Source organism: Paracidovorax wautersii (assembly GCF_900113035.1).
Classification (GTDB): Bacteria; Pseudomonadota; Gammaproteobacteria; order Burkholderiales; family Burkholderiaceae_C; genus Paracidovorax; species Paracidovorax wautersii.
Window position 1 is genome coordinate 112156 of sequence record NZ_FONX01000007.1, and the last position, 56848, is coordinate 169003.

The 56848-nt window shown below is 69.4% G+C and carries 46 protein-coding genes and 1 tRNA gene (2 of these 47 running past the window's edge); 23 read left to right on the forward strand and 24 right to left on the reverse strand.

The genetic code is table 11. The annotated features are described in order from the left end of the window. The 5 genes from BM070_RS12490 to BM070_RS12510 all read left to right on the forward strand — a co-directional run. Positions 1–1381, forward strand: the 3' portion of a protein-coding gene (locus tag BM070_RS12490; RefSeq protein ID WP_092939827.1) for a methyl-accepting chemotaxis protein. 401 nt of this gene lie to the left of the window's left edge; the window shows 1381 of its 1782 coding nt (coding positions 402–1782); its start codon lies off the left edge, out of view; its stop codon occupies positions 1379–1381. Positions 1382–1647: 266 nt separating this feature from the next. Then, complete coding sequence (locus BM070_RS12495) at positions 1648–3261, forward strand: methyl-accepting chemotaxis protein (protein WP_092939738.1); 1614 nt, start codon at positions 1648–1650, stop codon at positions 3259–3261. A 681-nt stretch (positions 3262–3942) separates the two neighbouring features. After that, on the forward strand, positions 3943–4233 hold the full coding sequence (locus BM070_RS12500; protein ID WP_092939739.1) for a hypothetical protein: 291 nt from the start codon (positions 3943–3945) through the stop codon (positions 4231–4233). Beyond that, positions 4230–5759, forward strand: a complete 1530-nt coding sequence (locus tag BM070_RS12505; RefSeq protein WP_175518485.1) for a PepSY-associated TM helix domain-containing protein — start codon at positions 4230–4232, stop codon at positions 5757–5759. Before BM070_RS12500 ends, BM070_RS12505 begins: the two co-directional genes overlap by 4 nt. A gap of 231 nt (positions 5760–5990) precedes the next feature. Continuing rightward, positions 5991–8144 (forward strand): TonB-dependent receptor, encoded by a 2154-nt coding sequence (locus tag BM070_RS12510; protein WP_092939828.1) that lies wholly within the window; start codon positions 5991–5993, stop codon positions 8142–8144. 131 nt (positions 8145–8275) lie between these two features. Here BM070_RS12510 and pdxY read toward each other — a convergent pair whose 3' ends face one another. Both pdxY and BM070_RS12520 read right to left on the reverse strand, forming a co-directional pair. Beyond that, on the reverse strand, positions 8276–9181 hold the full coding sequence (gene pdxY / locus BM070_RS12515; RefSeq protein WP_092939741.1) for a pyridoxal kinase PdxY: 906 nt from the start codon (positions 9179–9181) through the stop codon (positions 8276–8278). A gap of 36 nt (positions 9182–9217) precedes the next feature. After that, positions 9218–9676: a RidA family protein gene (locus BM070_RS12520; protein WP_092939742.1), complete on the reverse strand. Its 459-nt coding sequence runs from the start codon at positions 9674–9676 to the stop codon at positions 9218–9220. A gap of 130 nt (positions 9677–9806) precedes the next feature. On the opposite strand from BM070_RS12520, the gene BM070_RS12525 reads away from it, so the two are divergent. The 4 genes from BM070_RS12525 (at position 9807) to BM070_RS12540 (ending at position 15192) form a co-directional block, all read left to right on the forward strand. Next, entirely contained in the window at positions 9807–12392 is a 2586-nt protein-coding gene (locus BM070_RS12525; RefSeq protein WP_092939743.1) for a DNA internalization-related competence protein ComEC/Rec2, read from the forward strand. 145 nt (positions 12393–12537) lie between these two features. Beyond that, a complete protein-coding gene (locus BM070_RS12530; protein WP_092939744.1) occupies positions 12538–14082 on the forward strand; it encodes a circularly permuted type 2 ATP-grasp protein in 1545 nt (514 codons plus the stop codon). Position 14083: 1 nt separating this feature from the next. Beyond that, positions 14084–14230 (forward strand): alpha-E domain-containing protein, encoded by a 147-nt coding sequence (locus tag BM070_RS12535; RefSeq protein ID WP_092939745.1) that lies wholly within the window; start codon positions 14084–14086, stop codon positions 14228–14230. After that, the gene (locus BM070_RS12540; protein ID WP_092939746.1) at positions 14224–15192 is read left to right on the forward strand and encodes an alpha-E domain-containing protein; all 969 of its coding nucleotides are present in this window, start codon (positions 14224–14226) and stop codon (positions 15190–15192) included. The genes BM070_RS12535 and BM070_RS12540 overlap by 7 nt, the downstream gene beginning before the upstream one ends. Before the next feature lie 16 nt (positions 15193–15208). On the opposite strand, the gene BM070_RS12545 is transcribed toward BM070_RS12540, so the two are convergent. After that, positions 15209–15574, reverse strand: a complete 366-nt coding sequence (locus BM070_RS12545; protein ID WP_092939747.1) for a DUF4148 domain-containing protein — start codon at positions 15572–15574, stop codon at positions 15209–15211. Positions 15575–15761: 187 nt separating this feature from the next. Continuing rightward, entirely contained in the window at positions 15762–16133 is a 372-nt protein-coding gene (locus BM070_RS25370) for a VF530 family protein (RefSeq protein ID WP_281245414.1), read from the reverse strand. A gap of 243 nt (positions 16134–16376) precedes the next feature. Between BM070_RS25370 and BM070_RS12555 the strand changes: the two genes are divergently transcribed. Continuing rightward, positions 16377–17816: an NAD-dependent succinate-semialdehyde dehydrogenase gene (locus BM070_RS12555; protein ID WP_092939748.1), complete on the forward strand. Its 1440-nt coding sequence runs from the start codon at positions 16377–16379 to the stop codon at positions 17814–17816. Positions 17817–17964: 148 nt separating this feature from the next. Here BM070_RS12555 and BM070_RS12560 read toward each other — a convergent pair whose 3' ends face one another. The 3 genes from BM070_RS12560 to BM070_RS12570 all read right to left on the reverse strand — a co-directional run bounded on the left by BM070_RS12560 (position 17965) and on the right by BM070_RS12570 (position 20190). Continuing rightward, a complete protein-coding gene (locus BM070_RS12560) occupies positions 17965–18663 on the reverse strand; it encodes a DUF4124 domain-containing protein (RefSeq protein WP_092939749.1) in 699 nt (232 codons plus the stop codon). Positions 18664–18735: 72 nt separating this feature from the next. Beyond that, complete coding sequence (locus BM070_RS12565; RefSeq protein WP_092939750.1) at positions 18736–19044, reverse strand: hypothetical protein; 309 nt, start codon at positions 19042–19044, stop codon at positions 18736–18738. A gap of 231 nt (positions 19045–19275) precedes the next feature. Then, positions 19276–20190: a LysR family transcriptional regulator gene (locus tag BM070_RS12570; protein WP_092939751.1), complete on the reverse strand. Its 915-nt coding sequence runs from the start codon at positions 20188–20190 to the stop codon at positions 19276–19278. Positions 20191–20302: 112 nt separating this feature from the next. On the opposite strand from BM070_RS12570, the gene BM070_RS12575 reads away from it, so the two are divergent. Further along, entirely contained in the window at positions 20303–20953 is a 651-nt protein-coding gene (locus BM070_RS12575) for an NAD(P)-dependent oxidoreductase (RefSeq protein ID WP_092939752.1), read from the forward strand. 197 nt (positions 20954–21150) lie between these two features. Here the strand turns inward: BM070_RS12575 and BM070_RS12580 are convergent, their stop codons facing one another. From BM070_RS12580 to BM070_RS12595, 4 genes are all read right to left on the reverse strand, one after another. Next, positions 21151–22110 carry a chemotaxis protein gene (locus BM070_RS12580; protein ID WP_092939753.1) on the reverse strand — a complete coding sequence of 320 codons (960 nt, stop codon included), beginning with the start codon at positions 22108–22110 and terminating at the stop codon, positions 21151–21153. Between the two features lie 205 nt (positions 22111–22315). After that, positions 22316–24739 (reverse strand): membrane-bound PQQ-dependent dehydrogenase, glucose/quinate/shikimate family, encoded by a 2424-nt coding sequence (locus tag BM070_RS12585; protein WP_092939754.1) that lies wholly within the window; start codon positions 24737–24739, stop codon positions 22316–22318. Positions 24740–24948: 209 nt separating this feature from the next. Further along, on the reverse strand, positions 24949–26223 hold the full coding sequence (locus BM070_RS12590; RefSeq protein ID WP_092939755.1) for a CaiB/BaiF CoA transferase family protein: 1275 nt from the start codon (positions 26221–26223) through the stop codon (positions 24949–24951). A gap of 108 nt (positions 26224–26331) precedes the next feature. Continuing rightward, entirely contained in the window at positions 26332–27528 is a 1197-nt protein-coding gene (locus BM070_RS12595; protein WP_092939756.1) for an acyl-CoA dehydrogenase, read from the reverse strand. A 159-nt stretch (positions 27529–27687) separates the two neighbouring features. On the opposite strand from BM070_RS12595, the gene BM070_RS12600 reads away from it, so the two are divergent. Next, complete coding sequence (locus tag BM070_RS12600) at positions 27688–28620, forward strand: LysR substrate-binding domain-containing protein (RefSeq protein ID WP_092939757.1); 933 nt, start codon at positions 27688–27690, stop codon at positions 28618–28620. 161 nt (positions 28621–28781) lie between these two features. Next, positions 28782–29009, forward strand: coding sequence for a hypothetical protein (locus tag BM070_RS12605; RefSeq protein WP_092939758.1), 228 nt, complete (start codon positions 28782–28784; stop codon positions 29007–29009). Positions 29010–29705: 696 nt separating this feature from the next. Here the strand turns inward: BM070_RS12605 and BM070_RS12610 are convergent. After that, entirely contained in the window at positions 29706–31310 is a 1605-nt protein-coding gene (locus BM070_RS12610) for a histidine kinase famiy protein (RefSeq protein ID WP_092939759.1), read from the reverse strand. A gap of 493 nt (positions 31311–31803) precedes the next feature. Between BM070_RS12610 and BM070_RS12615 the strand changes: the two genes are divergently transcribed. Then, the gene (locus BM070_RS12615) at positions 31804–32277 is read left to right on the forward strand and encodes a hypothetical protein (protein WP_092939760.1); all 474 of its coding nucleotides are present in this window, start codon (positions 31804–31806) and stop codon (positions 32275–32277) included. Positions 32278–32498: 221 nt separating this feature from the next. On the opposite strand, the gene BM070_RS12620 is transcribed toward BM070_RS12615, so the two are convergent. After that, a tRNA-Leu gene (locus BM070_RS12620) sits at positions 32499–32583 on the reverse strand. A 43-nt stretch (positions 32584–32626) separates the two neighbouring features. Between BM070_RS12620 and cysM the strand changes: the two genes are divergently transcribed. The 3 genes from cysM to BM070_RS12635 all read left to right on the forward strand — a co-directional run bounded on the left by cysM (position 32627) and on the right by BM070_RS12635 (position 34542). Beyond that, a complete protein-coding gene (gene cysM / locus BM070_RS12625; RefSeq protein WP_092939761.1) occupies positions 32627–33532 on the forward strand; it encodes a cysteine synthase CysM in 906 nt (301 codons plus the stop codon). Between the two features lie 130 nt (positions 33533–33662). Continuing rightward, positions 33663–34223 (forward strand): NUDIX hydrolase, encoded by a 561-nt coding sequence (locus BM070_RS12630; protein ID WP_092939762.1) that lies wholly within the window; start codon positions 33663–33665, stop codon positions 34221–34223. Positions 34224–34314: 91 nt separating this feature from the next. After that, on the forward strand, positions 34315–34542 hold the full coding sequence (locus BM070_RS12635; RefSeq protein ID WP_092939763.1) for a sulfurtransferase TusA family protein: 228 nt from the start codon (positions 34315–34317) through the stop codon (positions 34540–34542). Positions 34543–34673: 131 nt separating this feature from the next. Here the strand turns inward: BM070_RS12635 and galU are convergent, their stop codons facing one another. The 7 genes from galU to hemC form a co-directional block, all read right to left on the reverse strand. Further along, entirely contained in the window at positions 34674–35555 is an 882-nt protein-coding gene (gene galU, locus BM070_RS12640; RefSeq protein WP_092939764.1) for a UTP--glucose-1-phosphate uridylyltransferase GalU, read from the reverse strand. A 185-nt stretch (positions 35556–35740) separates the two neighbouring features. Further along, entirely contained in the window at positions 35741–38614 is a 2874-nt protein-coding gene (locus tag BM070_RS12645; protein WP_092939765.1) for a valine--tRNA ligase, read from the reverse strand. A 201-nt stretch (positions 38615–38815) separates the two neighbouring features. Continuing rightward, positions 38816–39445: a VOC family protein gene (locus tag BM070_RS12650; RefSeq protein WP_092939766.1), complete on the reverse strand. Its 630-nt coding sequence runs from the start codon at positions 39443–39445 to the stop codon at positions 38816–38818. Positions 39446–40184: 739 nt separating this feature from the next. After that, complete coding sequence (locus BM070_RS12660) at positions 40185–41462, reverse strand: heme biosynthesis protein HemY (protein WP_092939768.1); 1278 nt, start codon at positions 41460–41462, stop codon at positions 40185–40187. A gap of 18 nt (positions 41463–41480) precedes the next feature. Continuing rightward, positions 41481–42578, reverse strand: a complete 1098-nt coding sequence (locus BM070_RS12665) for a uroporphyrinogen-III C-methyltransferase (protein WP_092939769.1) — start codon at positions 42576–42578, stop codon at positions 41481–41483. Continuing rightward, positions 42568–43404 carry a uroporphyrinogen-III synthase gene (locus BM070_RS12670; RefSeq protein WP_092939770.1) on the reverse strand — a complete coding sequence of 279 codons (837 nt, stop codon included), beginning with the start codon at positions 43402–43404 and terminating at the stop codon, positions 42568–42570. The genes BM070_RS12665 and BM070_RS12670 overlap by 11 nt, the downstream gene beginning before the upstream one ends. A gap of 8 nt (positions 43405–43412) precedes the next feature. Further along, positions 43413–44369, reverse strand: a complete 957-nt coding sequence (gene hemC, locus BM070_RS12675; RefSeq protein ID WP_092939771.1) for a hydroxymethylbilane synthase — start codon at positions 44367–44369, stop codon at positions 43413–43415. Between the two features lie 177 nt (positions 44370–44546). Between hemC and ppc the strand changes: the two genes are divergently transcribed. Together ppc and yccS are read left to right on the forward strand one after the other, a co-directional pair. Continuing rightward, a complete protein-coding gene (gene ppc, locus BM070_RS12680) occupies positions 44547–47417 on the forward strand; it encodes a phosphoenolpyruvate carboxylase (protein ID WP_092939772.1) in 2871 nt (956 codons plus the stop codon). Between the two features lie 270 nt (positions 47418–47687). Further along, entirely contained in the window at positions 47688–49886 is a 2199-nt protein-coding gene (gene yccS / locus BM070_RS12685; protein WP_092939773.1) for a YccS family putative transporter, read from the forward strand. A gap of 87 nt (positions 49887–49973) precedes the next feature. Here the strand turns inward: yccS and BM070_RS12690 are convergent, their stop codons facing one another. Continuing rightward, positions 49974–51221, reverse strand: coding sequence for an AI-2E family transporter (locus BM070_RS12690; RefSeq protein WP_092939774.1), 1248 nt, complete (start codon positions 51219–51221; stop codon positions 49974–49976). 253 nt (positions 51222–51474) lie between these two features. Between BM070_RS12690 and BM070_RS12695 the strand changes: the two genes are divergently transcribed. Both BM070_RS12695 and BM070_RS12700 read left to right on the forward strand, forming a co-directional pair. After that, a complete protein-coding gene (locus BM070_RS12695; RefSeq protein ID WP_245785200.1) occupies positions 51475–52209 on the forward strand; it encodes a hypothetical protein in 735 nt (244 codons plus the stop codon). Next, complete coding sequence (locus BM070_RS12700; protein WP_175518486.1) at positions 52206–52814, forward strand: FlgO family outer membrane protein; 609 nt, start codon at positions 52206–52208, stop codon at positions 52812–52814. Before BM070_RS12695 ends, BM070_RS12700 begins: the two co-directional genes overlap by 4 nt. A gap of 138 nt (positions 52815–52952) precedes the next feature. Here BM070_RS12700 and flhC read toward each other — a convergent pair whose 3' ends face one another. The 3 genes from flhC to bfr form a co-directional block, all read right to left on the reverse strand. Further along, a complete protein-coding gene (flhC, locus tag BM070_RS12705) occupies positions 52953–53498 on the reverse strand; it encodes a flagellar transcriptional regulator FlhC (protein ID WP_092939775.1) in 546 nt (181 codons plus the stop codon). A 61-nt stretch (positions 53499–53559) separates the two neighbouring features. Then, on the reverse strand, positions 53560–53889 hold the full coding sequence (gene flhD, locus BM070_RS12710; protein WP_092939776.1) for a flagellar transcriptional regulator FlhD: 330 nt from the start codon (positions 53887–53889) through the stop codon (positions 53560–53562). Positions 53890–54419: 530 nt separating this feature from the next. Beyond that, positions 54420–54896 carry a bacterioferritin gene (gene bfr, locus BM070_RS12715; protein ID WP_092939777.1) on the reverse strand — a complete coding sequence of 159 codons (477 nt, stop codon included), beginning with the start codon at positions 54894–54896 and terminating at the stop codon, positions 54420–54422. Between the two features lie 268 nt (positions 54897–55164). Between bfr and ahpC the strand changes: the two genes are divergently transcribed. Then, the gene (gene ahpC, locus BM070_RS12720) at positions 55165–55740 is read left to right on the forward strand and encodes an alkyl hydroperoxide reductase subunit C (protein ID WP_011794518.1); all 576 of its coding nucleotides are present in this window, start codon (positions 55165–55167) and stop codon (positions 55738–55740) included. Between the two features lie 168 nt (positions 55741–55908). After that, positions 55909–56848 carry the 5' portion of an alkyl hydroperoxide reductase subunit F gene (ahpF, locus tag BM070_RS12725; protein ID WP_092939778.1) on the forward strand. The gene runs 629 nt beyond the window's last position, so 940 of the gene's 1569 nt are visible here — the first part of the coding sequence; the start codon lies at positions 55909–55911; its stop codon lies off the right edge, out of view.

The following is a 56848-nucleotide window of genomic DNA, read 5'->3' on the forward strand; positions in this document are numbered from 1 at the left end:
GCGCGAAGGGCGCACGGACGAGGTGCAGAGCCTCTTCGCGCAGCAGTTCCAGCCGGAAACCCTGCGCTTCCTCGACGCGGTGCAGAAGCTGCTGGACGTGCAGCGCGCGGACATCGACAGCGCGCTGGGCGAGGTCGAAGTCGGCTACGGAGAGACGCGAGTGGCCGTGATCATCGCCACCCTGCTGGCCTTGGCGGTGGGCGGCGGCGTCGGCTGGTGGATCGCGCGCAGCATCACGCGCCCGCTGGGCGAGGCGGTGCGCGTGGCCCGCGCCGTGGCGGCGAACGACCTGACCAGCGAGATCGCCCCGGGTGGCCGCGACGAGCCCGGGCAGATGCTGCAGGCGCTGCGCCAGATGAACGACAACCTGCTCCAGGTCACCAGCCGCGTGCGCGAAGGCGCGGACCAGATCGCCGTCGCCGCGCGCGAGATCGATTCGGGCAACCAGGACCTCTCCGCCCGCACCGAGCGCCAGGCCAGCGCCCTGCAGCAGACGGCGGCCTCCATGGAGGAGCTGACCAGCGCCGTGCGCCAGAACGCCGACAGCGCGCGGCAGGCCACGCAGCTCGCCTCCCAGGCATCGCAGGTGGCGGGCGAGGGCGGCAAGGCGGTGGCCGAGGTGGTGCAGACCATGGGCGCCATCGATGCGTCTTCGCGCAAGATCGCCGACATCATCGGCGTGATCGACGGCATCGCCTTCCAGACCAACATCCTGGCGCTGAACGCGGCCGTGGAAGCGGCCCGCGCCGGCGAGCAGGGCCGGGGCTTCGCCGTGGTGGCGGGCGAAGTGCGCTCGCTGGCCCAGCGCAGCGCCGAGGCCGCCAAGGACATCAAGACGCTGATCGGCGACTCGGTGGCAAAGGTGGACCAGGGCTCGCAGCAGGTGGCGCAAGCCGGCCGCACCATGGAGACCGTGGTGGACAGCATCCGCCGCGTGGCCGACATCATGGGCGAGATCAGCGCCGCGACCGTCGAGCAGAGCTCCGGCATCGAGCAGGTGAGCCAGGCCGTCGGCCAGATGGACCAGGTGACGCAGCAGAACGCGGCGCTGGTCGAAGAAGCCGCGGCTGCGGCCAGTTCGCTCAAGTCGCAGGCGGCCATGCTGTCCGATCTGGTGGCGCTGTTCAAGTTGCGCGATGGCGGCCGGGCTGCGGCGTACCAGCCCCAGGCCGTGCCCGCTGCCGCGCCGGCGGCTGTTCCGGCCCCGGCGAGGTTCCCGTCGAAGGCGCCGGCCGTTGCGGCCAAGCCCGCAGCACGCCCTGCCGCCGCGCCGGCACTGCCGGGCCGCGCTGCAGCACCTGCAGCACCCAAGCCCGCTCCGGCACCGGCACCCAGCGCACGCAAGGCTGCGGGCGGCGATGACGACTGGGAAACCTTCTGAACTTCTTCCGACGGCGGGCTGACGAGCCCTGCGCGGTCGTCGGCAGTCTCTGACGCGGGGAGCAGGCGCCAAGACGCCGCGCTCCCCGCGCCTTCTTGCGGTGCTGCTCTCTCTCCCCTGGATCACGGTGGTGCCCGCCGCTGGTGTAACTACCGAGTAATCCGCACCGTGCTTCATGCACCATGGCTGCAGCCGCTCAACGCAGATGGCGGTCCTGGGAGGCCGTCAACAGGCTCCGCAACCAACGCAACAAGAGGCAGTCCGCTATGTCCCGATCTCTGGGTATCGTCCACAAGCTGTGGATCGCCGTCGCCACCCTGGTGGTGATGCTCTCCTTGGTATTCGGCGTGGCGGGAGCGCTGTATCAGCGCGAACAGGCGCGGACCGAGGCCGCGCGCGACCAGATGGCGCAGCGCACCCAGCTGGCGCTGAGCTGGGCGGGGCTGACGGAAACCAATGCAGCCCGCACCCTGGCGCTGGCGCTGACGGCGGAACCCGTGCTGGAGGCGCAGTTCAAGCCCTTGATCGCTGCGACGTCGGCCCGTATTTCCGAAGCCCAGAAAAAGCTCGCCGGCATGGAGCTTTCGGAGCAGGACAAGGCCCACATGGAGCGGATCGCCAAGGCACGCCAGGCCACGCTGGATCTGCGCGCCGAGGTCGGCCGGCTGTCGGCCGCCGGCATGAAGGACGACGCGCGGGCCGTGGTGCTGCAGCGCTATCAGCCGGCGGTGGCCGACTACCTGCAGCTGCTGCGCGATTTCGCGCAGATGCAGGCCGACGCTGCCGACGCGCTCCAGGCGCACTCGGCCGCGTCGCTGCGCCGCATCCTGCTGGGCGCGGCTGCGGGCCTCGCGCTGCTGCTGGTGGGCATCGTCGCTGGCGGCAGGCTGCTGATCCGGGGCATCCAGAAGCCGCTGGCCGAAGCCAATGCCGTGGCCGCACGCATCGCCAGCGGCGACCTGGCCTCGCCGGTGCCCGAAGGCGGGGGCGATGAGTTCGGCGAGCTCCTGCGCTCGCTCGGCCGGATGGCCGAAGCGCTCGACGGCGTGGTGCGGCAGGTGCGCCAGAGCACCGACAGCATCGCCATCGCCAGCGCGGAAATCGCCACGGGCAACCAGGACCTGTCGGCGCGCACCGAGCAGACCTCCAGCAGCCTGCAGGCCACCGCATCGGCGATGGACCAGTTCACCAGCACCCTGCAGCAGAGCGCGGGCAGCGCGCAGCAGGCCAGCGGGCTGGCGGCCAACGCCCGCAGCGTGGCCCAGCGCGGCGGCGACGTCGTCACGCAGGTGGTCGCCACCATGGATGACATCCACCAGAGCAGCCGCAAGATCGCCGACATCATCGGCGTGATCGACGGCATCGCCTTCCAGACCAACATCCTGGCGCTCAATGCCGCCGTGGAGGCGGCGCGCGCGGGCGAGCAGGGCCGGGGCTTCGCCGTGGTGGCCAGCGAGGTCCGCACGCTGGCGCAGCGCAGCGCCACGGCCGCACGGGAGATCAAGCAGTTGATCGGCACCTCGGTCGAGCGCGTGGAGGCCGGCAGCCAGCTGGTGCACGACGCGGGAACGACCATGCAGGAGATCGTGCGCTCGGTGCAGCACGTCAACGACATGATCGGCGAGATCACCGCCGCGGCCTCCGAGCAGAGCGCGGGCGTCGGCCAGGTGAACCAATCCGTGGGCCAGCTGGATCAGATGACGCAGCAGAACGCCGCGCTGGTGGAGGAAAGCGCCGCCGCGGCCCAGAGCCTGCGCGAGCAGGCCGAGCACCTGGCGCGCACGGTGTCGGTCTTCAAGCTGCGCTCCATGCCCGGACAGGCCGGCGTGGCCTTGCCCCCGCTGCCTGCGCAGGGCGCGCGCCGCAGGCTCGCGGCCTGAACGCGCTCTCTCGACCGACCGCTTCGGCGGCGAAGCGCTGCGAGGGCTCGGCGATCCGCCCGCCGGACACTGCACGGGCCACCAGCGCCTAGGGGCTGCCTCGGTCCCAGTTACGCGGAGGGCTCCGACCCTTGCAATGGCTGCTGCTTCCGCTTTGCGTCTGCGGGGCGCACGCCGGTGGCTGCCGCGCTGGCCCCCGCCTCGCCGAGCCGCCCGGTTGCCGCAACCCGCGCGGCACCGTCCACTGCCAAGGCCTCGGCGAGCACAGTGCCCGGGTGGCTCCCTGTCGCTGCATCGTGGTCGCCTGTGCGCAGGCGAGGGCAGCGCACGGGCCTGCTGCAGGCATGGCGATAGCCCGTCTCGATCGGACTCGCCAATTTGGCTAATGGTATTATTAGTAATAATTCTTATTCGTTTTTTGTCTATGTGGGTTGGGGTTTCACTGGCTGTGGTGGGCAGCTGGTTCTTTCTTGGTGCAACGCGGCGTTCTGAAAGTGCGCTCACAGGCTGGCCTGGCACGCTGTGTGGCGTGGCCGTTGCGGCACTTGCGGCTTGGCAGGTGCACGGCGCAGGGTTCGGCCTGGCGGTGGCTATCGCGGTGGTGTCGGCCGCGTCCATGCTCGCGCTGCCCTGTCTGAGCTACTGGCGTGCCCTCCGGCGCCGGCCAGCGAAGGGGGCGCGATGAGCCGCAAGGGGCGTGCGCCATCCGCTTCGCGCCATCTGCTGTTCAAGGGCTTGACGGGTTTCCTGCTGGGCTTTCCGCTGGCGCTTTGGCTCAGCTGGCTGCTCATGTACGGCGGCCTGCTGCCTGGCTTCGTGCCCGTGCGCGACCAAATCGCGATGTGGCTCGCGGTGCTGCTCTGGGCCTGCGCGCCCTGCGTCGCGTTCCTGGCGGCCAGCCGCGTGCAATGCGCCACGGTCTTCCTGCTGGCGAATGTCGCTGCGTTCGCCGCCTGGAGGGCGCTGCAATGAAGGCGCAAACGGTCAAGGACTATCTGGCGGTCCATACCTGGGTCGGCATTCTGTGCGGCCTGGTGCTCTACGTGGCGTTCTATGCGGGCGCCTTCTCGATGCTGCAAGCGGAGATCACCCGCTGGACGCAGCCGCCCGCTCCGGCTTCCCGCGCCGTCAGCGGCGATGCCGACCAGCTGGTCAAGGCCTTCTGGGATGCAGAGCCCCATGCCACGGGCCGGGTGCGGCTGATCTGGCCGGGCGTTGACAACGCACAGCCCGTGTTGGTGCATCTGGTGCGAGGCAAGGAGGCTGTCGCGTGGCAGCTCGGCATCGATGGCCAGCTGCACCGCATGGACGGGATGCCGCGCGAAGACAGCACCAGCGGCAAGTTCGTGGACTACCTGCATCGCAAGGGTGGCTTGCCGCTGCCCCTCGATGTGGCCGAGCCGATCATCGGCCTCGTCGCCCTGGCCTATGCGCTGGCGCTGGTATCGGGCGTGGTGGTGGTGCTGCCCTCGCTGGCCAAGGATCTGTTCCATCTCCGCCTGGGCGCCAACCTCAAGCGCATGTGGCTGGACGTTCACAACCTTCTCGGCGTGGCGAGCCTGCCGTTCCATCTGGTGATCGCCTTGAGTGCCGCCGTATTCGGCCTGCACGATGTGGTGTACATGGCGCAGGACCGGTTCATCTACCCAGCCGGGCTGGGCCCCACGGTGGCGCGCGACAGCGTTCCGCGCCCCACGGTGAACCGTGCGGACTGGCTGCCCCCCAGCGAGATCAAGCGCCGCGTGCAGCAGCAGGCGGCGGGCTTCCGGCCGCTGGCGCTGGACTACGTGATTCAGCCCCAGGGCACTTCGGCGTTCGTATCCGGCAGCGACGAGCGCCACTTCCAGCGCGCCTCGCGCTACGGCCTCGCCATCGTCGATCTGAGCAGCGGTGAGATCCATGACCGCAGCTATCTTCCCGGCGCCAGCGGCGCGGTGTCTACCGCGCTGCTCGGCAGCCTGTTCTCGCTGCACTTCGGCAGCTATGGCGGGGACACGGTGCGCGTGCTGTATCTGCTGCTGGGTTTTTCCGGCGCGCTGCTTTTCTACACCGGCAACTTGCTGTGGATCGAGACGCGGACGCAACGCGCGCGCGTGCCGCAAGAAGCCGCCGTGCGTGAACGGCCCCGCCACGTTCGCATCGTCTCCGCCCTCACGCTGGGCGTGTGCCTCGGGTGTGCCGCTGCGCTGCCCGCCACGCTGGTGCTCGCGCGCTGGCTGGGCCCGTGGCTGGTCGATCTGAATGGGTTGCACCAGGGCGCGTACTACGCGCTCTTCGGGGGCTGCATCGCCTGGGCCATCTGGCGCGGCACCGAGCGCGCGGCTCCGGGCCTGCTGTGGTGCGCCGCGTCGTGCAACGCACTGGTGCCGCTGGCCGTGGCGTTGCGCCCAGGCGCTGACGGCGCTCTGCTCGGCGCGACCTGCACGGCGCTGGCGCTCTTCTTCGCCTGGCAGGCCTGGAGGCTGCGGCCCTCGCCGCCAGGCGCCGCCCAGCGCTGAGATCCAAATACCGAGCCCGCTCCCGATTCCGGCCGATTTTCCCTTCCGGGCTGCATTCCCGGCAAAGGCAAAGGCGTAGGCGAGGGCACTCCGGCGATGCATCGGCAGGCCTTCCTGTCTGCCTGTCTGCCTGCGCGCTGCGACGCCGCCGTGCCTTTGCCTGTGCATGCGCAGGAAACCTGCGGCGCGGCTCTTCTCTACCGAATGTTCAACCAAGCGAAAGCACTATCCATGCATACCTCTACCCGACGCCGACTCCAGCTCACGCCGATCGCCCTGGCGCTGGCCGCTTTCGGCACCGGAACGCTCGCGCAGCCGGTTTCGGCGCACAAGGAAGAAGCCGCCTTGCCCACGACGACGGTGCGCAGCAATTACGAACGCGAAGACCTGCCGCAGCGAGCGCCCGGCCACAAGGCGGCCTCCGGGGCGCGCCTGGGCATCCTGGGTGCGACTTCCATCATGGATGCGCCGGTGCATGTCAATGCCTATACGCGTGAGCTGGCCGAGGACTGGTCGGCGCTGACGCTGCAGGACGTGCTCGAAAACGACTCCGCCGTCGTCTTCACGACCAACAAGAACCACATGCTGCAGAACTTCAACCTGCGCGGCCTGGACATCGGTGCCATCGACATCGCCACCAACGGCCTGTACGGCATCGCTCCGGCCAATGCGGTGCCGATCGAGCTGTTCGAGCGCGTCGAGGTGCTGCGCGGCCCGAACGTGCTGCTGTCCGGCATGCCCCCGGCATCCAGTGTGGCGGGTACGGTCAACATGGTGACCAAGCGTGCGCTGGCACAGCCCATCGCCGATCTGACGGTGACCTATGGGTCGCGCTCCTATTTCCAGGCCCATGCCGATCTGGGCAAGCGCTTCGGCGCGGACCAGCGCCTGGGCGTGCGATTCAATGGTGTCTATGGCGACGGCAAGATGGGCGCCAAGGACGAGAGCCAGAAGCGGCAGGTCGGTGCGCTGGCGCTGGACTATCTGGGCGATAGCGCACGCTTCTCGCTCGACCTCTACAGCAGCGTCAACCAAATCGACAATGGCAGTCCCGCCATGTTCAGTTTCCTGGGAAGCCCGGCCATTCGGGGTGTGGGCCGCCTGCTGCCCCCTCCGGACGGAGATGTCAACCTGTTCCGCGGCACCCATGGCAAGTACGACAACAGCGGTGTGCTGGCCCGTGCGGAGGTGGACTTCAGCCAGCGCTGGCAAGGCTATGCGGCCGTGGGGGGCTCCAGCTCCGAAGGCCGGGGCCTGATGTTCGGCACGCGCGCCATCGTCACCGGGGCGGACGGCGCCACGCGCGGCGCCGTCTACAACGTGGATACCCGCTCACAGCGCCGCACGGCCGAGGCCGGCGTGATCGGCAAGTTCGACACCGGCGGCATCAAGCACCGGCTGCAACTGTCGGCCAACATCCTGCGCATCATCGAGGGCACGAACAACACCCCTTGCTCCTACTGCAATCCCACCAATCTGTACGACCCGTCCACGCCGGTGTTCCCGCCGGCACCTCCGTGGACGGGCTACGGATCGGCCTGGGTCGCCACCAAGAATGACTTCCGTTCGCTGGCCATCGCAGACACCTTGGCTCTTGCGGGCGACACCGTACTGCTGACCGTCGGCGGCCGCCACCAGACGGTGAAGATGCCTTACTCCGGCTACGACGAAAGCCGTTTCTCGCCCATGGTCGCCGGCGTGGTGCGCCCCTGGGGAGACAAGATATCGCTGTTCGGCAACTACACCGAAGGACTGGAGCCGGGCGAGGTGGTCGGCGTGGGCTATGCCAACGAAGGGCAGGCCCTGGCACCCAAGATCACCAAGCAGGTCGAGCTGGGTGTGAAGCTGCAGGCCGGCGAGCTGACCCACACGATCAGTGCCTACCAGATCAAGCGGCCTTCATTCATCAGCGTCAACGGCGGTGGCGCACTGCCCACCCTGGCCAGCGACGGGGAACAGCGCCTGAACGGGCTGGAATGGAGCGCCTACGGCAACCTGACGCAGGCGCTCTCGCTGCTGGGCGGCGTCACCCACATCACCTCCGAGCAGCGGAGCACGGGCCGCGACACCTACGGGACGCCGGAGTGGCGCGCCCGCATCGGCCTGGACTGGCAGACCACGGTGCGGGGCCTGAAGGTCGGAGGCCGGGTGATCTACACCGGCTCGCAATGGTCCGACTCGGGCAACAAGCTGCGCCTGCCATCGTGGAACCGCTTCGACCTGAGCGCCAGCTACGCCATGAAGCTGGGCCAAAAGCCGGTGCGCTTCAATGCCAGCGTGGAAAACGTGACCGACAAGCGCTACTGGATCGGCACCTTCGGCGATGGCTTCGTCATGCCGGGCGCTCCGCGCACCTTCAAGTTGTCCGCCACGGTGTCGTTCTGAGCCCGGGCTGACGATCTCGCCGTGGATCGCGTCGGCATGCCATCGGCAGGAGCGCGGGCCCCGGCCGCTGGCATGGGCGCTGGCACGGGCGCTGGCCCAGGCAGGCCAGGAGCCTTCGCGTCCTGACGAGGTCAGGCCGGAGCGCCGTTCCAGGGCCGGGCCGGGAAGCGCTCTGCCGGCTCGGCGATCTGCTCGCGGCAGGCCACGAGCGGCAGGTCGCGCTGGCCGGGCACGGTGCGCGCCACCAGCGCGTAGAGGCTGCTCACGGCGCCCGAGACGGCATCGGGCGTGGCCGCGCCGCGCAGCAGGTGGCCCAGCAGCACGGCGGAGAAAACGTCGCCCATGCCGTTGGGCAGGGGCTGCAGGTCGATGAACGGCGTCTGCACCAGCCAGGCCGCGCCGGCCGTCACGGCCAGGGTGCCCAGCCGGTCTTCGGGCAGGTCGGGCGTGCGCAGGCTGGTGACCACGACCAGCGCCGGCCCGGTGCCGGGCGCCGTGCCCAGCAGGGTGCGCGCTGCGGCGATGGCCTCATCGACGGAGGCGAGCGGTGCACCGCCGTGCAGCAGCTCGAATTCGTATTGGTTGGGCGTGATGATGCTGGCCTGCGCCAGCGCGCGGCGGCGCAGGAATTCGGGAATGCCGGGCCGCACGAAGACGCCCCGGCCCACGTCGCCCATCACCGGATCGCACAGGTAGTGCAGGCCGGGGCGGGCGGCGCGGATCTCCTGCACGGCCGCGAGGATGGCCTCGCCCACGCCGGCATCGCCCAGGTAGCCCGAGAGCACGGCCTGGCAGCGCGCCAGCACGCCGCGCGCACGCAGGCCGTCCAGCACGTCGCCGATGTGCGCGGGCGTGAACACCTGGCCCTTGAACTCGCCGTAGCCCGTGTGGTTGGAGAACTGCACCGTGTGCACCGCCACCGGCTGCAGGCCCAGCAGCTGCAGCGGCAGCACCGCCGCGTCGTTGCCCACGTGCCCGTAGGCGACGTGCGACTGGATGGACAGCACCAGGGGCGGCTCGGCGGCGTGCAGGGTCATGGCGGGTGGCCAGGGGCTTGGGCGGTGGTCAGGCGCTCAGGAGAGTTCGGCGATCAGCTCGATCTCGACGCAGGCGCCCATGGGGATCTGCGCCACGCCGAAGGCGCTGCGGGCATGCACGCCCTTGTCGCCGAACACCTGGCCGAACAGCTCGCTGGCGCCGTTGGTGACCAGGTGCTGCTCGGTGAAGTCGCCGGTCGAGTTGACCAGGCTCATCACCTTGACGATGCGGGCGATGCGGTTGAGGTCGCCGCCGGTGGCCGCGTGCAGCGTGCCCAGCAGGTCGATGGCGACGGCGCGGGCCGCGGCCTTGCCTTCTTCGGTGCTGATGTTGCGGCCGAACTGCGCGGCCCAGGGCTTGCCGTCCTTGCGGGCGATGTGGCCGCTCAGGAACACCAGGTTGCCGGTCTGCACGTAGGGCACGTAGGCCGCGGCGGGCACGGACACCGGGGGCAGTTCGATCTGCAGTTCCTTGAGCTTTTCATAGACGTTCATGGCAATCCTTGCAATGGGTTGGGTGGTACGAAAAAGGACGGCACGCAGCACGCAGGAGTGCGTAGGCTGCGGCCAGGAACCGAAGTGTTACACAGCCGGAGCCCCCGCCCGCAGCCGCTAGGATGCCCGCATGCGGCCACCCGTGTCCCACCCGTCCGCCAGCGCAGCGCCGCCCCGGCCACAGGGGCGGGTGTGGCGCTTGCCGGCCATCCTGTGCGGGGGCGTGGCGGGCACGGCGGTGCAGCTGCAGCAGCCCGCGCTGTCGCCGGCCTGGGTCTATGGCGCCCTGATCGCACTGGCCGCAGTGATGCTGGCGTGCGCCGTGGCTGGTCGGGCGATGCGCGGGCACCGTGCCGGCCCAGGCCCTGCGGGTGGGCTGGCGAGACTCACGTGCCCGGCGCTGGCTTTTGGCGCAGGGGCGGCGCTGCTCTTCGGCCTGTGCGGCCTGCGTGCCACGGTCTTTCTGGCGCAGGCGCTGGACCCGGCCCTGGAGGGGCGCGACCTGCGCGTGACCGCCATGGTGGCTGCCATGCCGCAGGAGCGCGACAACGCCTTGCGCATGCGGCTGGAGGTCGAATCCGCGCAGCGGGACGGCCAGCCCGTGCGCCTGCCGCCGCTGATCGAGGTGGCCTGGTATTCGGGGCCGTTCTTTCTGCGCGACGGCGGCCCGGGGCAGGGCGCGGCGGCCATCGCCGAGCTGCAGAAGCCCCCGCCGCCCGAGGTGCGCCCCGGCGAGCGCTGGGAATTGACCGTGCGGCTGAAGGCCCCGCACGGCGCACGCAATCCGCACGGCTTCGACTACGAGCTCTACCTGTGGGAGCAGGGCGTGCAGGCCACCGGCTACGTGCGCGCCGGCCCGCGCGATGCGCCGCCGCGCCTGCTGGCCGCGACCTGGGTCCACCCGATCGAGCGGGCCCGCCAGCACGTGCGCGACGCCATCCTGGAGCGGCTGGCCGGGCGCAGCGGTGCGCCGGGCGATGAGGCCGCCTCCGCCGCCGACATCGCCCGCCAGCGCGCCGCCGGCGTGGTAGCCGCGCTGGTGACGGGCGACCAGCGCGCCATCGACCGCGCCGATTGGGACGTGTTCCGCGCCACCGGCGTGGCGCATCTCATGAGCATCTCGGGGCTGCACATCACCTTGTTCGCCTGGCTGGCCGCGCATGCGGTGGGCGCGGCCTGGCGCCGTTCGCGGCGGCTGTGCCTGGCCGTGCCCGCGCCCCGGGCGGCACTGGTCTGCGGCGTGCTGCTGGCGGCGGGCTATGCGCTCTTCAGCGGCTGGGGCGTGCCGGCGCAGCGCACCATCTGCATGCTGGCCGTGGTGGCGCTGCTGCGCCTGTCGGGCCGGCGCTGGCCGTGGCCGCAGGTGTGGCTGCTGGCCTGCGCGGCGGTGCTGCTGGCCGATCCGTGGGCGCTGCTGCAGGCGGGCTTCTGGCTGAGCTTCATCGCGGTCGCCGTGCTGTTTGCTAGCAATCCGATAGCGCAAGGTGCAGGTGGAAAGGGCGCTGCAGGCCGATTCGCCGCGATGCTGCGCGAGCAGTGGGTGGTCACGCTGGCGCTCACGCCGCTCAGCCTGATGCTGTTCGGGCAGGTGTCGCTGGTCGGGCTGCTGGCCAATCTGGTGGCCATTCCGTGGACCACGCTGGTGGTCACGCCGCTGGCCCTGGGCGGCGTGCTCTGGCCGCCGCTCTGGGATGCGGCCGCGTGGAGCGTGCAGCCGCTCTCGGCCGGGCTGCAGTGGCTCGCGGGCTGGCCCTGGGCGCAGCTGTCGCTGGCGGTGGCGCCGCTCTGGGCGGGCGTGGCGGCGGTGGTGGGCGGCACGCTGCTGGCGCTGCGCCTGCCCGTGCCGGTGCGCCTGCTGGGCCTGCCGCTCTTGCTGCCGGCGCTCTGGTGGCAGCCGCCGCGCCCCGCGCCGGGCCAGTTCGAGCTGCTGGCCGCCGACGTGGGCCAGGGCCAGACGGTGCTGGTGCGCACCGCGCGCCATGCGCTGCTCTACGACGCCGGCCCGCGCTACCACCAGGACAGCGATGCCGGCGACCGCGTGCTGGTGCCGCTGCTGCGAGCCAGCGGCGAGCGGCTGGACCGCGTGGTGCTGAGCCACCGCGATGTGGACCACACGGGCGGCGCGGCGGCGGTGCTGGCCCAGCAGCCCGGAGCCGACGTGCTCGGCTCCATCGAGCCGGGCCATCCGCTGCAGCAGCTGCGCCCCGTCGTGCCCTGCCGGGCGGGCGACGGCTGGGAATGGGACGGCGTGCGCTTTTCCGTTCTGCATCCGCCCGCGGGCGGCGACCTGGCCGCGGGCAAGCCCAACATCCACAGCTGCGCCCTGCGCATCGAGGCCACGGCGGGCACGGCGGCCTTGCTGGTGGGCGACATCGAACGCGCGCAGGAGGCCGCGCTCATCGCGCGCGGCGCGCCGCTGCATGCCGATGTGCTGCTGGTGCCGCATCACGGCAGCCGCACGTCGTCCAGCCCGGCCTTCCTGGAGGCCGTGGCGCCCCGCACTGCGCTGGTGCAGGCCGGCTACCGCAACCGGTTCGGCCACCCGGCGCCCGACGTGGCCCGGCGCTACCTCGACCGCGGCATCGATCTCGTGCGATCCGACCGCTGCGGGGCCATCGGCTGGACGTCCGAAACACCGGAGCAGGTGCGTTGCGAACGCGCGGCGCAGCGGCACTATTGGCAGCATGTGCCGATAGCGCCTGACGATTCATCCTGACTCCCCGACGGTTTTGCGGCGTGCGTTCATCGCACAGTCATCAGGTCGGCCTGCTCTCCTACAGAACGCTGTATCAAATCTGTCGGCGATGTTCCCAAGTGTGGGCCCGCAACTTGCTATGCTGACTACAGGAGGCACCGCTTTTATGCAGAAGTTCGACGAGATGTATGCGTCGCTGCCGTTTCAGGGCAGCGACGTTCGAGACCATTACAAGCGCTACGGGCAATGGTTGGGTAAGCAGTCAGAAGAAGCGATGCAAGCGCGCCGCGCCGAGGCGGAGATGATCTTCCGCCGTGTCGGCATCACCTTCGCGGTGTATGGCGCCAAGGACGAGGACGGCGCGGGTACCGAGCGGTTGATTCCGTTCGATCTGATCCCGCGCATCATCCCCTCGCACGAGTGGTCCCGCATGCAGCAGGGCCTGGTGCAGCGCGTGACCGCGCTCAACCGTTTCATCCACGACGTCTATCACGGCCAGGACATCATCCGCGCCGGCATCGTGCCCTCCGACCTGATCCTGCGCAACGCGCAGTTCCGGCCCGAGATGGTGAACGTCGATGTGCCGCGCGACCTCTACGCGCACATCGCCGGCATCGACATCGTGCGGGCGCCCGACGCCAGCGGCGACGGCGTCTATTACGTGCTCGAAGACAACCTGCGCGTGCCCTCGGGCGTGTCGTACATGCTCGAGAACCGCAAGATGATGATGCGGCTCTTCCCCGAGCTCTTCTCGCTGCACAAGGTCGCACCCGTCGCGCACTACCCCGACCTGCTGCTCGACACGCTGCGCGCCAGCGCCCCGGCCGGCGCCGCCAACCCGACGGTCGCGGTGCTCACGCCCGGCATGTACAACAGCGCCTACTTCGAACACGCCTTCCTGGCCCAGCAGATGGGCGTGGAACTGGTCGAAGGCCAGGACCTGGTGGTCAAGGACAACTTCGTCTATATGCGCACCACGCGCGGCCTGCAGCGGGTGGACGTGATCTACCGCCGCGTGGACGACGATTTCCTCGACCCGCAGGTGTTCCGCCCCACCTCCACGCTCGGCTGCGCGGGCCTGATGAGCGCCTACCGCGCCGGCAACGTCGCCATCTGCAACGCGGTGGGCACGGGCATCGCCGACGACAAGTCGGTCTATCCGTACGTGCCCGAGATGATCCGCTTCTACCTGGGCGAAGAACCCATCCTGGCCAACGTGCCCACCTGGATGTGCCGCAAGGAGGACGACCTGAAGTACGTGCTGGACCACCTGCACGAACTGGTGGTCAAAGAAGTCCACGGCGCCGGCGGCTACGGCATGCTGATCGGCCCGGCCGCCAGCAAGGCCGAGATCGAGGAATTCCGCGCCGCGCTGCTCGCCAATCCGTCGGGCTACATCGCGCAGCCCACGCTGTCGCTCTCCAGCTGCCCGACCTACGTCGAATCCGGCATCGCGCCGCGCCACATCGACCTGCGCCCCTTCGTGCTCTCGGGCCAGAAGGTGCAGATGGCCGCCGGCGGCCTCACGCGCGTGGCGCTGAAGGAAGGCTCGCTGGTCGTCAACTCGTCGCAAGGCGGTGGCACCAAGGACACCTGGGTCCTGGGCGAAGACAACGCCGCCCCGCCCGTGCCCTGGCCCGCACCCACGCAAACCCTCGGCGGCATGACCCAGACCCTGGGCAGCGTGACGCCCCCCCTGGGAGGACTCTGAGATGCTGAGCCGTACCGCCGATCACCTGTTCTGGATGTCCCGCTGCACCGAGCGAGCAGAAAAGCACGCCGCAGGCGGGCTTTCGCTACAACACCGCGTGCGCGCGCAGCGCGTGCGGGGTTCTCTGCCCGAGGAGGCTGCATGCTGAGTCGTACTGCCGATCATCTGTTCTGGATGTCCCGCTACACCGAGCGGGCAGAGAACACCGCCCGGATGCTGAACGTCAACTACGAGACGTCGCTCCTGCCCCAGTCCGCCGCCGTCTCGGAAGAGGGCTGGCAGGGCCTGCTGTCCATCAGCGAGCTGATGCCCGCTTACGTCGCCAAGCACGGCGAGGTCACGCCGGCCGGGGTGCTGAATTTCATGGTGCATGACGGCACCAACCCGTCGTCCATCGTGTCGTGCCTGCGCGCGGCCCGCGAAAACGCCCGCGCAGTGCGCGGCGCGCTCACCACCGAGGTGTGGGAAACGCAGAACCAGACCTGGCTGGAATTGAGCCGGCAGCTGGGCGGCGGCGCGTTCGAGCGCGACCCGGGCCAGTTCTTCGAATGGGTCAAGTACCGCTCGCACCTCTCGCGCGGCGTGGTGCTGGGCACCATGCTGCAGGACGAGGCCTTCCACTTCCTGCGGCTGGGCACCTTCCTGGAGCGGGCCGACAACACGGCACGCCTGCTGGACGTGAAGTTCCACGCGGTGCAGAGCGACTTCCACGGCTCGGTGCAGAACCCGCGCCGGGCCACGCCGGAGTTCGACTTCTACCACTGGAGCGCGATCCTGCGCAGCGTCTCGGCCTTCGAGGTCTATCGCAAGGCCTACCGCGACGTCATCACGCCCGAGCGCGTGGCCGACCTGCTGATCCTGCGCCGCGACATGCCGCGTTCGCTGCACGCCAGCGTGAACGAGGTAGCGGACAACCTCGCCGTGCTCTCCAACGAGCACTCGGGCGAGACCCAGCGCAAGGCCGGCCGCCTGCTGGCCGATCTGCGCTATGGCCGCATCGACGAGATCCTGGCCACCGGCCTGCACGCCTATCTCACGCAGTTCCTCGACCGCGTGAACGAACTGGGCGTGGGCATCAGCCGCGACTTCCTGGTGCCGGTGCCGGCGTAAGCCCCGAAGCCGGCGGTCAGTGCGCAGGCGCTGCCGTGGGCAGGGCGGCGCTGGCGCTCACCGATGCGTGCCCGCCGGGGCAGCCCGGGACAGGGGCATGCGGCGGCAGGGCGTCAGGCATGCCGTAGGAGCGCAGCAATTGCGCGTCCAGCTCGCCCGTCTTGCGGGCGCATTCCAGTTCGGCGATGACCTGCGCGCGGGTCAGCGGCTGCTGCGCCGTAGCTGCGGCGGCAGACGTCGTCTGCGGTGTTGCGGAGGGCGCCGTTTGCGCCATCGCGGCGTGGCAGCCCAGCGTGGCCAGCAGCAGGCCCGCCGTGGCGGAGCGAACGGCCTGCAGGGCCGTGCGGGAATGACGTGAGGGGTGGAGTGGCAGAGGGTTCATGGCAGCAACTTCTGGTGAGTGCCGGAGGGCGGATTGCCTTCCGTGCCGTCACTGTGCTGCCGCAGCCGGCCCCGATCCAGTGCGCTGCGACGAAGCGCCGCAGGGCTTGCGCGAATCGCCGCCCGCTTTCGCCAGCCGCGGCCTGATATCTGCCCCGGAAGCTGCCGGGTTACTCGCGTCGCCCGTTCTACGGCCTGGCGTTGCGGCGCTGGTCGCGCAGCATGAAGAGGTACAGGCTCTCCACCTTCTCGCGCGCCCAGGGCGTCTTGCGCAGGAACTTCAGGCTGGACGACACGCTCGGGTCGCTTTGGAAGCAGCGCACGGGAATGCGCTCGGCCAGGCCCTGCCAGCCGAAATACGTGTGCAGCCCCACCACCATGGCCTCCAGCGTCACGCCGTGCAGCGGGTCGCGGGACGAGGAAGGGGTGGGCTTGGTGGCTACCGCAGCCTCTGCTGCCGAGGCTGTTGCCGCTGTGGCCGGCGCTGGCGGGGTGGATGGCTGGGTCGCAGCCGCCGCGGAAGCGGCAGGAGCGCTGGGGCTGGAAGGAACGACGGTCATGGCGGTGGAGCATAAGCCACGCACGGCGGCCCGGGCCGTTTCGCCGGCAGGGGGCGCATGTCCTTCTGAATGCGGCCTGGAACACGCTATTACATGGCGATGTCTCGCCCGAGCCTGCAGACATCGTACAACCGGCCTATAGTTGCCGGTTGGCACTGCGCGTGCCCGGCCTGCCCCGTGCGGTCCCGGAGCGTGCAGCGCGTTCGACACCCCTCTCTCAGAACCCCAACAGGAGCTTTTTGCATGACGTATCCGAATACGCAACTCTTCATCGCAGGTACCTGGCAGGACGCCGCCGATGGCAAGACCATCGCCGTCCACAACCCGTCCACGGGCAAGGAAATCGGCCGCGTGGCGCACGCCGGCAAGGCCGACCTGGACCGGGCGCTGGAGGCGGCTCAGAAGGGGTTCGAGACCTGGCGCGACATGCCCGCCATCGAGCGCGCCAAGATCATGCGCCGCGCTGCCGGCCTGATGCGCGAGCGCGCCGAAGCCATCGGCCGCATCCTCACGCAGGAGCAGGGCAAGCCGCTGGCCGAGGCCAAGATCGAAGCCATGGCCGCAGCCGACATCATCGACTGGTTCGCCGACGAAGGCCTGCGCATCTACGGCCGCATCGTGCCCTCGCGCGGCAACCTGAACGTGCGCCAGCTGGTGCTCAAGGACCCGGTGGGCCCGGTGGCCGCGTTCACGCCCTGGAACTTCCCCATCAACCAGGTGGTGCGCAAGATGGCCGCCGCTCTGGGCGCGGGCTGCTCCATCCTCGTCAAGGCGCCTGAAGAAACCCCGGCCAGCCCGGCCGAGCTGATCCGCGCCTTCGCCGATGCCGGCGTGCCGGCCGGCACGGTGGGCCTGGTGTATGGCGATCCGGCCGAGATCTCCGGCTACCTCATCCCGCACCCCATCATCCGCAAGGTCACCTTCACGGGCTCCACCGCCGTGGGCAAGCAGCTGGCAGCGCTCGCCGGCAAGCACATGAAGCGCGTGACCATGGAACTGGGCGGCCACGCCCCGGTGATCGTGGCGGAAGACGCCGACGTGGAACTGGCCGTGAAGGCCGCCGGCGGCGCCAAGTTCCGCAACGCCGGCCAGGTCTGCATCTCGCCCACGCGCTTCCTGGTGCACGAAAGCATCCGCCGCGACTTCGTCGCCGCGCTCACGCGCCATGCGCAGAGCCTGAAGGTGGGCGATGGCCTGGCCGAAGGCACGCAGATGGGCCCGCTGGCCAACCCGCGCCGCGTGAGCGCCATGACCGATCTGATGCAGGACGCCGTGAAGAACGGCGCGCAGGTCACGGCCGGCGGCGAGCGCATCGGCGGCGAAGGCAACTACTTCCAGCCCACCGTGCTGGACAACGTGCCGCTGTCGGCCCGCATCTTCAACGAAGAGCCCTTCGGCCCCGTGGCCGCCGTGCGCGGCTTCGAGAAGATCGAGGACGCCATCGCCGAAGCCAACCGCCTGCCCTACGGCCTGGCGGGCTATGCCTTCACCAGCTCGCTGAAGTACGCGCATCTGCTGTCGCAGCGCGTGGAAGTGGGCATGCTCTGGATCAACCAGCCCGCCACGCCGTCGGCCGAACTGCCCTTCGGCGGCCTCAAGGATTCGGGCTACGGCTCCGAAGGCGGCCCGGAAGCCATCGAGGCGCACCTGAACACCCGTTCGGTCTCGATCACCAACGTGTGATCTGCGCCTGAGCGCCCCAAGGCCAGGGCCTGTGCCCTGGCCCTGCTGGGGCGGTCAGCAGCCCGGCCGTTGCGTGCTCAGGTACGGAGCCCGCGATGGCTCGGGCTCGGCGCGCTGGGCTGCCCCTCGCTGGCGGCCCGCTACCGCCTCAGTGCGGATACACGTTGCCCTGCCGGTCGTAGCAGCGGAACACGTTGCACTGCGTCATCTCCGGCCGGGGCTGCGGCGCAGGCCGGGATGGCACGACCACCACGCCGGGCGGCGCGTAATAGGGCGATGCGTATTGCGGCGCCACATAGGCCGGCCGGTTGGCGCGTGCCCGTTCGGCTTCGGCATAGGCCGCGGGCGTGAGGCAGGCCAGATCGGCCTGGCGCTGGGCCGCGTCCAGGCGCGTCGCCTCGTCGTACATGCCCTGGCCCAGGCTGGCCGTGACGTCCTGCAGCTGCCGGCGCGCGCGCTGGCAGGCGGCGCTCTGCGCTGGGTCGGGCCGCGCCTCGTTGCCGCTGCGCGCCTGCGAACGGCGCTCGCGCGCATCGCGGGCGGCATCCAGCCGCTCCTGTTCGGCTTCGGCGCGCAGGCGCTGCTGGCGTTGTTCCAGCGCCTGCGCCGCCTGTTCCCGTTCCTGCCGTATCTGCGCCTCGGTCTTGCGAGGCTCCACTTCGGTCACGGCCGTGCCGCGGCTGCAGCTGCCGTCGGTGTAGGTGACCTTGCCGGTGGTGGCGTCGGTGCAGCGCAGCACCTGGGCGCCCGCACCTGCGGCCAGCAGGCCGGCACCGGCCGCGCAGGCGAGCGCCCGCAGCAGCCGCGATGGGCGAGAGGGGGAACGGGGTGTGTGCGGCGATGGCATGGGATGGCCTGGATGGATGGCGATGGGGTGCGGCGGGCGCGAGGTGCTGCAAGTGTGCGGCAATCCTGGCGCTCAGCGCCAGTCGTTCCCGGAGGGGCCGTCGCCTCGCTGCCAGACCGGCCGCGGGACGGGCGCGGAGTTGGCGGAACGGGGCATGGGAATGCCGCCTGGGCTGGAATAGACGTAGCGCGGCGGCGGCTCGTACACCGGGATGGTGGAATAGGTGGCCGGGTAGCCGCCTGCCATGTCGGGCACGCGCGGGTATTCGCCGTAGTAGCTGTTGTCGTCGTAGGGCTCGCCCGGCAGCGCGACGCAACCCATGACCAGGCCGGCCAGCGCCGTGGTTGCGGTGAGCCGCAGCGCAAGGAGCAGATGGGGCATGGCCTGTCTCTTTCTTTCTGGGTGGATGTGGCCCGGAGCCTCGCTCATGGGCATTGCGTGCCGGGGCCGGCCTCGGTGCGCCGGATTCGCCGGTCGATGGCGCTTTCCATGACTGACTGACGCGCGACGGCTTATTTTGGTTGACCCTGCGGCCTGGCCCGTGTCCGCCTTGGCCTTGACCTTGCCGGGGGCTGCTTCGTGGGGCCGCGCGTGTCGCCAAGCCCCGCCGGCTCAGTCGCTCACGCCCGGCTGCTGCCGCAGATAGTCCTGCAGCGCGGCGATGGCCTGGCGCACCTTGGCGGGCTGGGTGTCGCGCTGCGGGGTGACAGCCCAGATGCGCAGCCCGTCCGCCGGGCCGAAGTGCCACTGCGGCATCACGCGCACCAGCTGGCCGCTCTCCAGCGCGTCCTGCACGTCGATGCTGCCCAGCAGGGCCAGGCCCAGGCCGGCTTCGCACATCTGCTGGATCGACAGCTGGTTGTTGCTGGCGATGCGGGGCTGCACGCGCAGCGTGTGCGACTCGGCGCCGGGTGCGCTGCTTTTCATCTCGATGCGCAGGCCGCCTTCGCGCGCGAAGCCCAGCCAGGGCGGGTCCAGCAATTGCCCGGGTGTCTGCGGCATGCCGTGCCGGGCCAGCCACTGCGGCGCGGCGCACAGCCACCAGTGCAGCGTGCCCAGGCTGCGCGCGGCCCAGGAGGAATCGGGCAGGCCGCCGAAGCGAACGGCCAGGTCCACGCGTGCCTCGATGAGGTCGATCAGCGCATCGTCCACCAGCAGGTGCAGGCGCAGCGCTGGGTGCGCGGCCAGCAGCGGGCCGAGGGAGGGCGCGATGTGCCGCGCGAAGCCCACCGGAGCCGCCAGCCGCAGCTCGCCGCTGGGCACATCGCGCGAGGCCGCCAGCTCGGCCCGGGCCTGGTCGGCCGCCGCGCACATGGCCGCGCACTGCGCGTGGTAGCGGGCGCCGGCTTCGGTCAGGGTCAGCTTGCGGGTGGAGCGATGCAGCAGCGTGACGCCGCCCGCCTGTTCCAAGAGCCGCACCTGCTGGCTGATGGCCGAGGGGCTCATGCCCAGCGCCCGGGCGGCGCCGCTCATGGAGCCATGCCGCACCACCGTGGCGAAGATGGCCATGCGCTTGAGATCGTCCATTGTGAAGCTGTCCTTCAAGGAGATGGCTGAAAAAGCCGTCTAGTGCGTCGATTGTGCATTCCATACGATGGCGGCATCGCCTCGACGGCTTTTGGGACGGAAGGACACTCTGATGAAAATCGCATTGATCGGTACGGGTTTCGTGGGCAGCGCGGTGCTGGAAGAACTGCTGGAGCGCGGCCATCGCGTGACGGTGCTGGCCCGCCACCCCGAGAAGCTGGAGCCGCGCGAAGGCTTGAGCGTGGTGGCGGCCGATGCGCAGGTGGCCGCGCAGGTGGCGGCTGCCGTACGGGACCATGACGCGGTGATCAGCGCCTACAACCCCGGCTGGACGGTGCCGGACATCCACGACCAGTTCCTGGCCGGCAGCCTCGCCATTCTGGAAGGCGTGCGTGCCTCGGGCGTCAGGCGCGTGCTGGTGGTGGGCGGCGCGGGCAGCCTGTTCGTGGCGCCGGGCGTGCAGCTGGTCGATACACCGGAATTTCCGGCCGAATGGAAGCAGGGCGCCCTCGCGGCCCGCGAGCTGCTGACCCGCATGCGCCAGGAGCAGCAGCTGGAATGGACCTTCCTCTCCCCGGCCATCCTGCTGGAGCCGGGCCCGCGCACCGGCCGCTACCGCCGCGGCACCGAATCGCCCCTGATGAACGGCGACCAGCCGGGCCGCATCAGCGTGGCCGACCTGGCCGTGGCGCTGGTGGACGAGCTGGAAGATCCGCAGCACGTGCGCGCGCGCTTCACGGTGGCCGAAGAGCTGCCGGCCTGAAGCGGCACACGCCAAGCGCCGTGCGGGGTTGCCGGCCCGCGCTGCGGGCGGCGGTGCGGTGCCTCACGGAGCCGGTTCGCCGAGGGGCAGCCGTTCCCGGTCCGTGAGCGGATCGCCCGTCTGATGCTATGAAAAAAAGAGCTGCCAGCGCTTGCAGTACAAGCGCTGGCAGCTCTTTCGATGGGTAATGGGTGGCTTCAGGTCGGCAGCACCCGGCGCATGGTTTCGGCCAGATCTTCGGCCACGAACTTGGCGACGTAGGCATCGGCGCCGACGCTGCGCACATGGTCTTCGTTGGCCGAGCCCGAGAGCGAGGAGTGGATGACCACCGGGATGTCCTTGAGCCGCGCGTCCTGCTTGATGTTGCGGGTCAGGGTGAAGCCGTCCATCTCGGGCATTTCCAGGTCGGTCAGCACCAGCGAGATGCGGTCCGCGGCGGTCTTGCCCTCGGCCTCGGCGCCCCGGGCGATGGCGTTGAGCCGGTCCCAGGCTTCCTTGCCGGACTTGGTCATTTCGTAAGGCGCCTGCAGGGCCTGCAGTTCCTGCTCGATGAGCGTGCGGGCGACGAAGGAGTCGTCCGCCGCCAGCACGATGCTGCCGGGCTTGATCTTCAGGCGCGGGCCGACCTTCTCCGGGTCCACATGGTGTTCGTCCGAAGGCGACACCATCTGCAGGATGGCTTCCACGTCCAGCACCTGGGCGAGGCGCGAGCCGTCGGTGTTGCCGTCCAGCCGGGCGATGCTGGTCACCAGCTTGCCGCCGGCGCCGCTGGTCTCGGCCGACAGCACCTGCTTCCAGTCCAGCCGCACGATGTCTTCGACCGACTCGACCGCGAAGGCCTGGGTGGTGCGCGCGTATTCGGTCACCAGCATGATGTTCAGCCCGGTCTGCGGCGTGCAGCCGACGATGGCGGGCAGGTCCAGCACCGGAATGATCTGGCCCCGCAGGTTGACGACGCCCAGGGAGTGCGGCGTGGCGCCCGCGATCGGCGTGATGTTGGGCATGGCCACGATCTCGCGGATCTTGAACACGTTGATGCCGAACAGCTCCGACTTGCCGAGTGCGCTATCCGTGCCCAGCCGGAACAGCAGCAATTCGAACTTGTTGGTGCCGGTGAGGCTGGTGCGCTCGTCGATGTCCTGCTGAACTGCTTTCATTGCAACTCCTTGGCGCGGATGCGCGTGCCGGCAAATTCTAAGGGGGCGACCGCTTTTTCCCTGGCTGGCGTTTACCCCGCCTGCGTGGCCTGCATGCCACGGGTGTGACACGGAGCGCACAAAGGCGGGCAGAGCCATCCCGGCAGGTGCCGCGGTGGCGCGCTGGGTGGTTCCCCGCGCGCCCTCCGCGCACCGTGCCTGCGCCTCAGCGGGGCAGGGCGTAGGCGATCACGTAGTCGCCCCGGTCGGGCGAGTTGCGCGCGCCGCCGGCGGACACGACCACGTACTGGCGGCCGTCGGAGCGGGCCTTGTAGCTGATCGGCGTGCCCTGGCTGCCCACGGGCAGGCGGGCCTTCCAGACTTCGCGGCCGGTGCCGCTGTCGTAGGCGCGCAGGTAGTAGTCCTGCGTGGCGGCGATGAACACCAGCCCGCCCTGCGTGGCCATCGTGCCGCCGATGGTGGGCATGCCGATGGGGATGGGCAGACCCATCTTGATGCCGAAGGGGCCCGTGTCCTTCACGGTGCCCACCGGCACCTGCCAGGCGACCTGCTGGGTCTTCAGGTCCACGGCCGTCAGCGTGCCGAAGGGCGGCTTCTGGCAGGGGATCTCCAGCGGAGACATGAAGCGCACCTTGGCGTTGATGGCGTAGGGCGTGCCGTCGAGCGCGACGGGGCGGGTGATGGCGGCGGCCTCGTTGCCGTCGGACTTCTTGCCGGCATCGGCCGGGTCGGCCGGAATCAGCTGCACTTCCAGGCCCACGCGCATGTCGTTGACGAACAGGTAGCCGCTGGTCGGGTCGATCGAGAGGCCGCCCCAGTTCATGCCGCCCAGCGAGCCGGGCAGGTTCAGCGACGGGTCCGTGCCCGGGGGCGTGAACAGGCCGTCGTAGCGCTTGGACTTGAAGTGGATGCGGCACAGCAGCTGGTCGAACGGCGTGGCGCCCCACATGTCCGATTCCTGGAGCCGGTCCGCGCCGATGCTGGGCATGCCCACCGAGAAGGGCTGCGTGGGCGAATAGGTTTCGTTCGGAATCTTGCCCGGCGTCACGGGGCGCTCTTCCACGCGCGTGAGCGGCTGGCCGGTGCGGCGGTCCAGCACGAAGAGCTGGCCGGCCTTGGTGCCGAACACCATGGCGGGCGCGCTGCTGCCGTCCGGCTTCTTGAAGTCGAAGAAGGTCGGCTGCATGGGCACGTCGAAGTCCCAGAGGTCGTCATGCACCGTCTGGTACACCCACTTCTCGCGGCCGGTGGTGCCGTCCACGGCGAGCATCGATGCGCCGTACTTGCGGTCCAGCGCCGTGTGCTTGACGCCCCAGAGGTCGATGGCCGCGCTGCCCACCGGCATGAAGACGGTGTTGGACTGCGGGTCGTACGACATGGGCGCCCACACGTTGGGCGTGGAGCGCACGTAGGTCTTGCCAGGGGCCGGAGCGGACGGGTCCGCAGGGTTGCCCGGGTCGAAGCCCCAGCGCAGCGCGCCGGTCATCACGTCGAAGCCGCGCACCACGCCGCCGGGCATGTCGGTGCTGACGTTGTCGGCCACGCGGCCGCCCACGACGATGGTCGTGCCAGCCAGCGTGGGGGCCGAGGTGGGGTAGTACTCGCCCTTGTCGGCGCCCTTGCCCATGCCGGCGCGCAGGTCCACGCGGCCTTGCTTGCCGAAGTCGGCGCAGAAGGCGCCGGTGTCGGCATCCAGCGCGATCAGCTCGGGCGTGACGCTGTTCATCAGGATGCGGCGCTGGCAGGCCGCGCCGGCGGCCAGCTTCACGGCCGGCACGGGCGTGGCGCCCTCCACGGTGGGCTGCTCCAGCGGCGCATTGGCGTCGAAGTAGGCCAGGCCGCGGCAACGCATCCACTTCTTCTGCTTGGCGTTGATCTCGGTCTTCCAGATTTCCTTGCCGGTGGCCGCGTCCAGCGCGATCACGTTGTTGTGCGGCGTGCAAAGGAACACGCGGTCGCCGATCTGCAGGGGCGTGAGCTGGTCTTCCGCTCCGCCGCCGCCGGGGCTGACGGGCGTGTCGCCCGTGCGGTAGGTCCAGGCCACCTGCAGCTGGGAAACATTGTCGCGCGTGATCTGGTCCAGCGCCGCGAAGCGGCTGCCGCCCGAGGTGTTGCCGTAGTGGGCCCAGTCCGCCGGCCCGGCGCCGGCTGCCACGGGCGTCAGCGCGGGGCCGGGGCCCTGCGCGGCCACCACCGCATGCGGCTGGAACATGCCCCAGACGCCGCCCAGGAAGGCCAGCGCCAGCACGCCCGCGAGGGCCCAGGCCGGCCGGCGCGCCGTGCCGCGCACCAGCGGGTACGAGGCGGCCACCAGGATGGCGATGCCCGCGAAGGTCATGATGCGCGAGACCAGCGGCCAGAAGTCCAGGCCCACGTCGGCCAGCGCCCAGGCCACGGTGCCGATGAACACGGCGCCGTAGATCCAGCTGCCCGATGCGCGCGCCCGCGCGATCTGCACGCCGGAGACGGCGAGCGCGATGCCGGCGATGACGAAGTACTTGCTGCCGCCGAGCGCGGCCAGCCGGTAGCCATAGACGGCCAGGAACGCGCCCGCGCAGAGGATGAGCAGGCCGAGCACGGCCAGCCACACCCTTGCGCCGGCGGATGCGGCGGTTGGATTGTTTTGCATGGATTCCCTTGGGAGTGTTTTATTGACGCATCGCCCTCTGCGCTGTTCAAGACAGAGCAGGCAGGGGCTGAAAACGAGGTCGAAAAGTCTAGGTACGCCGCGTCGGCCTGTCCTGGCGCGCCATGAATGCCCTTGGCGTGAGCGCGGGACCTTTCACCGCAGGCCACGCGACGTCGCCGTTTGTGCGTGGAGTGCCTGCGGCCTCATGTTCATAGTACGCCCGAACTCCGCAGCGCGGCGATGCCGGCCGCATCCAGGCCGAGCTCTGCCAGCACCTCGTCCGTGTGCTGGCCCAGGGCCGGCGGTGCATGGCGCAGCACGGGCGGGTGGGCCGAAAGCCGCAGCGGGCTGGCCACGGTGGCGATGGTGTCCACCCCGTCGCCGGCCTCGCCCTGCGGCCAGCGGGGCAGGTCCACGTGCAGGCCGCGCGCCTGCACCTGGGGGTCGTCGAAGGCCTGGGCGATGGTGTTGATGGGGCCGCAGGGCACGGCCTTGTCCTGCAGCAGGGCGACCCACTCGGCCGTGCTGCGCGTGCGGGTGAGCGGCTGCATCAGCGCGACCAGCTCGGCCCGGTGGCGCACGCGCAGGGTGTTGGTGGCGAAGCGCGCGTCCTCGGCCCACTGCGGCATGCCGGCGGCGGCGCAGAAGCGGGCGAACTGGCCGTCGTTGCCGATGGCCAGCAGCATGTTGCCGTCGGCCGTGGGGAAGTCCTGGTAGGGCACCAGGCTGGGGTGGCTGTTGCCCATGCGGCCGGGCGATTCGCCCGTGGCGAGAAAGCCCGCCGCCTGGTTGGCGAGCACGGCCATGCCCACGTCCAGCAGCGCCATGTCGATGTGCTGGCCCCGGCCCGTGCCGGTGGCGGCGTTGTCGCGGGCATGGAGCGCGGCCAGGATGGCGTTGCTGGCATAGAGCCCGGTGAAGAGGTCGATCACCGCCACGCCCACGCGCAGCGGGCCGCCGCCGGGCGCTTCGTCGGGCCGGCCGGTGATGCTCATGAGCCCGGTCATGGCCTGCACCATCAGGTCGTAGCCGGCGCGCTCGGCATAGGGGCCGGTCTGGCCGAAGCCGGTGACCGAGCAGTAGATGAGGCGCGGGTTCAGCGCGCACAGGCTGTCGTGGTCCAGCCCGTATTGGCGCAGGCCGCCGACCTTGAAGTTCTCCACCACCACGTCGGCCTGCTGCGCCATGCGGCGGATCAGCTGCTGGCCTTCGGGCTTGCCCAAGTCGATGGTGACCGAGCGCTTGTTGCGGTTGCAGGCGGCGAAGTAGCTGGCCTGCGGCGTGTCGCGGCCCTCGGCATCCTGCAGGAAGGGCGGGCCCCAGTGGCGCGTGTCGTCGCCCGCGCCGGGGCGCTCCACTTTCACCACGTCCGCGCCCAGGTCGGCCAGCACCTGGGTGCACCAGGGGCCTGCCAGCACGCGGGAGAGGTCGAGCACCTTGATGCCCGCCAGGGCGCCGGGCGGGGAGGGGTGGGGCGCGGTCATGGGTGTCGAAACCGTGGGTTTGAGTGAAAACAGCTGGCAGCCCAGGTGGATCAAGCGCTGCAAGCTATTGATTCGATAGCGTTGCGCCGGTGCGGCGCGAACGGCGGGTCAGTTCCCGAACGCCGCGATCCCGGTCTGCGCCCGGCCCAGGATGAGCGCATGCACGTCGTGCGTGCCCTCGTAGGTGTTGACCACCTCCAGGTTGACCAGATGGCGCGCCACGCCGAACTCGTCGCTGATGCCGTTGCCGCCCATCATGTCGCGGGCCAGGCGGGCGATGTCCAGCGCCTTGCCGCAGTTGTTGCGCTTGATGATGGAGGTGCCTTCGACCGACGCGATGCCCTCGTCCTTCATGCGGCCGAAGCGCAGCGCGGCCTGCAGGCCCAGCGCGATCTCGGTCTGCATGTCGGCCAGCTTCTTCTGGATGAGCTGGTTGGCGGCGAGCGGCCGGCCGAACTGCTTGCGGTCCAGCGTGTACTGGCGGGCGGTGTGCCAGCAGAACTCCGCCGCGCCCATCGCGCCCCAGGCGATGCCGTAGCGCGCGCTGTTGAGGCAGGTGAACGGGCCCTTGAGGCCCTGCACTTCGGGGAACGCGTTCTCTTCGGGCACGAACACGTCGTCCATCACGATCTCGCCGGTCACGCTGGCGCGCAGGCCGACCTTGCCGTGGATGGCGGGCGCGCTCAGGCCCTTCATGCCCTTTTCGAGCACGAAGCCGCGGATGGGACCGAGGGCGCCGCCTTCGGAGACTTCCTTGGCCCAGACCACGAAGACGTCGGCCACCGGGCTGTTGGTGATCCACATCTTGGTGCCCTTGAGCTTGTAGCCGCCGGCGGTCTTGTAGGCCCGCGTGGCCATGCTGCCCGGGTCGGAGCCGTGGTCGGGCTCGGTCAGGCCGAAGCAGCCGATCCATTCGCCGCTGGCCAGCTTGGGCAGGTATTTCTGCTTCTGCGCCTCGGAGCCGAATTCATGGATGGGCACCATCACCAGCGAGCTCTGCACGCTGGCCATGGAGCGGTAGCCCGAATCGACGCGCTCGACCTCGCGCGCGATCAGGCCGTAGGCCACGTAGCTCAGGCCCGGGCCGCCGTACTGTTCGGGAATGGTGGGGCCGAGCAGGCCGACTTCGCCCATCTCGCGGAAGATGCTGGTGTCCATCTTCTCGTGGCGGAAGGCGTCCAGCACGCGCGGGGCCAGCTTGTCCTGGCAATAGGCGGCGGCGGCATCGCGGATGGCGCGCTCGTCGTCGGTGAGCTGTTGCTCGATCAGGAAAGGGTCGTCCCATTGGAAGGCGGCGTGGGCCATGGCGTGTCTCCGGTATCGGTGAGGGCAGGGTGCCCAGGCATGCAGGCAATGCATGGCGTGAGCTGGTGCCAGCATCGTATGGAGCGCAAGGCCAGCGCGCAAACGACTTGTTTTCATCCAGAAATGCGCAGATGGAATGTCTGGGTTAGCCTTGCGCCCATGCACCGACATCTTCCCTCCACCCAGGCGCTGGCCTGTTTCGAAGCCGCCGCCCGGCACGAGAGCTACACCCGCGCGGCGCAGGAGCTGTCGCTGACGCAGAGCGCGGTCTCCCGCCAGATCCTCGCGCTGGAGGAATGGCTGGGCGTGCAGCTCTTTCGCCGCACGCGCCACGGCGTGGTGCTGACGCCTGCCGGCACGCGCTACGGCCGCCAGGTCGCCCGCTGGCTGCAGGGGCTGGAGCGCGACACGCTGGAGGTGATGGCCCACCAGGGCCGGGGCGGTGCGCTGTCGCTCGCAGCGGTGCCGACCTTCGCCACGCGCTGGCTGATTCCGCGCCTGCCGCAGCTGGCGGCGCTGCATCCCGACATCGTGGTCCACATCGAGACGCGCACGCGGCCCTTCCTCTTCGCCGACACCACCTTCGACGCCGCGCTCTACGCCGGCACGCCCGAGCAGATCGCCCAGTGGCCGGGCGTGCAGGCGCAACTGCTCTTGCACGAAGACGTGGTGCCGGTGTGCAGCCCGCGCCTGCTCGAAGCCGCCGCCCGGCGCAGTCCCGGCCGGGCGCACCAGCCCGTGCCGGCGCAGATGCTGGCGCGCCTGCCGCTGCTGCAGCAGAGCACGCGCCCCCTGGCATGGCAGCAATGGTTCGCCGCGGCGGGCGTGGAGGCGCCGCGCGCGCTGGACGGGCCGCGCTACGAGCTCTTTTCCATGCTGGCAGTGGCCGCCACGCACGGCCTGGGCGTGGCGCTGATACCGCCTTTGCTGATCGAAGCCGAGATCGCCCGGGGCGAGCTGGTCGTGGCCTGCGCCCAGCCTTTGCGCGGCGAGCGTGCGTATTACCTCATCAGCCCAGCGCAGGAGCCGCCCGCCGTGCTCGCCACCTTCGCCGCATGGCTGCAGGACTGCGCCGCGAGTGGGGCAGGGTAAAGGTGTAACCGGTTGCATCAATGCGGAAGCAGGGCTACGCTGGAGCCAGGTTCCGAAAGGCCGGATGCCGCGTTTTTCCGGCGCGCGTCCTGCCTGCCGGAACCGACGCGCCTCGTGCGCACTCTGTCCTTCATCAGCATCAACAACAAGGAGTTCCGACCATGGCTGCCATCCCGTCCACCTACCATGCACCCACGTTCGAGCCCACCCTGGACGAGATCGAAACCCTGAAGCAGCTGGAGATGGGGCGCACCATCAGCGTGCCCGAAGCGCTCAAGCACCACCTGTCAGGCCGCCTGCTGCACTGGGGCATGGTCGCCCAGGCCACGGGCGGCGACTGGCACATCACCGAAGCCGGCCGCCAGATCATCAGGCGCCAGAACAACTGATCCCGCCCGGGCGGGCCGCCCCGCTGGAGCCGCGGGGCGGTGGCTGCGGCAAGCGATCTCGTCCTACGCGCCCGCTGTCAACCGCCACATACATTGGCTGGAATCAGTGGGGGCGTCGTGATCGGAGCCCTCGTCATCCCGGTTTTCCCAGCTCCAAGGAGTGTGACCATGCCGCACCGCTGTCCTCAGCCCATCGTCGATCTTGCCGCCGGCAGCGCAGGCTGCAAGCGGTGTGCGGTAGGCCTGGGTTGCGAATGCTCCCGCCGCATGGCCATGGCGTTCCAGGCATTCCGCCTGGTTGCGCAGCAGAGCTGACCCGTTCACCAGCGTGATCGCACCATCGCTCAGCCGATTCGTCCAGCCAAACCTATTGCAGGTGCGGCGCGAGGATGCAGGCGACGGTCGTGGTGGTGAACGGATTCATACTGCCCCACATTCCCCGGGATCGGGCAGGCCAATCAGTACACCACTCCCGCGATGCCACGCTGGGACCCTTTCGATGGCAGGCGTACGCGTTCAGCGCCTGTCGCCCGGAAAGCCGGGCCAGCCGGTGGAGCCCGATGGGCCCGGCCCGGCGCCTGAACCCGCGGACGCCCCGCCCCACATCCTTTGTGTAGAGCACTGACCTGGCGTGAATCCGGGACGGGATAGCCGGAGCAGCCGTTTCAGCCACCCCGAGCGACCCGGCCAACTCCTTCAGCGGGGCCGCAGCATCCGCGCCCCGGTATGGCCCTCGATCGCCAGCCTCACCCTGCGGGCCAGTTCGCTCATGCCGTAGGGCTTCTTCAAGACGTCGAATTCCGCACCCTCCGGCACATCCGAGATATTGCCGTCACCCGCGTACCCGGTCGTCAGCAGGATGGCGATGCGGGGATTGCGCTTGCGCACCTCGCGCGCCAGCATGAAGCCGTTCATGCCCCCGGGCATCAGCACGTCGGAGAAGATCAGGTCCGGCACCATCGGGTTGGTGCGCGAGTCCAGGCGGGCCAGCGCCTGGGCCGCATCGGTGGCGATCTCGACCTGATAGCCCAGGCTTTCCAGCATCGCGCCGGCCAGGTCGGCCACCTCTTGCCGGTCGTCCACGACCAGCACGAATTCCGTGCCACCCCTTTCGGCCGCCTTGTCGTCCGGCTGCTTGCTGGGCGGCAGGTGCATGGCTTTGCCCGTCGCGGGAAAGTAGAGCCGCACGGTGGTGCCTACCCCGACTTCGGAATAGATGTTGACCGTGCCCCCGGACTGCTTGGCGAAGCCATACACCATCGACAGGCCCAGCCCGGTGCCCTGGCCCTCGGGCTTGGTGGTGAAGAACGGGTTGATGACCTGCTTGATGAGTTCGGGCGGAATGCCTTCGCCCGTGTCGGTGATGGCCAGGGTCACGTACGCGCCGGGCTGCAGGCCTCCATAGGCCGACACATCGCCGCCCGTCACTTCCACGTTGCTGGTCTGCAGCGTGACCTTGCCGCCGGTGGGCATGGCGTCGCGCGCGTTCGTGATGATGTTGAGGATCGCGGCTTCGAGCTGCGTGGGATCGACCTGGCAATTGCCCAGCGCCGGATCGAGCTGCAGCTCCAGCTGCACCCGGTCCTTGAGCGTGTCTTCGATCAGCGCGCGGATGCTCTGGGCCGTGGCGTTCAGATTGATCGGCCGGCCCTCCAGCCGCTGCTTGCGCGCGAAGGCCAGCAGCTGCTGAGTCAGCGTGGCCGCGCGCTTGACCGCCTCCGACGCGCTGCCGACGCTGGTCAGCACGGCCTCGGCATCCTTGCCGGACTGGATGCGGCGCTTGGCGATCTCCAGGTGGCCCGAGATCACCTGCAGCAGGTTGTTGAAGTCGTGCGAGATGCCGCCGGTCAACTGCCCCAGCGCCTCCATCTTCTGCGCCTGGGCCAGGGCCTGCTCCGCATCACGGCGGCGGCTCACGTCCAGCTGCGAGGCGAAGAAATAGACCAGCTGGCGGTCCTTGTTATAGACGGGCGAGACGAAGAGGGCGTTCCAGAACGAGGAGCCGTCCTTGCGGTAGTTCAGGATCTCGGTGGTGAACTCCATCCGGCTGGCGATGGCTTCGGACAGCGCGGCGACGGTGGCGCGGTCGGTGCCCGGCCCCTGCAGGAAGCGGCAGTTGGTCCCAAGGATCTCCTCGCGCGTGTAGCCCGTCATCGAGAGGAAAGCCCGGTTCACGAACACGATCGGGTTGTCAGGCTGCCGTGGATCGGTCACCAGCATGGGCATGCGGGTGGTTTCGATGGCGGTGAAGAAGATGTCGTCTTCGTGGTCCACCAGCGTGCGCACGTCGGAGCCCGCCATGGACACCTCCGGTGCGCGGGAGCCCTGAATGGGTGGCTTTTCTTCATGCGAAGTCATGCGGCATTAAAGCAGCGGCTCCAGGAGCGCCTGCGTAAGCCGATGGGCCATTTCGCGTGTCGGCGGCAGCCGCTTGGATACAGCGGTACGGCGGTTCCGCTTCGTGCGCAGCGTGGTGGCCGGCAAGGGTGGCAGCGGTGACTTGCCCGTTTCTCGAATCGGTGCCGCAGCGCACTCGGCCATGCAGTCCCCGCGCTCCGGCTTTGGCGGAAATCAGCGTGACAGTCGCCGGCTGCGCAGGCAACTACGGAGGTGGAACCGCGGTTGCAACCCTGATGGGTGGGCCGTTGCCATGCGCCGTAGGTCGGCGTGCGGTTTTCGTCCGTTGCACTTCAGCCGTGTTTCCGTCCTACGCAGCTCTGTTGCAAATCCCTCCAGGCAAGTCCACGGGGCTGATCCACCCTCGGCGGACTACACAACTGAGGTCCTGACCATCATGAACATCCGAAGCCTGCTTCCTTCCGCCCTGATCGGCGCCGTGGCCAGCGCACGCTCCATGACGCCCATGGCGGCCCTGTCCCTGGCACGGCTGCTCGGGCGGGAAACGCCCGGGGCCCTGGTGCTGCTGGACCGCCCGCTGTTCCGGGGCGGCGCACTGGCCATGGGGGCTGGCGAGCTCTACGGCGACAAGATGAAGACCGCGCCGGACCGCACCGTCTTCCTCGGGCTGCTGGCCCGTGTCATGAGCGCGGGGATCGCCGGTGCCGCATTGGCGCCGCGCGGCAAAGAGAAGGAAGGGGCCGCCGTCGCCGTCGCCACTGCGGTGCCTTTGGCCTATGCCACCCTCAACGTCCGGAAAAAAGCCATATCGCGCATCGGCCAGACGCCGAGCGGCTTGATCGAAGACGCCTTGATCGTTGCGGCGGGCCTGGCCATCGTCGCAGTGGCGACCAAGGGTGGCCGAGGCTGAATAAACAGGCATGGGCCGGCCGGCGTGCGGATGCCGCCGCCGCAGGGCGCTGGGTCAATGGATGAGCGTTGGGGCTGCTGAGCGGAGCAGATTCTTCTTGCGCTGAACTGGACTGCCTGCAGCTCGACTTGGCGTGCCGAGGCTTTAGAGGGCAAGCGTTTTGATGATGGGGCGCGCAATGGGATGCGTGGCATCCCTCAAAATCCATAGCAAGACAGCCATGGTGCCCGGGGCCGGAATCGAACCGGCACGCCTTGCGGCGGGGGATTTTGAGTCCCCTGCGTCTACCAATTTCACCACCCGGGCGACGCGAAGAAGCGAAGGGCGAATTATGGCACAGTAGCACCATATGAAGACCTACCCGACCATCGAGGACGCCGTCGGCCGCACGCCGCTGGTGGCGTTGCAGCGCATCGGCGCACAGGACAATCAGGCGCGCGGCAACGTCGTGCTGGGCAAGCTGGAGGGCAACAATCCGGCGGGTTCGGTGAAGGACCGGCCGGCGCTGTCGATGATCCGGCGCGCCGAGGAACGCGGCGAGATCAAGCCCGGCGACACGCTGATCGAGGCGACCTCGGGCAACACCGGCATCGCGCTGGCGATGGCGGCGGCGATCAAGGGCTATCGCATGGTGCTGGTGATGCCGGAGGATCTTTCCGTGGAGCGTGCGCAGACCATGAAGGCCTTCGGCGCCGAGCTGATCCTGACGCCCAAGAGCGGCGGCATGGAATACGCGCGGGATCTGGCCGACACCATGGTGGCGCAGGGCAAGGGCCGGGTGCTGGACCAGTTCGCCAATCCGGACAACCCCCGCATCCACTACGAAACCACCGGCCCCGAGCTGTGGGAGCAGACCGAAGGCCGGATCACGCACTTCGTGAGCGCGATGGGCACGACGGGCACGATCACCGGCGTTTCGCGTTTCCTCAAGGAAAAGAACCCGGCGATCCAGATCATCGGCGCGCAGCCCAAGGAAGGCTCGCGCATTCCGGGCATCCGCAAGTGGCCCGAGGAATACCTGCCCAAGATCTACGACCCGCGCGCCGTCGATGAGACGCTGAGCGTGGGCCAGGACGATGCCGAGGACATGTGCCGCCGCCTGGCGCGCGAAGAGGGCATCTTCGGCGGCATCTCCGCGGCCGGTGCCTGCTGGGCGGCCCAGCAGATCGCGCAGCGCGAGCGCGATGCGACCATCGTCTTCATCGTGTGCGACCGGGGCGACCGCTACCTGTCCACGGGCGTGTTCCCCGCCTGAAGCCTTGGCGGGGTGGGGCGGCCGAACTGCATTCCGGAATGGGTGCGGAATTGGCCGCCAGCGCACTATCTATCTGCGCAGCATGCTATGAATTGTGTAGCGATGGCGCACTCGACCGGAAGGTGAGGCTCTGGTGTACGAAACCCGTTTTTGCACCCACTGCGCGACCGCGCTGCAACCCGTCACGCTGATGGAAGACGGCGGGCCGAAGGAGCGCCTGCGCTGCCCGGCCTGCGGCTGGACGCACTGGAACAACCCCACGCCGGTCCTCGCGGCCATCGTCGAATACGAGGGCCAGGTGCTGCTGGCGCGCAACGCGGCCTGGCCCGGGCGGGCGTTCGGGCTCATCACCGGCTTCATGGAGGCGGGCGAGACGCCGCAGGAAGGCATCGCGCGCGAGATCAAGGAAGAAACGAACCTGGATGTCGATGTGCAGGCGGGTGGCCTGCAACTGATCGGCGCCTACGACTTCCAGCGCATGAACCAGGTCATCATCGCCTACCACGCCGTGGCGCATGGGCAGGTGCGCCTGTCGCCGGAGCTGGTGGAATACCGGCTAATCGCGCCGTCTTCCGTGATCTGCTGGCCGGCGGGCACGGGCTATGCGCTGGCGGACTGGCTGCGCACGCGTGGGATCGAGCCCCGGTTCGCCGACTTCCAGGCGCCACGCAGCGCGGAAGACCCGGCCTGAGGCCGCCGCCGTCTTGCCATGGCGGCGGGGCGCGTGCTACGCAGGCGTGCGCCGTCGGCCTAAAATATCGGACAACCTCCAGGAATCACCGATGCACATCCACCAGGAAATCGACACCCGCGGCCTGAACTGCCCGTTGCCCATCTTGAAGGCCAAGAAGGCGCTTGCAGGCATGGTCAGCGGCCAGTTGCTGAAGGTGCTGGCGACCGATGGCGGCTCGCTGCGTGATTTCCAGGCGTTCGCCAAGCAGACCGGCAACGAACTGGTCGAGCAGCAGACGGTGGGCGAGGAATTCATCCACGTGCTGCGCCGGCGCTGACGCGGCGCCTGTGCGGCGTGCGCCACGGCAGGGCGACGGCTCCACGTGTGCCGCCCCCGATGCCCACAAAAAAGGCCCGCAACATGCGGGCCTTGTCGTTGGTGGGCCACCCGCAAAGGTGGCCGAGGGCGTCAGAGCGACAGGTTCTTGAGGTAGGCGCGGAAGTCGGCGCCGAGCTGGGGGTGGTCCAGCGCGAGTTCGACGTTGGCTTCGAGGAAGCCTTCCTTGCTGCCGCAGTCGTAGCGCTTGCCGTCGTAGCGGTAGGCGAACACCTTTTCACGGCGCATCAGCGCGGCGATGCCGTCGGTGAGCTGGATCTCGCCGCCCACGCCGCGCGGCAGGGACGCGATCTCGCGGAACACGCCGGGCGTGAGGATGTAGCGGCCGGCCACGCCCAGGCGCGAGGGCGCGTCTTCGGGTGCGGGCTTCTCGACCATGTGGGAGAGTTCCAGCAGGCGGTCATTGACCGGCTTGCCGGCCACGATGCCGTAGCGGCGCGTGTGTTCCTCGGGCACCTCCTGCACGGCCAGGATCGTGGCCTGCCATTCGGCGAACTGCTCCACCATCTGCTTGAGCACCGGGGGCTTGCCGACCATCAGGTCATCGGCCAGCAGCACGGCGAACGGGTCGTTGCCCACCACGCTGTGCGCGCAATACACCGCATGGCCCAGGCCCAGGGCCTTGGGCTGGCGGATGTAGATGCATTCCATGTCGTCCGGCACGATGGAACGGGCCAGCGCCAGCAGATCGTCCTTGCCCTTGGATTCCAGCTCGGATTCCAGCTCGTATGCGGTGTCGAAGTGGTCAGGAATGGCGCGCTTGTTGCGGCCATTGATGAAGATCATCTGCCGGATGCCCGCAGCATAGGCCTCTTCGACCGCGTACTGGATCAGCGGCTTGTCCACCACGGGCAGCATTTCCTTGGGCTGGGCCTTGGTGGCCGGCAGGAAGCGGGTGCCCAGACCCGCGACGGGAAAGACGGCCTTGCGAATCGTTGGAATGGATTTGGTCATGCAATGCGTGCGCGTGATGATGAAAGTCGGTGGGCATCATATAGGCGCTGAAGGTAACGCCCTGTAGTCGATTGCGCCAAATAGCGCGCCTTTGCGCACTTTTTGCACTGTCCGTCCTTTTATCGCAGCAGGCCGGCGGGCTTTGGGCTGCCCGCGGCCTGGATGCGATGAACGGCGGGCCGGAATCAGCCCAGGCGAGCCAGCTGGTCCTTCAGGCGCGAAAGCGTCGCGCCGAAGTCGGCCACGCGCTTCTTTTCCTGGTCGATGACCGCGGGCGGCGCCTTGGCGACGAAGGCCTCGTTGGAGAGCTTGGCGCCGGCCTTGGCGATCTCGCCCTCGATGCGCGCGACTTCCTTGGACAGGCGCGCCTTCTCGGCCGCGACGTCGATCTCCATGTGCAGGCACATGCGGGCCTCGCCCACCACGGCCACAGGGGCGGCCTGCGCGGCCGCGGCCCAGGCGGCTTCGTCGTCGAAGACCTTGACTTCGCTCAGCTTGGCCAGGGCCTGCAGCACGGGTGCGGCGCCGCGCATGAAGGCCGTGTCGCCGACCACGTAGAGCGGCAGGCGGGTGGCGGGCGAGACGTTCATCTCGCCGCGCAGCGTGCGGCAGGCATCCACCAGCGACTTCAGGCGCGCCACGTGGGCGATGGCGGCCGGGTCGATCTTCTCGGGCTGCGCCAGCGGGTAGGCCGCGATACTGACCGACGGGCCGGCGCGGCCGGCCACGGGCGCCACCTGCTGCCAGAGGCCTTCGGTGATGAACGGGATGATCGGGTGGGCCAGGCGCAGGATGGTCTCCAGCGTGCGGATCAGCGTGCGGCGCGTGGCGCGCTGCTCGGCCTCGCTGCCGGTCTGGATCTGCACCTTGGCGATTTCCAGATACCAGTCGCAGAACTCGTTCCAGACGAAGTCATAGACCGTGTTGGCCACGTTGTCCAGGCGGAATTCGGTGAAGCCCTTGGCGACGTCGGCCTCGGCCTGCTGCAGCAGCGACACGATCCAGCGGTCGGCCTGGCTGAACTGCAGGTATTCGCCATCGCAGGCGGTGGGCGCGTGGTCGTCCAGGCCGCAGTCGCGGCCCTCGCAGTTCATCAGCACGAAGCGGCTGGCGTTCCAGAGCTTGTTGCAGAAGTTGCGGTAGCCCTCGCAGCGCTTACTGTCGAAGTTGATGTTGCGGCCCAGGCTGGCGAGCGCCGCGAAGGTGAAGCGCAGCGCATCGGCGCCGTAGGCGGGAATGCCTTCGGGGAATTCCTTCTGCGTGTTCTTGCGTACCTGGGGCGCCGTCTCGGGGCGGCGCAGGCCGGTGGTGCGCTTGTCCAGCAGGGGTTCCAGCGCGATGCCGTCGATGAGATCGACCGGGTCGAGCACGTTGCCCTCGGACTTGCTCATCTTCTTGCCCTGCGCGTCGCGCACCAGGCCGTGCATGTACACGTGCCTGAACGGCACGCGGCCGGTGAAGTGCGTGCTCATCATGATCATCCGGGCGACCCAGAAGAAGATGATGTCGTAGCCCGTGACCAGCACGGAGGAGGGCAGGTAGAGGTCGTAGTCCTTGGTGGGCGATGCGTCATCCAGCGCCTCGGGCCAGCCGAGCGACGAGAACGGCACCAGGGCCGACGAATACCAGGTGTCCAGCACGTCGGCATCGCGCGTGAGCTTGGCGCCAGCGCCGGCCTGAGCCTGGGCTTCGGCCTCGTTGCGGGCCACGTACACGTTGCCGGCCTCGTCGTACCAGGCCGGGATCTGGTGGCCCCACCAGAGCTGGCGGCTGATGCACCAGTCCTGGATGTTGTTCATCCACTGGTTGTAGGTGTTGACCCAGTTCTCGGGCACGAACTGCACCTGGCCCGAGGCCACGGCGTCGATGGCCTTCTGGGCGATGGACTTGCCGGTGGCGTCGCCCTTGCCGACCTCGCTCATGGAGACGAACCACTGGTCGGTCAGCATGGGCTCCACCACCTGGCCGGTACGCACGCAGATAGGCACCATCAGCTTGTGCTTCTTGGTCTCGACCAGCGCGCCGGCGGCTTCCAGGTCGGCCACGATGGCCTTGCGGGCCACGAAGCGGTCCATGCCTCGGTACTTTTCGGGGGAGTTCTCGTTGATGGTGGCCTGCAGGGTCAGCACCACGATCATGGGCAGGCCGTGGCGCTGGCCCACCTGGTAGTCGTTGGGGTCGTGCGCGGGCGTGACCTTGACCACGCCGGTGCCGAATTCCTTATCGACGTAGGCGTCGGCGATGACGGGGATCTCGCGGCCCACCAGGGGCAGGGTCACGGTCTTGCCGACGAGGGCGGCGTAGCGCTCGTCCTCGGGGTGGACCATCAGCGCCACGTCGCCCAGCATGGTCTCGGGGCGGGTGGTGGCCACCGTCAGGCTGCCGCTGCCGTCGGTGAGCGGGTAGGCGATGTGCCAGAGCGAGCCGTCCTTCTCCTCGTTTTCCACTTCCAGGTCCGACACGGCGGACTGCAGCTTCGGGTCCCAGTTGACCAGGCGCTTGCCGCGGTAGATCAGGCCCTGCTGGTAGAGCTTCACGAAGGTGTCGGTCACCACCTTGGAGAGCTTGTCGTCCATGGTGAAGTACTCGCGGCTCCAGTCCACGCTGTCGCCCATGCGGCGCATCTGCGTGGTGATGGTGTTGCCGCTCTTTTCCTTCCATTCCCAGACCTTCTCCACGAAGTTCTCGCGGCCCAGGTCGTGGCGGCTCACGCCTTGCTCCTGCAGCTGGCGCTCCACCACGATCTGCGTGGCGATGCCGGCGTGGTCCGTGCCCGGCACCCACAGCGTGTTGTGGCCCAGCATGCGGTGGTAGCGCGTGAGGCTGTCCATGATGGTCTGGTTGAACGCATGGCCCATGTGCAGCGTGCCGGTCACGTTGGGCGGCGGCAGCTGGATGGCGAAGGCGGGCGCGTTCGCGTCGGGCTGCTGCGTGCCGCGGTGGCCTGCCATGCCGTAGCCGCGGCGCTCCCACTCGGGGCCCCAGTGGGCTTCCAGGGCGGCGGGCTCGAACGATTTGGACAGGCTCTCAAGGCCGGGCTGCGAAGGGGTGTCACTCATGGCGGGCAAATGGAAGGAAAAACGGCATCTTGCGCACAAGATGCCGTGGGGTTGGCGATGGACGATGGCGCCGATTTTACCGGCGCGCCCCGCAACGGCAGGCCGCGCGGCGGGCGGCAATGTCCGGCCGGGCGGATTCAGCGTGAAAACCCCCTGCAGCGCTCACGAATAAAGCGCATGCAGCTATGGTTTCAATAGCGTTCAGTGGCCGGAGCCGCCGTATTCGGGCCGGTCGTTGGTCTGCGGCTTGAGCGGTGCGGCCGTCTGCCCGGCGGCGCGCTGGCGGCGCCATTCCTCCTTGCGCGCCGTCCATTCGCGCAGGCGCTGGTGGGCGATGGTGCTGTCCCTGGCCATCTCTTCGTCGCTCGCCAGCTGGGCGGCCAGTTCCAGCCGGATGCCGTTGGGGTCGAAGAAATAGATGCTCTTGAAGATGTGGTGGTCCGTGATGCCCAGCACCTCGACGCCGTGAGCCTCCAGCCGGGCCTTGGTGCGGGCCAGCTCCTCCACCGTATCGACGCGGAAGGCGATGTGGTTGACCCAGGCGGGCGTGTTGGGCGAAGGCTCGGCCTTCACGTCGTCGCCCAGGTCGAAGAAGGCGATGAAGGAGCCGTCGCGCAGCCGGAAGAAGAAGTGCGTGTAGGGGCAGTACTCCCCCGTGCTGGGCACATGGTCGCTCTGGATGATGTGATAGAGCGGCAGGCCCAGGATGTCTTCGTAGAAGTGGCGCGTCTCCTCCGCATCGCGCGCCTTGTAGGCGTAGTGGTGCAGTTGCTGGACGGCGGCCGGTGCCGGCAGCGCGGCGAAGGCGGCGGGGGTCATGACGGCGTTCATGCGAGTCTCCTGGAATGGTCTTGAAATTCTACTATCCGTAATCGATTTACTTTAGGGGAATGATGCGCTCGTGACTGGGGTTGAAGGCCATCGGCTGGATTCCCGGCTTCCTGATCCGCCCCTTTCCCCCTTTCTCTCCCCAGGAAGTGACCTGCCCATGCGCTTCTGAGTCCCCCATTCGTTCGTACCGCGTCCTGCCCGTTAGGTGCCGCGGCGCATTCGGTCCTTCGTGAGCTCGGCATGGCCAAGGCCACACTTAGAACGTGTTTACGATCTCCCAGGGGTCGCGCAGCTACGTCGGCGGGATGGGATGCAAGGCGCGGTGCGCAGTGGATAGCCCCGCTATCCACAAGCGCCGCAACGCCGCAGACCGCCCGCCGACGTAGCTGCCCTTCGGGTTGGAGCGAAATCGGGCGATTGGACGCCCCGGCTGCTTGCATGGGCATGAGCCCATGCGGCGCATCCGAAGCATCCACTCATCCCGATTGCGCTCCAACGCGATCCCCTGCGAGATCGTAAACACGTTCTTAGGGCGTCGGCTACGGCGGCGCGCTGATGGTGGCATCGCACGACCTGCGCCTGCTGGCTGCGCTCCGGCCGCAGGTGGTCTGGGCCAGGGGGGGGCGGCGGTGGAATCTGAACGCGAGGCTGGGGCGGGCTGATCCACTGCATGGCCACGCCGGGGCGATGCCGACGTGGCGCTGAGGCGGTGCCGGGCGCTCGTGGCCCGGCCTGCCGGTCAGTGCGCCAGCGCCGCGTGCTTCCAGGCGGTGGCGGCCGCTTCGGCGTCGCCGCGCTCTTCGGCCAGTTCGGCCAGATGGCGCCAGGCGCGGCAGCGCAGCGTGGGGTCGCCCAGCTGCTGGGTGGCCTGGGTGAAGCGCTGCTGCGCCTTGCCCCATAGCTGGCGGCGCAGGCAGGCGGCGGCCGAGAGGTAGAGCAGCGCGGGGTTGCGCGGGTTGTTCTGCTGCGCGGTCTCGATGCGCGCCAGCCACTGGGCGTCCAGCCCGTCCAGATGGCTTTCGAGGGTGCGCACCAGTTTCAGCCCCAGCGCTTCGGGCAGGTCGGCGGCCGGGTCGGCCAGCCGTTCCCAGGCGGGCTGCAGCCAGCTGCGGCCCAGGGCTGCATCGCCGCCCAGCTGCGCGAGGCGCTGCGCGGCATGCACGGCCAGCTCGGGCATGGCACGTTCGGCCGTCTCCAGGTCGTGCCATAGGCGCTGCAGCTGGGCCGTGTCGTGCGCGCCGTCGATCAGTTCCATGGCCAGCCCGCGCACCATGCTCTGCGCGGCGGCGGGCGAGAAGGCGCGGTGCTTGCCGAGCAGCCGGGCGGTGTCCAGCGCGTCCTGCGTGTGGCGCGACAGGCGGGCGGCCTTGAGGCGGGCGCGCAGCGCCAGCGTGCGCCGGGCCGCGCCCTGGGGCAGGGCGGCCAGCCATTCGAGCGCGGCGGGCGCGTCGCGCTCGTCCAGCGACCAGCGGGCGGCGCGCAGCTGCACGCCTTCGCGCAGTTCCAGCTCGCTCAACGGGGCGCGGTCGGGGATGTTGTTCAGCGCGTGGTCGAGGTGCGAGGCGCGCGTTGCGCGGTCCTGCAGCGCGTGCGAGGCTTCGGCGGCCACCAGATGGGCCAGCGTGCGCAGCTGGCGGCCGTGCGGCACGGGAGCGCCGGCACTATCGAGGGCCCGTTCCTGCGCCAGCGCGGCGACGGCGGCCTTGCGCGAGCGCAGGAAGCGGCCGGCGAGCAGCTGCGACAGCGCATCCATCAGCGCGCCGTGCATGGCGCGTTCCTTCTGCTGCACGCGCCAGCGGCGCGCCTGGCGGGGCAGGGCCAGCAGTGCGGCGAGGCCGCGCAGCGCGCCGTAGAGCAGTCCGAAGCCGCCCACGGCCAGCACCAGCACCAGGTTGAGCGACAGGTCGATGCGATAGGGCGGCCAGAACAGCGTGACCGAGCCCTGGTTGTTGCCCGCGAAGAGCGCCACCGCCACGGCGATGCCGAAGAGCCCGAGAAGCCAGAGTGCTGCGCGCATGCGTCGTTGCTCCCGGCTTCAGCGGCCTGCGGCGGCCGTGGCCAGCGCGGCCAGGGAATCGTCGATGCCCGGCAGCTGCGCGGTCTTGAGGTGGGCCTGCGCCTGCTGCAGCGTGGTGGCGGCGGCCTGGGTGCGGCGCGATGCCGGGTCGAAATAGCGGTTCAGCGACGTGCTGGCGGCGGCCAGGTCGGAGCGGGCCGAGTCGAGCTGGCGCGCCAGCACGCCCAACCGGGCGTTGAGCAGCGTGAGCTTGAGGTTCTCGCGCAGGAAGAAGGCCTGCTCGGGCGCCAGCAGCATGGCGTCGGGCCGGTCGATGCGGGTGATGCGCAGCAGGCCGCGCATCTCGTCGCGCACCACTTCCCAGGCGCTGGTCAGCACCGCCTGCCAGCGCGGCATGCCGGCGGTGGAGGCGGGCGTCGCGGGCGCGTCGTCCGCGCCCTGCGCCGCCGCCATGCGGCGCATGGCCGATGCGTGCGCCACGGCGTTGAGCAGGGGCAGGTCGTCCACCTGGCGGATCAGGTCGTCGATGCGGCCGAGCAGGCCGGCGGTGTCGGTGACCGAGGCGCGGCCCAGGCGGTCCAGGTCGCGTTCGATGGCCTGCTGCACGGGCGCGAGGCGCGGCTGGGCCGAGCGTTCGATGCGTTGCTGCGCGCTGCGCAGTGCGGCCACGAGCGGTTCGAGGTTGCCGGTCAGCTGTGCCTGCTGCTGGGCCAGGCGCAGGCCCGATTCGATGTCCACCACCAGGTTCTCGTCGCGGGAGCGCGACAGGCTCTGGATGAGCTCTTCGAGCTGGCGGCGCTGCAGCGTGACTTCGTTCAGCCGCGCATCGGCCACGGCCTGCTTGGCGGCGGTGTCGCGCGCCAGATCCTGTGCCTGGCGGGCCATGGAGCGGGCCTCGATGGCCTGCGTGCCGGAATCTGCCGACTGGCGCGCCAGCTGTTCCTGAACGCTCCAGAGGCGTTGCCACAGCAGCAGGCTGGCCACCAGGGCGGCCAGTGCGATGCAGCCCAGCACGGTGATGCCCAGGCGGGCGCTGGCCGACAGCGGTGCAGCGGCGCGGGCACTGGTGGCGGCGGGTGCGGCTGGCGGCAGGCCGGGGGTGGGCTCAGAACTCATGCAAGGATTCTATCGACGCGACCACATCCGAAAGGGCGGGGCGACATTCGTTCACGACCCCGAAACCGAGGGTTCGTGCGGCCTCTGCGATGCGCGGATGGGTGCAGAGCGCATGGGCGCGCTGCCAGTCCTGCCCGGGCACGGCGGCCGACAGGTGGGCGATGGCTTCGGAGCTGCTCAGCAGCCAGACCGAGCCGTCGTGCGCGGCCTGCTGGGCGAGCGCGAGCTGGGCGGCGTCCAGGCGCGGCGCGCCGCGTTCATAGACGGCGACGAAGTCCACCTGCCCGCCAGCCGCTTCGATCTGCCGGGCCAGCCAGTCGCGGCCCCGCCCACCGGCGGCGCCGGGGCCGGCCGCGGCTTCCGGCGTGGTGCCGCGCACGATCAGCACCCGGTCGCCCGGCCGCACCTGGGCCTGCACCTGCTGCCAGAGGGCTTCGGAGTCGAACTGCGCGGCATCGGGCGCGGGGCTGTCGATGGCGGCGGCGGCCACGCCCGCATCCCGCAAGGCCTGCCGGGTGCCGGGGCCGGGCGCCCACGCTCTTGTTTTGATAGCTGAAAGCGCAGACGGATCAAGCGCTGCAGCCGATTCTGAGGCGAAGAAGTAGTGCACGGCGTTGCCGCTCACGAACATCAGCGCGCGCCAGCGGCCCAGGTCGGCGCGGGCCTGCTGCAGTGCGGCCTGCAGCGCCGGCTGCGTGGCCGGGCCGATGGCGATGAGCGGCAGGGCCACGGCCGGCACGCCGCGCTGCTGCAGGTCGGCCACCCACTGGGCCGCGTCGCGCGCGGGGCGGGTGACGATGGCGCGGCGGGGCAGGGCGGCCGGCATGGGGCGCGTCAGGCCGTGGCGGGGGCCGCGTGGTCCGGGCCCTGGGCGCCGCCCGCGCGCAGCTGCCGGGAGACATCGGCGCCCAGCGCCTCGGCATCGGCGGCCGAGGTGACGGCGGTGATGGCGCTGGCGTTCACCAGCGGGCTCACGCCTTCGGGGTCGCCCCAGGCGGCGTCGAGCCGTAGGCTGCCGTCGGCCTGCCACTGCGCATGCGCGGCCAGCGGCATGGAGCAGCTGCCGCCCATCGCGCGGCTCACGGCGCGCTCGGCCGTCACGGCCAGCGCCGTGGGGCGGTGCAGCAGCGGCGCCAGGGCTTCGATCAGGTCGGTGCGCTGGGTGCGCACCTCGATGCCGAGGGCGCCCTGGCCGGCGGCGGGCAGCATCTCGGTGGGCTCGAAGATGGCGCGGATGCGGTCCGTGAGGCCCAGGCGCTTGAGCCCGGCGGCGGCGAGCACGATGGCGTCGTACTGGCCTTCGTCGAGCTTGCGCAGGCGCGTGTCGAGGTTGCCGCGCAGCGGCTCGATGCGCAGGTCGGGGCGCAGCGCCTTCAGCAGCACCTGGCGGCGCAGGCTGGAGGTACCCACCACCGCACCCTGCGGCAGATCGGCCAGCCGGGCGTAGCGGGGCGAGACGAAGGCGTCGCGCGGGTCTTCGCGCTCCATCACGCAGGCCAGGGCGAAGCCGTCGGGCAGCTCCATGGGCACGTCCTTGAGCGAATGCACGGCGATGTGGGCGCGGCCTTCTTCCAGCGCCACTTCCAGTTCCTTGACGAACAGGCCCTTGCCGCCCACCTTGCTCAGCGAGCGGTCCAGGATCTGGTCGCCCTTGGTGGTCATGCCCAGCAGGTCCACGGCGTGGCCGCGCCCGCGCAGCAGGGCCTGCACATGCTCGGCCTGCCACAGGGCCAGGCGGCTTTCGCGCGTCGCGATGGTGATGGTGAGCGGGGGCGTAGAGGCAGGGGTCATCGCGGGTTTCGGCAGGGCTGCCGGAGCGGAAAAAAGGGGAGCGCGATCGCCCCGGAACAGGGGCTTGGCGGGGCGTGGGGAATGCTAGCATGGTGCACTGCAGCACCCTTGTTGACACAAGTCATATCCACTCACAACAACACGCCGCGCGCAGGCCCGGCGGATGGAGATTTCTGCATGAATGCGTCCCCCCGCAAGACCGATGCCTCAGCCCGCGCGCCCGCAGCCCCCGCTGCCGCCCGCAAGGGCGACAAGGACCTGCCGCTGATACAGGACATCCGCCTGCTCGGCCGCATCCTGGGCGACGTGATCCGCGAGCAGGAGGGGGTGGCCGCATACGACCTGGTCGAGCAGGTGCGCACGCTTTCGGTGGCCTTCCGCCGCGATGCCGACCAGGAAGCCGACAAGGCGCTCAAGAAGCTGCTCAAGGGCCTGACGGGCGACCAGACGGTGAGCGTGATCCGCGCCTTCACCTATTTCAGCCACCTGGCCAACCTGGCCGAAGACCGCCACCACATCCGCCGCCGCGCCGTGCACGAGCGGGCCGGCAGCGCGCAGGAGGGCAGCATCGAGGTCGCGCTGGCGCGGCTGCGCTGGGCCGGCATCGCGCCGCGCACCGTGGCGCAGACGCTGGCGACCAGCTACGTGGCGCCGGTGCTCACCGCCCACCCCACCGAAGTGCAGCGCAAGAGCATCCTCGACGCCGAGCGCGACATCGCCCGCCTGCTGACCGAGCGCGACGACATCGCCGCCCGCGCCCAGCTCTACAACAGCGCCAAGGACGCCATCACGCCGCGCGACCTGGCCGCCAACGAGGCCCGCATCCGCGCCCGCGTGGCCCAGCTCTGGCAGACGCGCCTGCTGCGCTATTCCAAGCTCACGGTGGCCGACGAGATCGAGAACGCGCTCTCCTATTACGAATCCACCTTCCTCAGCGAGATCCCCAAGATCTATGCCGACCTGGAGCGCGAGCTGGGCGACCAGCCGGTGGCCAGCTTCCTGCGCATGGGCCAGTGGATCGGCGGCGACCGCGACGGCAATCCCAACGTCACCGCCGCCACGCTGGAGCTGGCCCTGCGCAGCCAGGCCGAGGTGGCGCTGCGCCACTACCTGACCGAAGTGCACTACCTGGGCGGCGAGCTGTCCATGTCGGCCCGGCTGGTGCGCGTGTCGCCCGAGATGCAGGCCCTGGCCGAGCGCTCGCCCGACGCCAGCGAGCACCGCCAGGACGAGCCCTACCGCCGCGCGCTCACCGGCATCTACGCCCGGCTGGCGGCCACGCTCAAGCAGCTGACCGGCGGTGACGCAGCGCGCCATGCCGTCGCGCCCCAGAACCCCTACCGCCAGGCCGAGGAGTTCCTGGCCGATCTGCGCGTGATCGAGGCCTCGCTGCGCGCCCACGGCGGCGGCGGCATGGCGACCGAGCGCCTGCACCCGCTGGTGCGCGCCGTGGAGGTGTTCGGCTTCCACCTGGCGACGGTGGACCTGCGCCAGAGCTCCGACCAGCACGAGCGCGTGGTGGCCGAGCTGCTGGCCACCGCCCGCATCGAGGCGGACTATTCCGCGCTCGACGAAGCCCGGCGGCGCGAGCTGCTGCTGAGCCTGCTGTGCGACGCGCGCCCGCTGCGCGTGGTGGGCGCGGCCTATTCCGAGCACACGACCGGCGAGATCGCCATCTTCGAGGCCGCCCGCGTGATGCGCGAGCGCTTCGGCGCCCAGGCCATCCGCCACTACATCATCAGCCACACCGAAACCGTGAGCGACCTGCTGGAGGTGCTGCTGCTGCAAAAGGAAGTGGGCCTGATGCACGGCACGCTGGACGCCGGCCCGCAGGCCGCGCGCGCCGACCTGATCGTGGTGCCGCTCTTCGAGACCATCGAAGACCTGCGCAATGCCGCGCCCATCATGCGCGAGCTGTATGCGCTGCCCGGCTTCGCCGCGCTGGTGCGCGCCGGCGGCGCCGAGCAGGACATCATGCTGGGCTACAGCGACAGCAACAAGGATGGCGGCATCTTCACCAGCAACTGGGAGCTCTACCGCGCCGAGATCGCGCTGGTGGCGCTGTTCGACGAGATGAACGCCGCGGCCCAGCCGGCCGCGCCGATCCAGCTGCGCATGTTCCACGGCCGGGGCGGCACGGTGGGGCGCGGCGGCGGCCCGAGCTACCAGGCCATCCTGGCGCAGCCGCCCGGCACGGTGCGCGGGCAGATCCGCCTGACCGAGCAGGGCGAGGTCATCGCCTCCAAGTACGCCAATCCCGAGATCGGCCGGCGCAACCTCGAAACGCTGGTCGCCGCCACGCTGGAGGCCACGCTGCTGCAGCCCACCAAGCCGGCCACCAAGGCCTTCCTGGAGGCGGCCGCGCAGCTGTCGCAGGCCAGCATGGGGGCCTACCGCGCGCTGGTCTATGACACGCCGGGCTTCACCGACTACTTCTTCAATTCCACGCCGATCCGCGAGATCGCCGAGCTCAACATCGGCTCGCGCCCCGCATCGCGCAAGCCCAGCCAGAAGATCGAAGACCTGCGCGCCATTCCCTGGGGCTTCAGCTGGGGCCAGTGCCGGCTCACGCTGCCGGGCTGGTACGGCTTCGGCTCGGCCGTGGAGGCCTTCATCAAGGCGCCGGGCGAAGACCCCAAGGCGCGGCTGGCTCTCCTGCAGCGCATGTACCGCCAGTGGCCGTTCTTCCGCACGCTGCTGTCCAACATGGACATGGTGATGGCCAAGAGCGATCTGGCGCTGGCCTCGCGCTACAGCGAACTGGTGACCGATGCACGCCTGCGCCGCAAGGTGTTCGGCGCCATCGAGTCCGAATGGCAGCGCACCGGCGAGGCGCTGGTGCGCATCACCGGCGAGAAGCAGCGCCTGGCGGGCAACACCGCGCTGGCGCGCTCCATCCGCCACCGCTTTCCCTACATCGACCCGCTGCACCATCTGCAGGTCGAGCTGGTGCGCCGCTGGCGCGCCGGCAAGGGCGACGAGCGCGTGCAGACCGGCATCCACATCTCCATCAACGGCATCGCGGCCGGGCTGCGCAACACGGGCTGACGGCGGCTGGCCCCCACCGGCGCGGAACTTGCGTGCCGGCGGGGCATCGTAGGATGCCTGCCTGCCATCCTCCAGGGTTCGCGCCCTGGAGTTGGCGCAAGGGGCGGCACGGCGCGGCGGCGCCCTTCGGGCCGGCGCGGCATCGTGCGCGCCATCGTCCCGATGGCGCGCCCATGCGATCCCCCCGCGGGATCGTCCACAGGCTCCAAGGCCCCTCGCGGGCCTGTTTTCGTTGGTGAGGGTACGGGAGTGATCGTGGATAACGGATGGATGGGTTTGTTGCGGCGCCTCTGGGCGAAGGATGATTTCGTTTACAGCCTGCGGGTGTTCGTCGCGCTCAGCAGCGTGATGGCGCTGTGCTGGGCGCTGGGCCATGTGCCGCTGGTGACGCCGCTGTTCCTCGGCATCATCGCCATGGCGCTGGCCGAGACCGACGACAGCTGGCAGGGCCGGCTGCGGGCCATCGTCGTCACGCTGGGCTGCTTCGCGCTGGCGGCCTTCTCGGTGCAGGCGCTGCTGGCCTGGCCGCCGCTCTTCGTTCTGGGGCTGGCCTGTTCCGCCTTCAGCTTCACCATGCTGGGCGCCATGGGCGAGCGCTACCGGGCCATCGCATCGGCCACCGTCATCCTGGCGATCTACACCGCCATCAGCGTCGCGCCCGGGCACCCCACCGGGCTGCCGCACTGGCTGGTGCCGGTGCTGCTGCTGGCCGGGGCGGCGTGGTATGGCGCTTTGTCGCTGGCCTGGTGCGCCCTGTTCCCCCACCAGCCGGTGCGCCAGAACCTGGCGCAGCTCTACCGCGAGCTGGGCGCCTACCTGCGCCTGAAGGCCAGCGTGTTCGAGCCGGTGCGCGCGGTGGACATGGAGCGCCGCCGCCTGGCGCTGGCCCAGACCAACGGCCGCGTGGTGGCCGCGCTCAACACCACCAAGGAAAGCCTTTTCTCCCGGCTCGGCCGCCAGCCGCCCACGGGGCGCCTGCTGCGCCACCTGAATCTCTACTTCGTGGCGCAGGACATCCACGAGCGCGCCAGCTCGTCCCACTATCACTACAACGAATGGGCCGACGTGCTGTTCCACAGCGACGTGCTCTACCGCTGCCAGCGCGTGCTCAAGCTGCAGGGCGTGGATTGCTCGCAGGTGGCCGAGGCGCTGCAGCTGCACCAGCCCTACGTGCGCGACGGCGAGGCGGAACGCGCGCTGGCCGACCTGAACGACTCCATCGCCTACCTGGAGCGCCAGCAGCAGCCGGCCTGGCAGCGCCCGCTGCGCTCCCTGCGCGCGCTGGCGCGCAACCTGACCACGCTGGACGCGCAGCTGGTGGCCGCCACCCACCCCGAAGGCGGCGAGCGCCCGGGCGACAGCAGCCTGTTCGACCGCACGCCGCGTTCGCTGGCCGATGCCTGGGGCCGCGTGCGCGCGCAGCTGCATACCGGCTCGCCGCTGGCGCGCCACGCGGTGCGGCTGTCGCTGGCGCTGGCCGCCGGCTGCGCGGTCATGCAGTTCACCGACCCGGCCCACGGCTTCTGGATTCCGATGATCACGCTCTTCGTCTGCCAGCCCACCTATGGCGCCACGGTCTCCAAGGTCACGCAGCGCGTGCTGGGCACGGCGCTGGGGCTGGTGGCGGGCTGGGCGCTGCTGCGGCTCTTTCCCAGCCTGCACGTGCAGGCGCTGATCGCGGTGGCCTCGGGCGTGCTGTTCTTCGTCACGCGCACCAAGCGCTACCTGGTGGCGACGGCGGCCATCACGCTGCTGGTGCTGATGTGCTTCAACCAGACCACGGGCAACGGCTATGCGCTGATCTGGCCGCGGCTGGTGGACACGCTGGTGGGCAGCGCCATCGCCGCTGCGGCCATGCTGCTGGTGCTGCCCGACTGGCAGGGCCGGCGCCTGGCCGCCGTGGTGGCGCAGGCCGTGCGCTCCAACGGGCTCTACCTGCGCGAGATCATGTCGCAGTACGCCACCGGCAAGGTGGACGATCTGGACTACCGCTTGGCCCGCCGCACCGCGCACAACGCCGACGCGGCGCTCTCCACCGCGCTCGCGCAGATGCTGCAGGAGCCGCGCTCCGTGCGCCGGCATGCGCGCCAGGGCATGCAGATGCTGGTGCTCTCGCACACGCTGCTGAACTTCCTCTCGGCCCTGGGCGCGCACCGCGGCCAGCTGGACGCGCAGGAAGACGGCTCCCTGGTCACGCAGGCGGCCGAGCATGCCGCCGCGCAGATCGACGGCATCGCCCAGGCCCTGCTGGAGCGCCGCGCGCCCGAGCCGGACGACGGCGCTGCCGCCGCCCTGGCCGATGCGCTGGAGCGCCAGGCCGATACGGCCGGCGAGCCGCTGCGCCTGGTGCTCACCCAGCTGGCGCTGGTCTGCCGGCAGATCGCGCCGCTGGGGGCCATGGCCGCTCAGCTGGTGGCCGGGCCCGAGAGCGGCGAACCGGCCGCGCGCCCGATCCGCGTGCCGGCCTGAGGGCTTTTTGGCTTGAGGGCCTGATGGCCTCAAGATCGTGGGATAGAGGGATGGCAGGGCAGGGCGGCAGGCCGCCCGGGCCCCGCGTCAGTCGCCCAGCAGCTCGCCCACGGGCCGCAGGTCGTCCACCCGGTCGCAGATGGCCTTGACGACCATCATCACCGGAATGCCCAGCAGCAGGCCCCACAGGCCCCAGAGCCAGCCCCAGGCCAGCACGCTCACGAACACCGCCACCGGGCTCATGCGGCTGGTGCGGCTGGTGAGCCAGGGCGTGACCAGATTGCCGATGAGGGTGTGGATGACGAGCGAGGCCCCGCCGATGGCCAGTGCCATGTCCAGCGTGCCGAACTGCAGGAAGGCCACCAGCGCCGATGCGCCCGTGACCAGCAGCGAGCCCACGTAGGGCGCCAAGTTGAGCGCCGCAGCCACCACGCCCCAGACGACGGCGTTCTGCAGGCCCAGCGCGGCATAGGCCGCCCAGGTCGCAGCGCCCACCAGCACGCTGGTGAAGACCTGCACCAGCAGGTACCGCTGGATCTGGCCCGTGATGTCGTCCAGCACTTCCATGGTGATCTTGCGGCGTTCCAGGCTGGTGCCGGCGATGCGCATCAGCTTGCGCCGGAACAGGCTGCCCGAGGCCAGCGAGAAGAAGGTGAGGAACACCACCACCGTCATCTGCCCGACGGCCGAGGCCAGGCCCATGGTGCCGCTCCAGACGTAGTCGCGGATGTTGAAGGGCGGGCGCTCGACCACCACGCGCTGCACGCCGCGCCGGGTCTGCGGCGGCACGCTTTCGGAGGCGGCCTGTTCCAGCTGGCTGGCGGCCTTCTGCATGGTGTCCAGCGGGCTCACGCCGGGCACGCTCAGGCGCACCGCGTCGCGCACCTTGCGCGCGGCCACGGGCAGCGAATCCACCAGCTGCGAGGCGCCCTCGCTCAGCGACCAGGCCGTGCCGCCCAGTCCGCCGATGATGCCCATCAGCAGCAGCCCCGCGCCCACCGCGCGCGGCACGCGCCAGCGGTGCAGCCAATTCACTGCCGGCTGCAGCGAGATGGTCAGCAGCACGCTGAGCATCAGCGGGATGAACACGGCGCTCGCCCAGTGCAGCATGCCGATGCCGAGAAAGAGCGCGATCAGCGCCAGCGACACGCTGCGCACATCCACCGGCATGTGCAGCAGCACACGGGGGACCTCGGTGTGCTGCAGCACGGCTTCCGCCGCAGGCGGTGGCGGCGGGGGCGGTTCGGGGGGCTGGGGGGCGGGATGATCGGGCGGCGTGGCGGATTCGGCGCCTGCCCGGGCCGGTGGGGAAGAGTCTGGCAGCGTTTCTGGCATGCCCTGGATTGTGCTTCGGCGCGGCCCGCCCCGGGCGTAGGTCGTTGCCTGAGGGGCCCCAAGCCGGTGGGCCCTGCCGATCACCGGCTGATCTTCGGGGTAAAAAGCCATCCAGCCCTTGTCTTATATAGGTAGTTTGCTATTGAAAAAGTAGCGTTCGAGGCCGCGCACGCATCCGCAGCCTGCGAGCAGCCACCGAAAGTCCGCGCTGTTCCGCCGTTTCGGGCGCGGCCGGCCCGCTTAGCATTCCCGCATGCCATTCGAATTCCGCGCCCGGGGCGCTTCATGCCGTGCCGCTGCCAGGACGCAGCCGCCGGTTCGCGCGCGCTCGTCGTCGTCGCGGCTGCTGGCGCCGCTGGCGGCTGCCTTGCTGCTCTCCTCGGTGCTGGCCGGCTGCGCCTCGCGGCTGGACGTGCCGGCGCCTGCGGCCTACGCGCCGTCCTCGCAGCTGACCTCGCGCGCCGCCCACCACTGGGATGTGATGGCCGCCGACATCGCCGCCCATCTGGCCGAGCGCCTGCGCGACTGGCCGCCGGGCGAGCATCCGATCTACATCGTTCCTTCGCCCGATCCGTCCGGCTTCGGCCGGGGGCTGCGGCAACTGCTGGCGACCCATCTGGTCGAGCGGGGCCTGGCCGTCAGCACCGATCCCACGCCGCTGGAACTGCGCGTCATCACGCAGCTGGTGCAGCACCACGCCGGCGCGCCGCTGACCAGCCGCGGCGCCTGGCTGGCCGACGGCATCCAGGTGGAGCGCGGCTCCTCGGGCTACGGCCCCATCGCGCATGCCCCGGCAGCGCCTGCCGGCCCGCTGCGCACCGAGATCCTGGTGACCACGTCGCTGGAGCGCGAGCAGCGCCTGCTGGTGCGGACCTCCGACGTCTATTCCATCGCGCAGGACGATCTGCAGCTCTACCAGACACCGCTGCCCGAGCCGGCTGCCGCCGCGCCGGCCGCGACCCTGCGCAGCTGGAAGGTCGTGCCATGAAGTCCAGCCTTTTCTCCGGCGCCGCGTCGTCGGGCGCGCTGCCCGACCTGGGCCGGCGCCGCGGCCTGCGCAGCGTGGCCGCTCTGGTGACCGCCACGGCGGCCGTGCTGGCCAGCTCCGGCTGCGCGAGCTATTACTACGGCAGCGCCGCGGGGGCCGCTCCGGTGGATCTGGTCGGCGCCAACTATGCGGCCGTCGATGCGCTGCTGCTGCAGAGCCCGCCGCTGGACCCCGCGCTGCCGTTGATGGTCGCCACCATCGTGCAGATCGACCGTCTGTCCGAATCGTCCCGCCTGGGCCGGCTGGTGTCCGAGCAACTGGCGGGCCGCCTGGCGCAGCGCGGCCTGCGGGTGACGGAACTGAAATTGCGCGAGACGCTGGCCATGCGTTCGGGCCAGGGCCAGCTGCTGCTTTCGGGCGAGGCGCGCGAGGTGGTGCAGGCCCAGGCCGCGCAGGCCGTGCTGGTGGGCACCTATGCGGTGTCGCCGCGTGCGGTCTTCATCAGCCTCAAGCTGGTCCACCCGTCGGGCAACGTGGTGCTGGCCGCGTACGACTACGCGCTGCCGATGGATGCCACGGTGCGCGGGCTGCTGATGGCGCAATAGGCCGCATTGGCGCGCAGGCGCGCGATCCTGCGGGCGCATCTGCAGCGAATGCGTTAGCTATATTTTTTGTAGCTGAAAGCGCTTGATTGGCAAGCGCTGCAGGGCCTTTGAGGCCCTGCGCGGTGAATCCGTCGATGCTCAGTGCAGCATCAGCGCGCCGGCGCTCTTGCTCTTGCCGGCGCGGGCGGGCGGGTTGCACAGGCCGCAGGTGTAGCCCCGGTTCTCGTACAGCTCGGTCACGAACTGGCCGCCGCATTGCGTGCACTGCGTGCGCGTGAGCATGCCGGCATCCACGAACTTGATGAGGCGCCAGGCGCGGGTGAAGGACAGCAGCGGCTCGATGCCCGACATGGAGACCTGCTCGTTGTAGAGGCGATAGGCCTTGGTCAGCAGTTCCACCGAATCCAGGTCCACGCCCTTGGACAGGTACTGGTAGATGTTCAGGAACAGCGACGAGTGGATGTTTTCCTGCCAGGTCAGGAACCAGTCGGTCGAGAAGGGCAGCTGGCCCTTGGAAGGGGACTTGCCCGCGATCTCCTTGTAGAGGCGGATCAGCCGCTCGTAGGAGAGCGTGGTTTCCGACTCCAGCACTTGCATGCGGGCGCCCATCTGGATCAGCAGCGCGGCGCGCTCGATCTGCTTGGATTCGTTCAGAACGCTCTTGACGGGTGCTGCTGCGGGCATGGCGGGCTTTCTTCGGGATGACGGCTGGACGGGAGGCGGGCGAGGGCGGTGCGAAGGTGCTTCAGAGCACTTCGGAGACGCGGCTGGCCATCAGGATGTTGGCGTGCAGCGCGTTGGTCGCCTCGTTGCCGACCTTCTTGGGCGTGTTGTGGTTGGTGAGCAAGCTCCACACCATGTTGTCGTCCACCCGGAAGCTGCACAGCAGGGTGTTGCGCGATGCCAGCTTGAGCACCTGCGCCGACGACAGCGAGGCCAGCAGGTCGGCCGCGTCTTCGTTCAGACCCAGACGGAACACCGCCTCCGCCTTGTCGTGGCGAATCAGCGTCTGGGCCAACATCAGGTAAGTGAGGTTGGCTTCACGGATTTCGGCGAGCAGTTGTTCGGAGGTCATGGGTCAGTCCTTTTTCCAGTACCCGGATCGCGTTGCATGCGGTCTGCATGTGTTGCGTGATCCGTTGAAATGGATTGTGAATTCGGCCCAATCAAAAATTAAGTCGGGGGGTGGCTGCGCGTAGCGTCTGGTCGGCGAGACACGGATGTAGGAATTTGCCTTACGCGCCTGTCTGGCTGGTGGGCGCCGTCGCGGCGGGCGTGGGCCCCTTTCTGCTGGGGCGGCCGGGTCAGCGCGCCGCAGTCCCCGTGCTGCACGGCTTTCGGCACCCTTCCGGCGGGCTGACAAAAGGCCGTCCGACTGTTACATATGCCGCCGCCGCTGAAGCGCCTGCGAACGCGGTGGAACACCGTCTTATCGCGGCATGCCGGGTGCTCTGAAAATGCTAGCGCGCTGCGCCCGTTCCGCGGTGCGCAGCGCGAACCCTGGAAGGGGGCGCAAACCGTCCAGAAACGAAAAAACGGGCCGAAGCCCGTTTCCGATGCATATGCCGTCGCGCCGAAGGCGCTGGCTGCGTGGTGGCGGTGGACTCAGTCGTCCTCGCCCATCTGCGACTGCAGGTAGTTCTGCACGCCGACCTTGGACACCAGCTCGATCTGGGTTTCCAGGAAGTCGATGTGCTCTTCGGTGTCGTCCAGGATCTCCTGCAGCAGATCGCGCGAGACGTAGTCGCGCACCGTTTCGCAGTGGGCGATGCCGGCCTTGATGGTGGCTTGCGCGCCGAGTTCGGAGCGCAGGTCGCATTCCAGGATCTCGGGCACATCCTCGCCGACCTGCAGCTTGGCCAGGTCCTGCAGGTTGGGCAGGCCGTCCAGCATGAAGATGCGGTCCATCAGCTTGTCGGCGTGCTTCATCTCGCCGATCGATTCCTCATACTCCTTCTTGGCCAGGCGGTCGAAACCCCAGTGCTTGAGCATGCGGTAGTGCAGGAAGTACTGGTTGATGGCCGTGAGTTCGTTCTTCAGCTGCGCTTGCAGATGCGCGATGACCTGATCGTCGCCTTTCATGGGGCTCTCCTCTTTGCTTGTGTGACTCGAATGCCGGCATTGTCGTGACCTGGGTCATGGCGCACAAGGCAAAACCCCCGGTCGCCTGTTCTGCGTGCGTGTGAGGCTGAGTCGTCTTCTCATCTAGACCCATGACATCACGCTGAAATTTCGATAGTTATAGGCAATTGAAATCATTTGTTCAATTGATTGGAGACATCGATGGTTTACCCCTAGACTTCAGTCCTGTCTTCATTCCCGTTCGTTCCAACTCTTTAAGGAAACAGCAATGTCCCTGATCAATACCCAAGTCCAGCCTTTCAAGACCGAAGCGTTCGTGAACCGCAATGGCAAGGGTGAGTTCATTACCGTGACCGAAGAAAACCTGAAGGGCAAGTGGTCCGTGCTGATCTTCATGCCGGCCGCCTTCACGTTCAACTGCCCCACCGAAATCGAAGACGCCGCCGACAACTACGCCGAATTCCAGAAGGCCGGTGCCGAGGTGTACATCGTCACGACCGACACGCACTTCTCGCACAAGGTCTGGCACGAAACCTCCGACGCCGTCGGCAAGGCCAAGTTCCCCCTGGTCGGCGACCCGACGCACCAGCTGACCAATGCCTTCGGCGTGCACATCCCCGAAGAAGGCCTGGCACTGCGCGGCACCTTCGTGATCAACCCCGATGGCGTGATCAAGACCATGGAAATCCATTCCAACGAAATCGCCCGTGACGTGTCGGAAACCCTGCGCAAGCTCAAGGCTGCCCAGTTCACCGCCGCCAACCCCGGCCAGGTCTGCCCTGCCAAGTGGAAGGAAGGCGCCAAGACCCTGACGCCTTCGCTGGACCTGGTCGGCAAGATCTAAGCCCCGCGAGAAACCTCCCGCGATCCAGGAGGCGCCCCCCGGCGCCTCCCCGGCCGGACCCCAGCATGGCGCTCGTCGCCATGCCGTCCGGCTATTTTTTTGCCTGAATGCCCGCGCCCGTCGCCGGCCGGGCCCCAGACAAACACCCCCCAATACAGGATGCAAGCCATGCTCGACGACCAACTCAAAACCCAACTTTCCGCCTATCTGGAGCGCGTGACGCAGTCGTTCGAGATCGTGGCGTCCCTGGACGGCAGCGAGACCTCCGCCCAGATGCGCGAGCTGCTGGAAACCATCCAGTCCCTGCGCAGCGACAAGATCACCCTGCGCACCGATGGCGCCGATGCCCGCAAGCCGTCGTTCACGCTGCAGCGCGCCGGCACGCAGACCAGCCTGCGCTTCGCCGGCCTGCCGCTCGGCCATGAATTCACCTCGCTCGTGCTGGCGCTGCTCTGGACCGGCGGCCATCCCCCGAAGGTCGAGCAGGATGTGATCGAGCAGGTGCAGGCGCTCGAAGGCGACTTCGATTTCGAGGTCTATATGAGCCTGACCTGCCACAACTGCCCGGACGTGGTGCAGGCGATGTCGCTCATGGCCATCCTCAACCCCCGCATCCGCACCACCGTGATTGAAGGCGGCGCCTTCCAGCAGGAAGTGACCGACCGCGAGATCATGGCTGTGCCCATGGTGTTCCTCAACGGCCAGGTGTTCGGCTCCGGCCGCATGAGCATCGAGGAAGTCGTGGCCAAGCTCGACACCGGCGCCGCCAAGCGCGAAGCCGCCAAGCTCTCGGCCAAGGACGCGTTCGAGGTGCTGATCGTCGGCGGCGGCCCGGCCGGCGCGGCAGCGGCCGTGTACGCCGCCCGCAAGGGCATCCGCACCGGCGTGGCGGCCGAGCGTTTCGGCGGCCAGGTCAACGACACGCTGGACATCGAGAACTACATCTCGGTCAGCAAGACCGACGGCCCCAAGTTCGCCGCCGCGCTGGAGCAGCACGTGCGCGACTACGAGGTGGACCTGATGAACCTGCAGCGCGCCAAGTCGCTCACGCCGGCCCCCACCGAGGGCGGCCTGATCGAGGTCGAGCTGGAAAACGGCGGCACGCTCA

Excerpts from the sequence above, each read along its gene's own strand:
- galU (WP_092939764.1), bottom strand. The coding sequence starts at position 35,555 with ATGACCAAATCCATTCCAACGATTCGCAAGGCCGTCTTTCCCGTCGCG.
- BM070_RS12560 (WP_092939749.1), bottom strand. The coding sequence starts at position 18,663 with ATGCCATCGCCGCACACACCCCGTTCCCCCTCTCGCCCATCGCGGCTG.
- cysM (WP_092939761.1), top strand. The coding sequence starts at position 32,627 with ATGAAGACCTACCCGACCATCGAGGACGCCGTCGGCCGCACGCCGCTG.
- BM070_RS12690 (WP_092939774.1), bottom strand. The coding sequence starts at position 51,221 with ATGCCAGAAACGCTGCCAGACTCTTCCCCACCGGCCCGGGCAGGCGCC.
- BM070_RS12540 (WP_092939746.1), top strand. The coding sequence starts at position 14,224 with ATGCTGAGTCGTACTGCCGATCATCTGTTCTGGATGTCCCGCTACACC.
- ahpC (WP_011794518.1), top strand. The coding sequence starts at position 55,165 with ATGTCCCTGATCAATACCCAAGTCCAGCCTTTCAAGACCGAAGCGTTC.
- pdxY (WP_092939741.1), bottom strand. The coding sequence starts at position 9,181 with ATGACCCTGCACGCCGCCGAGCCGCCCCTGGTGCTGTCCATCCAGTCG.
- BM070_RS12695 (WP_245785200.1), top strand. The coding sequence starts at position 51,475 with ATGCCATTCGAATTCCGCGCCCGGGGCGCTTCATGCCGTGCCGCTGCC.
- BM070_RS12590 (WP_092939755.1), bottom strand. The coding sequence starts at position 26,223 with ATGACCGCGCCCCACCCCTCCCCGCCCGGCGCCCTGGCGGGCATCAAG.
- BM070_RS12585 (WP_092939754.1), bottom strand. The coding sequence starts at position 24,739 with ATGCAAAACAATCCAACCGCCGCATCCGCCGGCGCAAGGGTGTGGCTG.
- BM070_RS12570 (WP_092939751.1), bottom strand. The coding sequence starts at position 20,190 with ATGGACGATCTCAAGCGCATGGCCATCTTCGCCACGGTGGTGCGGCAT.
- BM070_RS12530 (WP_092939744.1), top strand. The coding sequence starts at position 12,538 with ATGCAGAAGTTCGACGAGATGTATGCGTCGCTGCCGTTTCAGGGCAGC.
- BM070_RS12665 (WP_092939769.1), bottom strand. The coding sequence starts at position 42,578 with ATGAGTTCTGAGCCCACCCCCGGCCTGCCGCCAGCCGCACCCGCCGCC.
- BM070_RS12660 (WP_092939768.1), bottom strand. The coding sequence starts at position 41,462 with ATGCGCGCAGCACTCTGGCTTCTCGGGCTCTTCGGCATCGCCGTGGCG.
- BM070_RS12595 (WP_092939756.1), bottom strand. The coding sequence starts at position 27,528 with ATGGCCCACGCCGCCTTCCAATGGGACGACCCTTTCCTGATCGAGCAA.
- flhC (WP_092939775.1), bottom strand. The coding sequence starts at position 53,498 with ATGCCCGCAGCAGCACCCGTCAAGAGCGTTCTGAACGAATCCAAGCAG.
- flhD (WP_092939776.1), bottom strand. The coding sequence starts at position 53,889 with ATGACCTCCGAACAACTGCTCGCCGAAATCCGTGAAGCCAACCTCACT.
- BM070_RS12495 (WP_092939738.1), top strand. The coding sequence starts at position 1,648 with ATGTCCCGATCTCTGGGTATCGTCCACAAGCTGTGGATCGCCGTCGCC.
- BM070_RS12575 (WP_092939752.1), top strand. The coding sequence starts at position 20,303 with ATGAAAATCGCATTGATCGGTACGGGTTTCGTGGGCAGCGCGGTGCTG.
- bfr (WP_092939777.1), bottom strand. The coding sequence starts at position 54,896 with ATGAAAGGCGACGATCAGGTCATCGCGCATCTGCAAGCGCAGCTGAAG.
- BM070_RS12610 (WP_092939759.1), bottom strand. The coding sequence starts at position 31,310 with ATGGCGGGCTCCGACGTGCGCACGCTGGTGGACCACGAAGACGACATC.
- hemC (WP_092939771.1), bottom strand. The coding sequence starts at position 44,369 with ATGACCCCTGCCTCTACGCCCCCGCTCACCATCACCATCGCGACGCGC.
- BM070_RS12535 (WP_092939745.1), top strand. The coding sequence starts at position 14,084 with ATGCTGAGCCGTACCGCCGATCACCTGTTCTGGATGTCCCGCTGCACC.
- BM070_RS12700 (WP_175518486.1), top strand. The coding sequence starts at position 52,206 with ATGAAGTCCAGCCTTTTCTCCGGCGCCGCGTCGTCGGGCGCGCTGCCC.
- BM070_RS25370 (WP_281245414.1), bottom strand. The coding sequence starts at position 16,133 with ATGACCGTCGTTCCTTCCAGCCCCAGCGCTCCTGCCGCTTCCGCGGCG.
- BM070_RS12600 (WP_092939757.1), top strand. The coding sequence starts at position 27,688 with ATGCACCGACATCTTCCCTCCACCCAGGCGCTGGCCTGTTTCGAAGCC.
- BM070_RS12635 (WP_092939763.1), top strand. The coding sequence starts at position 34,315 with ATGCACATCCACCAGGAAATCGACACCCGCGGCCTGAACTGCCCGTTG.
- BM070_RS12545 (WP_092939747.1), bottom strand. The coding sequence starts at position 15,574 with ATGAACCCTCTGCCACTCCACCCCTCACGTCATTCCCGCACGGCCCTG.
- BM070_RS12580 (WP_092939753.1), bottom strand. The coding sequence starts at position 22,110 with ATGAAAGCAGTTCAGCAGGACATCGACGAGCGCACCAGCCTCACCGGC.
- BM070_RS12555 (WP_092939748.1), top strand. The coding sequence starts at position 16,377 with ATGACGTATCCGAATACGCAACTCTTCATCGCAGGTACCTGGCAGGAC.
- BM070_RS12510 (WP_092939828.1), top strand. The coding sequence starts at position 5,991 with ATGCATACCTCTACCCGACGCCGACTCCAGCTCACGCCGATCGCCCTG.
- BM070_RS12615 (WP_092939760.1), top strand. The coding sequence starts at position 31,804 with ATGAACATCCGAAGCCTGCTTCCTTCCGCCCTGATCGGCGCCGTGGCC.
- ppc (WP_092939772.1), top strand. The coding sequence starts at position 44,547 with ATGAATGCGTCCCCCCGCAAGACCGATGCCTCAGCCCGCGCGCCCGCA.
- BM070_RS12605 (WP_092939758.1), top strand. The coding sequence starts at position 28,782 with ATGGCTGCCATCCCGTCCACCTACCATGCACCCACGTTCGAGCCCACC.
- BM070_RS12500 (WP_092939739.1), top strand. The coding sequence starts at position 3,943 with ATGAGCCGCAAGGGGCGTGCGCCATCCGCTTCGCGCCATCTGCTGTTC.
- BM070_RS12565 (WP_092939750.1), bottom strand. The coding sequence starts at position 19,044 with ATGCCCCATCTGCTCCTTGCGCTGCGGCTCACCGCAACCACGGCGCTG.
- BM070_RS12670 (WP_092939770.1), bottom strand. The coding sequence starts at position 43,404 with ATGCCGGCCGCCCTGCCCCGCCGCGCCATCGTCACCCGCCCCGCGCGC.
- BM070_RS12505 (WP_175518485.1), top strand. The coding sequence starts at position 4,230 with ATGAAGGCGCAAACGGTCAAGGACTATCTGGCGGTCCATACCTGGGTC.
- BM070_RS12525 (WP_092939743.1), top strand. The coding sequence starts at position 9,807 with ATGCGGCCACCCGTGTCCCACCCGTCCGCCAGCGCAGCGCCGCCCCGG.
- yccS (WP_092939773.1), top strand. The coding sequence starts at position 47,688 with ATGGGTTTGTTGCGGCGCCTCTGGGCGAAGGATGATTTCGTTTACAGC.
- BM070_RS12520 (WP_092939742.1), bottom strand. The coding sequence starts at position 9,676 with ATGAACGTCTATGAAAAGCTCAAGGAACTGCAGATCGAACTGCCCCCG.
- BM070_RS12650 (WP_092939766.1), bottom strand. The coding sequence starts at position 39,445 with ATGAACGCCGTCATGACCCCCGCCGCCTTCGCCGCGCTGCCGGCACCG.
- BM070_RS12645 (WP_092939765.1), bottom strand. The coding sequence starts at position 38,614 with ATGAGTGACACCCCTTCGCAGCCCGGCCTTGAGAGCCTGTCCAAATCG.